At 68.2% G+C, this 55,571-nt stretch carries 56 protein-coding genes and 1 pseudogene (2 of these 57 only partly in view); 23 read left to right on the top strand and 34 right to left on the bottom strand.

What is annotated here, in order from left to right; translation table 11 throughout:
• A protein-coding gene (gene gloA2 / locus VA603_RS02665; RefSeq protein WP_323437854.1) for an SMU1112c/YaeR family gloxylase I-like metalloprotein crosses the window boundary here: on the top strand, positions 1–382 show its 3' portion. The gene continues 11 nt to the left of window position 1, outside the view; the window shows 382 of its 393 coding nt (coding positions 12–393); its start codon lies beyond the left edge, outside the window; it ends in the stop codon at positions 380–382.
• Between the two features lie 76 nt (positions 383–458).
• Here gloA2 and VA603_RS02660 read toward each other — a convergent pair whose 3' ends face one another.
• The 4 genes from VA603_RS02660 to thpR form a co-directional block, all read right to left on the bottom strand.
• Positions 459–1,805, bottom strand: a complete 1,347-nt coding sequence (locus VA603_RS02660) for a virulence factor family protein (protein ID WP_323437853.1) — start codon at positions 1,803–1,805, stop codon at positions 459–461.
• Between the two features lie 60 nt (positions 1,806–1,865).
• Positions 1,866–2,048 (bottom strand): oxidoreductase-like domain-containing protein, encoded by a 183-nt coding sequence (locus VA603_RS02655; RefSeq protein ID WP_313255625.1) that lies wholly within the window; start codon positions 2,046–2,048, stop codon positions 1,866–1,868.
• Positions 2,049–2,106: 58 nt separating this feature from the next.
• Positions 2,107–2,706, bottom strand: coding sequence for an HD domain-containing protein (locus VA603_RS02650; RefSeq protein ID WP_313255622.1), 600 nt, complete (start codon positions 2,704–2,706; stop codon positions 2,107–2,109).
• Positions 2,707–2,854: 148 nt separating this feature from the next.
• Complete coding sequence (gene thpR, locus VA603_RS02645; protein ID WP_132864454.1) at positions 2,855–3,442, bottom strand: RNA 2',3'-cyclic phosphodiesterase; 588 nt, start codon at positions 3,440–3,442, stop codon at positions 2,855–2,857.
• 298 nt (positions 3,443–3,740) lie between these two features.
• On the opposite strand from thpR, the gene VA603_RS02640 reads away from it, so the two are divergent.
• Positions 3,741–4,937 carry a transglutaminase domain-containing protein gene (locus VA603_RS02640; protein ID WP_132864455.1) on the top strand — a complete coding sequence of 399 codons (1,197 nt, stop codon included), beginning with the start codon at positions 3,741–3,743 and terminating at the stop codon, positions 4,935–4,937.
• A 1-nt stretch (position 4,938) separates the two neighbouring features.
• On the opposite strand, the gene VA603_RS02635 is transcribed toward VA603_RS02640, so the two are convergent.
• A complete protein-coding gene (locus tag VA603_RS02635) occupies positions 4,939–5,271 on the bottom strand; it encodes a zinc ribbon domain-containing protein YjdM (RefSeq protein WP_132864456.1) in 333 nt (110 codons plus the stop codon).
• Positions 5,272–5,466: 195 nt separating this feature from the next.
• On the opposite strand from VA603_RS02635, the gene VA603_RS02630 reads away from it, so the two are divergent.
• On the top strand, positions 5,467–6,828 hold the full coding sequence (locus tag VA603_RS02630) for an Hsp70 family protein (protein ID WP_323437852.1): 1,362 nt from the start codon (positions 5,467–5,469) through the stop codon (positions 6,826–6,828).
• A gap of 107 nt (positions 6,829–6,935) precedes the next feature.
• On the opposite strand, the gene VA603_RS02625 is transcribed toward VA603_RS02630, so the two are convergent.
• From VA603_RS02625 to VA603_RS02615, 3 genes are read right to left on the bottom strand one after another with little or no spacing between them, the layout of a single operon-like run.
• Positions 6,936–7,829, bottom strand: a complete 894-nt coding sequence (locus VA603_RS02625; RefSeq protein WP_132864458.1) for a DUF4097 family beta strand repeat-containing protein — start codon at positions 7,827–7,829, stop codon at positions 6,936–6,938.
• An 11-nt stretch (positions 7,830–7,840) separates the two neighbouring features.
• Positions 7,841–8,380 carry a hypothetical protein gene (locus VA603_RS02620; RefSeq protein ID WP_323437851.1) on the bottom strand — a complete coding sequence of 180 codons (540 nt, stop codon included), beginning with the start codon at positions 8,378–8,380 and terminating at the stop codon, positions 7,841–7,843.
• Positions 8,380–8,955, bottom strand: a complete 576-nt coding sequence (locus VA603_RS02615) for an RNA polymerase sigma factor (protein WP_313255611.1) — start codon at positions 8,953–8,955, stop codon at positions 8,380–8,382. Before VA603_RS02615 ends, VA603_RS02620 begins: the two co-directional genes overlap by 1 nt.
• Positions 8,956–9,080: 125 nt before the next feature.
• Between VA603_RS02615 and VA603_RS02610 the strand changes: the two genes are divergently transcribed.
• The 4 genes from VA603_RS02610 (at position 9,081) to VA603_RS02595 (ending at position 12,974) form a co-directional block, all read left to right on the top strand.
• The gene (locus tag VA603_RS02610; protein ID WP_323437850.1) at positions 9,081–10,346 is read left to right on the top strand and encodes an alkaline phosphatase family protein; all 1,266 of its coding nucleotides are present in this window, start codon (positions 9,081–9,083) and stop codon (positions 10,344–10,346) included.
• A 34-nt stretch (positions 10,347–10,380) separates the two neighbouring features.
• Positions 10,381–10,965: a mechanosensitive ion channel family protein gene (locus VA603_RS02605; RefSeq protein WP_207911801.1), complete on the top strand. Its 585-nt coding sequence runs from the start codon at positions 10,381–10,383 to the stop codon at positions 10,963–10,965.
• A gap of 139 nt (positions 10,966–11,104) precedes the next feature.
• Complete coding sequence (locus VA603_RS02600) at positions 11,105–12,361, top strand: sugar transporter (protein ID WP_323437849.1); 1,257 nt, start codon at positions 11,105–11,107, stop codon at positions 12,359–12,361.
• Between the two features lie 109 nt (positions 12,362–12,470).
• Positions 12,471–12,974 (top strand): GNAT family N-acetyltransferase, encoded by a 504-nt coding sequence (locus tag VA603_RS02595; RefSeq protein WP_323437848.1) that lies wholly within the window; start codon positions 12,471–12,473, stop codon positions 12,972–12,974.
• Positions 12,975–12,995: 21 nt separating this feature from the next.
• On the opposite strand, the gene VA603_RS02590 is transcribed toward VA603_RS02595, so the two are convergent.
• Together VA603_RS02590 and VA603_RS02585 are read right to left on the bottom strand one after the other, a co-directional pair.
• Entirely contained in the window at positions 12,996–13,262 is a 267-nt protein-coding gene (locus VA603_RS02590; protein ID WP_192286278.1) for a DksA/TraR family C4-type zinc finger protein, read from the bottom strand.
• A gap of 75 nt (positions 13,263–13,337) precedes the next feature.
• On the bottom strand, positions 13,338–13,892 hold the full coding sequence (locus VA603_RS02585; RefSeq protein WP_132864466.1) for a DUF2058 domain-containing protein: 555 nt from the start codon (positions 13,890–13,892) through the stop codon (positions 13,338–13,340).
• Between the two features lie 75 nt (positions 13,893–13,967).
• Here VA603_RS02585 and VA603_RS02580 point away from each other — a divergent pair, with 75 nt between their 5' ends.
• Positions 13,968–14,465: a M48 metallopeptidase family protein gene (locus VA603_RS02580; RefSeq protein ID WP_323437847.1), complete on the top strand. Its 498-nt coding sequence runs from the start codon at positions 13,968–13,970 to the stop codon at positions 14,463–14,465.
• A gap of 64 nt (positions 14,466–14,529) precedes the next feature.
• Positions 14,530–15,240, top strand: coding sequence for an RNA pseudouridine synthase (locus VA603_RS02575; protein WP_323437846.1), 711 nt, complete (start codon positions 14,530–14,532; stop codon positions 15,238–15,240).
• Between the two features lie 81 nt (positions 15,241–15,321).
• Here VA603_RS02575 and VA603_RS02570 read toward each other — a convergent pair whose 3' ends face one another.
• The 6 genes from VA603_RS02570 to VA603_RS02545 form a co-directional block, all read right to left on the bottom strand.
• Complete coding sequence (locus VA603_RS02570; RefSeq protein WP_132864469.1) at positions 15,322–15,759, bottom strand: ClpXP protease specificity-enhancing factor; 438 nt, start codon at positions 15,757–15,759, stop codon at positions 15,322–15,324.
• An 81-nt stretch (positions 15,760–15,840) separates the two neighbouring features.
• The gene (locus VA603_RS02565) at positions 15,841–16,476 is read right to left on the bottom strand and encodes a glutathione S-transferase N-terminal domain-containing protein (RefSeq protein ID WP_323437845.1); all 636 of its coding nucleotides are present in this window, start codon (positions 16,474–16,476) and stop codon (positions 15,841–15,843) included.
• Between the two features lie 135 nt (positions 16,477–16,611).
• Entirely contained in the window at positions 16,612–17,355 is a 744-nt protein-coding gene (locus tag VA603_RS02560; RefSeq protein ID WP_323437844.1) for a cytochrome c1, read from the bottom strand.
• Positions 17,348–18,607 carry a cytochrome b gene (locus VA603_RS02555; RefSeq protein WP_132864472.1) on the bottom strand — a complete coding sequence of 420 codons (1,260 nt, stop codon included), beginning with the start codon at positions 18,605–18,607 and terminating at the stop codon, positions 17,348–17,350. The genes VA603_RS02560 and VA603_RS02555 overlap by 8 nt, the downstream gene beginning before the upstream one ends.
• Positions 18,608–18,609: 2 nt before the next feature.
• Positions 18,610–19,230, bottom strand: a complete 621-nt coding sequence (petA, locus tag VA603_RS02550; protein ID WP_132864473.1) for a ubiquinol-cytochrome c reductase iron-sulfur subunit — start codon at positions 19,228–19,230, stop codon at positions 18,610–18,612.
• Between the two features lie 174 nt (positions 19,231–19,404).
• Positions 19,405–20,313 carry a lytic transglycosylase domain-containing protein gene (locus VA603_RS02545; RefSeq protein ID WP_323437843.1) on the bottom strand — a complete coding sequence of 303 codons (909 nt, stop codon included), beginning with the start codon at positions 20,311–20,313 and terminating at the stop codon, positions 19,405–19,407.
• A gap of 145 nt (positions 20,314–20,458) precedes the next feature.
• Between VA603_RS02545 and miaB the strand changes: the two genes are divergently transcribed.
• The gene (gene miaB, locus VA603_RS02540; RefSeq protein WP_323437842.1) at positions 20,459–21,910 is read left to right on the top strand and encodes a tRNA (N6-isopentenyl adenosine(37)-C2)-methylthiotransferase MiaB; all 1,452 of its coding nucleotides are present in this window, start codon (positions 20,459–20,461) and stop codon (positions 21,908–21,910) included.
• Positions 21,911–22,234: 324 nt separating this feature from the next.
• On the opposite strand, the gene VA603_RS02535 is transcribed toward miaB, so the two are convergent.
• The 4 genes from VA603_RS02535 to VA603_RS02520 are packed head-to-tail and all read right to left on the bottom strand — an operon-like array spanning position 22,235 to position 25,983.
• A complete protein-coding gene (locus VA603_RS02535) occupies positions 22,235–23,323 on the bottom strand; it encodes an ABC transporter permease (protein WP_323437841.1) in 1,089 nt (362 codons plus the stop codon).
• A complete protein-coding gene (locus VA603_RS02530) occupies positions 23,320–24,306 on the bottom strand; it encodes an ABC transporter ATP-binding protein (protein ID WP_425603645.1) in 987 nt (328 codons plus the stop codon). Before VA603_RS02530 ends, VA603_RS02535 begins: the two co-directional genes overlap by 4 nt.
• Positions 24,293–25,255: an HlyD family secretion protein gene (locus VA603_RS02525; protein ID WP_323437840.1), complete on the bottom strand. Its 963-nt coding sequence runs from the start codon at positions 25,253–25,255 to the stop codon at positions 24,293–24,295. Before VA603_RS02525 ends, VA603_RS02530 begins: the two co-directional genes overlap by 14 nt.
• Positions 25,252–25,983 carry a TetR/AcrR family transcriptional regulator gene (locus tag VA603_RS02520; protein ID WP_323437839.1) on the bottom strand — a complete coding sequence of 244 codons (732 nt, stop codon included), beginning with the start codon at positions 25,981–25,983 and terminating at the stop codon, positions 25,252–25,254. The genes VA603_RS02525 and VA603_RS02520 overlap by 4 nt, the downstream gene beginning before the upstream one ends.
• 154 nt (positions 25,984–26,137) lie before the next feature.
• On the opposite strand from VA603_RS02520, the gene VA603_RS02515 reads away from it, so the two are divergent.
• The 8 genes from VA603_RS02515 (at position 26,138) to VA603_RS02480 (ending at position 33,864) form a co-directional block, all read left to right on the top strand.
• A complete protein-coding gene (locus VA603_RS02515; protein ID WP_323437838.1) occupies positions 26,138–27,121 on the top strand; it encodes a PhoH family protein in 984 nt (327 codons plus the stop codon).
• Between the two features lie 39 nt (positions 27,122–27,160).
• Positions 27,161–28,045: a hypothetical protein gene (locus tag VA603_RS02510; protein WP_323437837.1), complete on the top strand. Its 885-nt coding sequence runs from the start codon at positions 27,161–27,163 to the stop codon at positions 28,043–28,045.
• A 57-nt stretch (positions 28,046–28,102) separates the two neighbouring features.
• Complete coding sequence (gene ybeY, locus VA603_RS02505) at positions 28,103–28,588, top strand: rRNA maturation RNase YbeY (RefSeq protein WP_192286291.1); 486 nt, start codon at positions 28,103–28,105, stop codon at positions 28,586–28,588.
• Positions 28,589–28,711: 123 nt separating this feature from the next.
• Positions 28,712–29,320 carry a hypothetical protein gene (locus VA603_RS02500; RefSeq protein ID WP_425603644.1) on the top strand — a complete coding sequence of 203 codons (609 nt, stop codon included), beginning with the start codon at positions 28,712–28,714 and terminating at the stop codon, positions 29,318–29,320.
• A 73-nt stretch (positions 29,321–29,393) separates the two neighbouring features.
• Positions 29,394–30,272, top strand: coding sequence for a CorC family transporter (locus VA603_RS02495; protein WP_132864482.1), 879 nt, complete (start codon positions 29,394–29,396; stop codon positions 30,270–30,272).
• A 23-nt stretch (positions 30,273–30,295) separates the two neighbouring features.
• Positions 30,296–31,498: a lipoprotein N-acyltransferase Lnb domain-containing protein gene (locus VA603_RS02490; protein WP_425603643.1), complete on the top strand. Its 1,203-nt coding sequence runs from the start codon at positions 30,296–30,298 to the stop codon at positions 31,496–31,498.
• A 6-nt stretch (positions 31,499–31,504) separates the two neighbouring features.
• Positions 31,505–32,524 carry a magnesium and cobalt transport protein CorA gene (locus VA603_RS02485; RefSeq protein ID WP_132864483.1) on the top strand — a complete coding sequence of 340 codons (1,020 nt, stop codon included), beginning with the start codon at positions 31,505–31,507 and terminating at the stop codon, positions 32,522–32,524.
• 47 nt (positions 32,525–32,571) lie between these two features.
• On the top strand, positions 32,572–33,864 hold the full coding sequence (locus VA603_RS02480) for a M24 family metallopeptidase (protein ID WP_323437836.1): 1,293 nt from the start codon (positions 32,572–32,574) through the stop codon (positions 33,862–33,864).
• Between the two features lie 79 nt (positions 33,865–33,943).
• Here VA603_RS02480 and VA603_RS02475 read toward each other — a convergent pair whose 3' ends face one another.
• The 10 genes and pseudogenes from VA603_RS02475 to sstT all read right to left on the bottom strand — a co-directional run bounded on the left by VA603_RS02475 (position 33,944) and on the right by sstT (position 44,974).
• Positions 33,944–34,789, bottom strand: coding sequence for an ABC transporter permease subunit (locus VA603_RS02475; RefSeq protein WP_132864485.1), 846 nt, complete (start codon positions 34,787–34,789; stop codon positions 33,944–33,946).
• Positions 34,786–35,712 (bottom strand): ABC transporter permease subunit, encoded by a 927-nt coding sequence (locus VA603_RS02470; protein ID WP_192286296.1) that lies wholly within the window; start codon positions 35,710–35,712, stop codon positions 34,786–34,788. Before VA603_RS02470 ends, VA603_RS02475 begins: the two co-directional genes overlap by 4 nt.
• On the bottom strand, positions 35,709–36,851 hold the full coding sequence (locus tag VA603_RS02465; protein ID WP_132864487.1) for an ABC transporter ATP-binding protein: 1,143 nt from the start codon (positions 36,849–36,851) through the stop codon (positions 35,709–35,711). The genes VA603_RS02470 and VA603_RS02465 overlap by 4 nt, the downstream gene beginning before the upstream one ends.
• 194 nt (positions 36,852–37,045) lie before the next feature.
• Entirely contained in the window at positions 37,046–38,578 is a 1,533-nt protein-coding gene (locus VA603_RS02460) for an efflux transporter outer membrane subunit (protein ID WP_323437835.1), read from the bottom strand.
• A complete protein-coding gene (locus tag VA603_RS02455) occupies positions 38,578–40,125 on the bottom strand; it encodes an MDR family MFS transporter (protein WP_192286299.1) in 1,548 nt (515 codons plus the stop codon). The genes VA603_RS02460 and VA603_RS02455 overlap by 1 nt, the downstream gene beginning before the upstream one ends.
• A pseudogene (locus tag VA603_RS02450) lies at positions 40,122–41,210 on the bottom strand (HlyD family secretion protein); the annotation flags it as partial. The gene VA603_RS02455 and the pseudogene VA603_RS02450, both read right to left, overlap by 4 nt.
• Positions 41,211–41,497: 287 nt before the next feature.
• Positions 41,498–42,622: a polyamine ABC transporter substrate-binding protein gene (locus VA603_RS02445; protein WP_323437834.1), complete on the bottom strand. Its 1,125-nt coding sequence runs from the start codon at positions 42,620–42,622 to the stop codon at positions 41,498–41,500.
• A gap of 116 nt (positions 42,623–42,738) precedes the next feature.
• The gene (locus VA603_RS02440) at positions 42,739–43,041 is read right to left on the bottom strand and encodes an AzlD domain-containing protein (protein WP_323437833.1); all 303 of its coding nucleotides are present in this window, start codon (positions 43,039–43,041) and stop codon (positions 42,739–42,741) included.
• On the bottom strand, positions 43,038–43,754 hold the full coding sequence (locus VA603_RS02435) for an AzlC family ABC transporter permease (RefSeq protein ID WP_313255569.1): 717 nt from the start codon (positions 43,752–43,754) through the stop codon (positions 43,038–43,040). The genes VA603_RS02440 and VA603_RS02435 overlap by 4 nt, the downstream gene beginning before the upstream one ends.
• Positions 43,755–43,765: 11 nt before the next feature.
• A complete protein-coding gene (gene sstT / locus VA603_RS02430; RefSeq protein WP_132864494.1) occupies positions 43,766–44,974 on the bottom strand; it encodes a serine/threonine transporter SstT in 1,209 nt (402 codons plus the stop codon).
• Positions 44,975–45,097: 123 nt separating this feature from the next.
• Here sstT and VA603_RS02425 point away from each other — a divergent pair, with 123 nt between their 5' ends.
• The gene (locus tag VA603_RS02425) at positions 45,098–46,675 is read left to right on the top strand and encodes a phospholipase D family protein (protein WP_323437832.1); all 1,578 of its coding nucleotides are present in this window, start codon (positions 45,098–45,100) and stop codon (positions 46,673–46,675) included.
• 30 nt (positions 46,676–46,705) lie between these two features.
• Here the strand turns inward: VA603_RS02425 and VA603_RS02420 are convergent, their stop codons facing one another.
• Both VA603_RS02420 and VA603_RS02415 read right to left on the bottom strand, forming a co-directional pair.
• Positions 46,706–47,773 carry an HDOD domain-containing protein gene (locus VA603_RS02420; RefSeq protein WP_323437831.1) on the bottom strand — a complete coding sequence of 356 codons (1,068 nt, stop codon included), beginning with the start codon at positions 47,771–47,773 and terminating at the stop codon, positions 46,706–46,708.
• Between the two features lie 81 nt (positions 47,774–47,854).
• Positions 47,855–48,145 (bottom strand): hypothetical protein, encoded by a 291-nt coding sequence (locus VA603_RS02415; protein ID WP_132864497.1) that lies wholly within the window; start codon positions 48,143–48,145, stop codon positions 47,855–47,857.
• A 136-nt stretch (positions 48,146–48,281) separates the two neighbouring features.
• Here VA603_RS02415 and VA603_RS02410 point away from each other — a divergent pair, with 136 nt between their 5' ends.
• Both VA603_RS02410 and VA603_RS02405 read left to right on the top strand, forming a co-directional pair.
• Positions 48,282–49,064 carry a carboxylesterase family protein gene (locus VA603_RS02410; RefSeq protein WP_323438068.1) on the top strand — a complete coding sequence of 261 codons (783 nt, stop codon included), beginning with the start codon at positions 48,282–48,284 and terminating at the stop codon, positions 49,062–49,064.
• Positions 49,065–49,300: 236 nt separating this feature from the next.
• Complete coding sequence (locus tag VA603_RS02405) at positions 49,301–52,030, top strand: bifunctional diguanylate cyclase/phosphodiesterase (RefSeq protein WP_323437830.1); 2,730 nt, start codon at positions 49,301–49,303, stop codon at positions 52,028–52,030.
• Between the two features lie 66 nt (positions 52,031–52,096).
• Here the strand turns inward: VA603_RS02405 and VA603_RS02400 are convergent, their stop codons facing one another.
• On the bottom strand, positions 52,097–52,732 hold the full coding sequence (locus VA603_RS02400; protein ID WP_132864499.1) for a LysE/ArgO family amino acid transporter: 636 nt from the start codon (positions 52,730–52,732) through the stop codon (positions 52,097–52,099).
• A gap of 135 nt (positions 52,733–52,867) precedes the next feature.
• Here VA603_RS02400 and VA603_RS02395 point away from each other — a divergent pair, with 135 nt between their 5' ends.
• Positions 52,868–53,773 (top strand): LysR family transcriptional regulator ArgP, encoded by a 906-nt coding sequence (locus tag VA603_RS02395; RefSeq protein ID WP_132864500.1) that lies wholly within the window; start codon positions 52,868–52,870, stop codon positions 53,771–53,773.
• Between the two features lie 110 nt (positions 53,774–53,883).
• On the top strand, positions 53,884–55,020 hold the full coding sequence (gene phaZ7, locus VA603_RS02390) for an extracellular native short-chain-length polyhydroxyalkanoate depolymerase PhaZ7 (RefSeq protein WP_323437829.1): 1,137 nt from the start codon (positions 53,884–53,886) through the stop codon (positions 55,018–55,020).
• A gap of 7 nt (positions 55,021–55,027) precedes the next feature.
• Here phaZ7 and VA603_RS02385 read toward each other — a convergent pair whose 3' ends face one another.
• Positions 55,028–55,571: the 3' portion of a transporter gene (locus VA603_RS02385; protein WP_323437828.1), read on the bottom strand. 209 nt of this gene lie beyond the right edge of the window; only the last 544 of its 753 coding nucleotides appear in the window; its start codon lies off the right edge, out of view; its stop codon occupies positions 55,028–55,030.

Here is a 55,571-nt window from a genome sequence, read left to right as displayed (position 1 = left end):
GGCCGGCATCCACCACGTCGCGGTCATCGCCTCGGACTACGCACGTTCGCGCGACTTCTACACGCGCATCCTGGGCCTGCAGGTGATCGCCGAGAACCACCGCCCGCAGCGGGATTCCTGGAAGCTGGACCTGCGCCTGCCCGACGGCAGCCAGCTGGAGCTGTTCTCCTTCCCCGACCCACCGGCGCGCCCCAGCCGCCCCGAAGCCCGCGGCCTGCGTCACCTGGCGTTCCGTGTGGATGCCCTGGATGCGGTGGTCGCCCACCTGCAGTCCGAAGGCGTGGCCTGCGAGCCGATCCGCGTGGACGAATACACCGGCCGCCGTTTCACCTTTTTCGCCGACCCGGACGACCTGCCGCTGGAGTTGTACGAAACCGCGTAAGCGCGGCCAGGACATCGGCTTCGCGCCCGAAGGCGCTGCTACCGCAGGAGCGCCCCTGGCCGCGAAGCCGAAAGCGTCACCGCCCGTCCTGCAACCGCTGCAGGATCACCTTCGCCAAGGTGGCGTAGTCCCCTTCGAAATGGTGATCGCCCGGCAGCTTGACCACCTGCGCGGTGCCGACCGGCAGCTTGGGGCACAACGCATCGTCGTCGTCCTCCCCGTATACGCACAGGGTACGGGCCGCCGGCAGCTTGCGCACTTCCGGGGCAATCGGCAGGCCATCATCGCCGCCGCCACCGATCCAGTTGCTGACATGGAATTCATAGTCAGCGCGTTCGCCGACCGACAGCAACGCCGTCATCCGCATGGTCTGCGCGGTGCTGGCCGGTAACAGGTTGATCGCTGCGGGAAGCACGTCCGCGCCCTGCGAGAAACCAATGAACACCACGTTCGGACGCTGCCATTGAGCCGCGTAGTGGCGAACGATGCGGTCCAGGTCCACGGCGAACCCGGCCGGCGTGCGCTCGCTCCAGAAGTAGCGCAGCGAATCCACGCCCACCACCGGGACATTGGCCGCGGCCAAGGCGCCGGCCACGTCCTTGTCCAGCCCCGCCCAGCCACCATCACCGGAGACGAAAACCGCAAAGGTGTCGCCCGTGCCGGCAGCCGGCACCTCGACCAAGGGCAGCCCATCCAGATCGTGCGGCACCGGCGGCAGGCTCACACCATGCTGCGCGCCCAGCACCCGCACCACCGCGCGCTCGCCCGGCAAGGCGCTGCCTGCCCGGGTGCGCTGGAAGCTGCGCGCCCACGGAACCTCCTTGAGGAAACCGTCCACTGCGGCCACCGTGCAGGCCTTGCCCGCACCGCTGGCGGCCAGCCACGGGAACCGCAACGGCTGCGGCTGAAGATCACGGCCGTGGATCGCATCGCCGCAGGTCATCGTGGCGTTGCGCAGCTGCGGGCAGAAGTCTTCGGTGAGCAGGCCAGCGAATACCTGCGGCTCGGCCTGGGTGGCCACCGCATAGGCCAGCGCCGCGCCCTCACCCTCCCCGCCGAGGATCGGCAGGTGGTAGGTCGGGACTTTCAGGTAGGCCTGCACGTAACGCGAGAAGTTCTCGACATCACCGGCCGAGAAGCCGCACTTGCCCCCTTCCTTGGCCAGTACCCGGTACAGGTGGGCGGCATCGACATCCACCACCATCGCACCGTCGGCGCGCAGCGCCTCCAGCCGCGCACCATGCCCGGCGGGATCCCCCGCGCCGGCGAACCACAGCACCACGCGCTGTGGCGCACCCTCCGGCAGGTACACCGGCACCTGCTCGAACCGGCCATGACTGACACGCTCCAACGCCGAAGCCGACGCCGGCAACGCGCACAACGCCAGCGCAAGGGCTGCCACACCCACCCGTGCACGCACCATCAATGTTCACTCCCCATGGGACCGCGACAGACTACGCCTGTCCGCGTCGGAAACCTGTGCCTATTCGGTGGCGTCCGGGTGCCGCTGCTTCCAGGCCTCCAGCCGCTGCCGGTACTGGGCCAGCTCGTCGGCATACAGGTCCAGCACGCACAGCGGGCAGCCACTGCCGCAGCATTCATTGGGGCCAGGGGCTTCGGGCGGCTGCGGCCGCGGATCGGGGTCGGGAAGTACGTCGGGGCTCATCACATCGGCCGCCAGCGGCGGCGATCAAACGGTGGCCGTAGTCTAGCCAATCGTCGGTTCAGGCCGTGGCCCGGCGCAGGTTGGCACGTGCCGCCGCGTCATAGCGTTCGTGGAAGAAGTCGCTGAAGAAGATCCGCGGCTGGGCCAGCACGCCCTTGAGGAACCGGCGCCGGTTGAGCCGGAACAGGAAGCCGGGCACCTTGCCCGCATACTCCTCGGCGATGCCCCGGTCATAGGCATCGAACACCGCCGGCGGTGCCCCCAGGATCGCCATGTCGCTGTCCAAGAACAGGGCCGCATCGGCGTCCAGGTCCTCTGCCCGCAACTTGCCGTGGCGTGCGGTCAGCGCGATCAGCTCGGCCACGCGGTCGCCATCGATGCCCGCATCCGGCAGCCAGCGTTCTATCGCATCCACCGCCAGCTGCGCCGAGCGCTGCTCGTTGTCGCCGCGCCCGGCTTCATAGATGGCATCGTGGTAGAGCACGGCCAGCGCCACCTCGGCCGGCTGCTGCCAGCCCGGTCCAACCGCGACGTCGTGATAGTGCTGCAGCAACGCCTGCACATGGCCGAAGTTGTGATACGCCCGCGGCGGCCGCGCGTAGGCGGCTTCAAGCTCGGCCCATTGCCGGGGAGGCACGGTCAGCGGCAGAGTGTCCATGCGCGCATCCTGCCCGAGTACACCCGATCCGTGAAGCATGCCCGCGCGTTGCCGGGCAGACCCGGGCGCCGCGATGACGGCCGGGATTCCGGTACGGCGGCGGTCTCCACGATGGCGGGCAGGCCGGCGCCAGGTGCCGCTGCCGCGATCACCCCAACTGCCAGCGGCCTTCCAACTGGTAGCGGCTCTGGCCCAGGAAACTGCGGATCAGCACGAATTCGCGCACGAACCAGCGCAGCGGCTGCACCGGCTGCACCGGCATGCGACGCCGGTCATACAGCAGGGTCATGTGCGGGGTGAAGCGCGGGTTGGCCTTGGCCCCCACGCTCTGCAGGCAGCGCGCCAACTCGGCGTGCAGGTCACCCAGCAGCTCGGCGCCGTATTCGCTCTGCAGCACGAACGGGTTCTGGTGGTTGCCGGCGAAGCTGCCCACCTGGTCGAAGCAGACCTCGAATTCCGGGGCCTGCACCCGGCTGGCGGCCTGGCGCACCCGGGCCAGCAGGCTCGGTGGCAGGCCGGCATAGTCGCCGATGTGGTGCAGGGTGACGTGCAGCCGCTCGGTGTCCAGCGGGCGCCCTTCCAGCCCGTGTTCGTCACGCAGCCCTTCGGCCAGCTCGGAGATCCGCTCGGCGGTGAGCGGATCCGGCAGCACCGCGAAGAACAGGCGCTCGGTCGGGATGTCACTGCCAATGCCCAGCGAAAGCTGTGCCTGGTCAGAGGGAAGGAACTTCTTCATGGATTCGCGCTGGAAGCCGCCGGCCGGAGCCGTCTGTGGCGGAGGCCGATACTGACTGGGGCCGCGGATACTAGCAGACCCCGCCGGTCGCCGGGACCGCCGCGCGCCTCCACTGCGCGGTGCGATGGACAAAAACTCGCCACCGTCGCCAGACCCCCGTCCCCCGGGGGCTGCCGCGGGTTATCCACATGTTTGCCCGGCGCTGGTCCACATGCGCTGTGGATCACGCCAAATACACTTCCACCCTGCCTCCAGAGGCATACACTGGGGCGGCCGCAGCAACCTCCAGGTGGTCGCCATGATCGGTTGGAACGCTTTGACCCTGCTCGCCGCCACAACCCTGGCCCCGCCGCCGCAGGCCCCGGTCCTGCCCGCGCAGGAGATCCCCACGCCCGCCCAGATCATGGAAATCCCGCCGGACGTGAAGGCGGTGCTCCAGGAACAGGTGATCCGCGCCAGCAACTCGCCGGAACGGCGCCTGCAGCGGCTGGTCGAACTGGTATTCCAGCCGACCGAACTCGGGCTGGAATACGACACCGAGGCCACCCTCACCGTGGCCGAGACCTGGCGGCTGCGACGTGCCAACTGCCTGTCCTTCACCCTGCTGTTCGTCGCCATGGCCCGCGAGATCGGGCTGGAAGCACGCATGCAGGAGGTTGGCCAGGTGATGACCTGGTACGAGAACCAGGGGCTGATCTTCAATGCCGGGCACGTCAACGTCGGGCTGCGCGTGGATGGGCGCATGGCCACGCTGGACCTGGACCGCAACGTGCTCTACGACGCACGCGGCCCACAGCCGATCTCCGACGCGCGGGCGCTGGCGCACTTCTACAACAACCGCGGTGCCGAGCAGCTGGCGGCGCATGACTACACCACCGCGCGCCGCTACTTCGAAGCGGCCCTGGCGATGGACCCCCGCTTCGTCTCGGCGATGAACAACCTCGGCGTGCTGGAAACACGCAGCAACAACGACCAGGCCGCCGCCCGCGACTTCGATGCCGCCCTGGCCATCAACCGCATGCACCCGGCCGCGCTGCACAACGCCGCCTACCTCTACCAACGCGTGGGCGACACCCGGCACGCCGCATTGCTGCGCGAGCGCCTGGAGCGCTCCCGCAAGCGCGACCCGTTCTACCAGTTCATGCAGGGCGTGCTTGCCGAGCGTGCCGGCAACTACCCGCAGGCCTCCCATTTCTACCGTGCCGCGATCGACCTGTACCCGCGGGCGCACCAGTTCCATTTCGGGCTGGCACGCACCTATTTCCTGACCGGCAACAACCGCCAGGCCGAGCGCGAGATGACGCGCGCACGCGCATTGGGCGGGACCAACGAAGTGCGCGCGATCTACCAGGCCAAGCTGGACAGCCTGCGACGGCTGGACCCCCGCCATGCCGTGCGCGACAGCCGGCCAAACGGCCTACCGCCCTTGCCGGCGCCGGCAATCATCCAGCAGCACCTGCGTGGCGAACCGACGGGCAGCCGCGACTGGCGTTGAATCAGGCCTTGCGCAGGAAGCAGGTCTTCAGCACCAGCCCCTTGATCTTGTCCGAGTTGCCTTCGATGTGCTCGGCGTCGTCCTCGACCAGGCGGATGTTGCGGATCACCGTGCCCTGCTTGAGCGGGATCGACGAGCCCTTGACCTTGAGGTCCTTGATCACGGTGACGGTGTCACCGGCCAGCAGCACGTTGCCGTTGCTGTCGCGGACCACCACCGCATCGGCCTGCGCTTCGCCGGGCGTCCACTCATGGCCGCAATCGGCGCAGATCCACAGGGCGCCGTCCGGATAGACGTTCGGCTGCGAACACTGGGGGCAGGAAGAAACGGGCATGGTGGCTCCAGCAATGCGTAAAAGACCGCCTATTGTAGCCTTTCGCACCTGCCCGCCCGGCCTGACGCGGGAACGCCTGCATGGCCGCACTGGCGCGTGAACGTCGGCCGCCCGGGGCCGCACCTTGAAATCTGCGGTGCCGGCCGGCGTAGTACAGTGCGCGGCCGATTCAACCGCACGCCCCCCGGACGCTCCATGAAACTCGGCATCGACTTCGGCACCAGCAACTCGGCGGCCGCCGCCCATATCGACGGCAAGGTGGTCCCGGTCCACTTTGGCGACGCCCTGCAGGTCCGCACCACGGTGTACTTCCCCGAGGTGATGCGCGACCCCAACGATTTCGAACTCAGCCCGGCACTGGAACAGCAGCTCGAAGCCCTGGTCGAGTCCGGCCGCCGCGATGCCCGCAGCGCCGGCACCGACCGCAGCCCCGCGCAACTGCGCGCGGATGCGCTGCGCGTGGTGCGCCGGCAGTGGATGGAAGAACGCATCCGCGAACCGCAGAGCTCCACCACCCTGCTGCAGAACGCGGTCTACGGTGACGACGCGCTGGAGGCCTACTTCGAGGAGAACGAAGGCAACCTGGTGCAGAGCCCGAAATCGATGCTCGGCTACAACCTGCACCCGCGCGCCAGGCAGACCATCACCGGCATTGCCACGCACATCCTCGAGCACATCCGCCTGACAGCGTCCCGGCAGCTCGGCCAGAACGTGCGCAGCGCCCTGCTCGGCCGCCCGGTGCAGTTCCGCAGCTCGATCGGCGAGGCCGGCAACGACCAGGCGCTGGAGATCCTGCGCAGCGCGGCCCTGGCCGCCGGGTTCGACGAGGTGGACTTCCTCGAGGAGCCGGCCGCTGCGGCAATGCACTACCACGCCGTCAGCGATCAACGCCATGAGGCGGTGATCGTCGACGTCGGCGGCGGCACCACCGACATCGCCCATGCCAGCGTCGGCGGCGACACGCCGCCACGGATCCACCGCGCCTGGGGCATCGCGCGCGGCGGCACCGACATCGACCTTGCACTGAGTCTGGCCGCCTACATGCCCCTGTTCGGCCGTGGCATCACCCGCGTGCCGACCCATCACTACGTGGAGGCGGCGATGGTGCAGGACACACCGCGCCAACGTGAGTTCCGCCAGCACAACTACGATGCAGTCGATGCCCCCTACGGGCCGCGCCTGCAGGCATTGCAGGACACCGGCAACACCGCGCGCCTGTACCGCGCGGTGGAGCAATGCAAGATCGCGCTGAGCAGCACCGACTCGCACGCCAGCGCGTTGTCCTTCATCGAAGCCGGTTTATCGGTGGAAACCGATGCACCCCATCTGGGCAATGCCGCCGGCGGTTACCTAGGTGAACTGGAAGCACTGCTGGCGCAGGTCCGGCAGGACATCGGCCACGAGCCTGCGGCGGTGTTCCTGACCGGCGGCATGTCACGCGCCGGCTACATCCAGCGCGCGGCCGCAGCGGCCTTCCCGAATGCCACGCTGGTCCACGGCGACCCGTCGTTCGGCGTGGTGCAGGGCCTGGCGTTGGCGGCCACCGCCGCCCCGTAGGAGCGCCCTCCGGCGCGAAGCCGGTGCTCGACACCCCCGCATGAACCGCGGTGATGCACCGGCTCCGTGCCGCGGTTTCGCGGTCGGGACTGTTCCCGCCCGGACCGTCAGCGGTCGCCCAGCCTCACCCGCACGCTGCCCGAGTGCGAGCTTATGCTGATGTCACCATCACCGCCGCCCAGGCGGGTTTCCAGGCTGCGCCCCGGGCCGTACTGCGGGCGCTCCACCGTGCCGACGTCGGACTGGATGCTGCCGCTGAAGCTGTTCGCCTTCAGCTGCGCCGAAGTGCGTGCCGGCAAGGTCAGCGAAACCCCGCCGCTGACCGTCTGCAGGTTGATCCGGCCACCCGGTGCCAGGCCGGCGCTGCGCACACCCAGACTGCCGGAGACGGTTTCGGCAGTGAGCCGCTGTACCGCACTCAGGTTCAGGTCGATCGCACCGGACACACTGTTGGCGCTGACCTCGCCGCCGCTGGAACCGGCCACGTTGATCTGCCCGCTGACCGTCTGCAGGTCCAGCCGGGGAGTCCGCAGCTGCGAGCGGATCGCGCCACTGACCGTGTTCAGGTCGGTTTCGCCGGCCTGGCCTTCGGCGGTGATCGAGCCGCTGACCGAAGTGGCCTGCAGGCGGCGCAGGTCGACCTGGCCGACATCGATGCTGGCGCTGACCGTGCTGGCCTGCAGTTGCGCCGAACGCGGCACCCGCAACTCCAGCACCGCGCCACGGGTGTTGCGGCTGTTCTGCGGGTAGACCACCTTGAACTGCACGCGGTTGGCGCTGTTCTCCACGTCCAGCCGCTGGCCGTCACCGAGGGTGCCGGTCAACTGCACTTCGTTGCGGTCCCAGCCACGCACGGTGACCGAACCGGCGACGTTGCCCAGTTCGACCCGGCCACCACTGGACAGCGGCAGGCGTTGGTTGACCGTGCTCTGGGCGAACACGGAAGCGATCGGCGCCAGCAGCAGCGTGGCGGCCAGCAGGTTGCGCAGGGAGGCATTCATGAGGGGCTCCTTCAGGTGGATAGTCCGGTGGCCGCAAGGCCCTGCCGGGTGAGTTCAAGGCGCAGCGCGTAGGTGCGCCGCAGTTGGCCGAGCAGGAACCCGGCATGCGGGCTCTGGTCGATGGCGGTGCGGATGCTGCCGGCGCTGGCATCCAGCTCGTCCAGCGCCGGCCGCAGTTCGGCCGGCACGGTCTCGGCCGGGATGGTGGCGATGGCCTGGCGGTACTCGTGGGTGATCACGTTGGCCTGCCGCTGCAGTGGCGTGTCCGTCATCGCCACCGTCGCCGGCCGACCGGGTTGCCACAGTGCGAATGTCCCCACGAATGCCAGCACGGCCGCCGCGGCCCCGGCCAGCCACGGCCAGCGTCGCACCGCACGCCGTGGGCGCGGGAGTTGCGCCGGCACCGGCAGCGGCGTCGCACCGGCACGCGGCGCCGGCGGCGCCTGTTCCAGCTGTGCCGCGATGCGCTGCCACACCGCCGCCGAAGGCAGGCGCTCGCGCGGCAAGGCCGCCAGCTGCCGGGTCAGGTCGTCGTTGTCGTTCTCTTCCATCATGCGTCTCCAAGCCGTGCGCGCAGCAGGCCGCGCGCGCGGTGCAACTGGGCCTTGGAACTGCCTACCGCCATCTGCAGTTCCTCGGCGATCTCGTGGTGTTTCCAGCCTTCGATGTCATGCAGCACCAATACGGCCCGTGCACGCGGCGGCAGCGTCTGCAGTGCGCGTTCCAGGTCCAGCCCGGTGGCATGGCAGCGCGTGACATCGGCCATGCCGGTCAGCACCTCCATCCCGCTTTCGCCGATATCCAGCGACTCGAAGGCGGCGCTGGCACGCAGTTCCATCAGCGCGGTGTTGACCGCCATGCGGTGCAACCAGGTGCCCAGCGCGCTTTCGAAGCGGAACTGCGGCAACTTGCGCCAGGCCAGGATGAAGGTTTCCTGCAGCACGTCCTCGGCACGCGCGGCGTTGCCGCCGCACAACCGCCAGAGCAGGGCGTTCAAGCGCGGGGCATGCCGTCGATACAGGCGCTCGAAGGCATGCACGTCGCCGCCGGCGGCGGCACGGGCCAGCGCGGTGTCGTCCACGGCGGGCGGGGAAAGGCTGGCGAGGGTCACGGTGGCGTCGAGCATATCCATTGGATGCAGAGCCCGCGCAAAAGGTTTAAAGCCCATCGCGATCGGTGGCAGCCGTGCTGGCGCTGGCAGCCCCCGCGCGCTTGGCCGACAATCCAGTCTCGCCTCCCTGTAGCTGTTCCATGCTCCGATCCAGCGCCCTGCTGTGCGCCGCCCTCGCCCTGGCCGGCTGTGCCAGCACCCCACCCGCCGCCGTCCGGGCACCCGCCGATGCGCCGCGCCTGCCGCTTCACGCGCAGGCACCGGTGATCCTTGTGTCCATCGATGGCTTCCGCAACGACTACCTGCATCGCGGATTGACCCCGAACCTGTCGCGCATGGCCGCCGGTGGCGCGCGTGCCGAGTACATGCGGCCGTCCTATCCCTCCATCACCTTCCCCAACCACTACACGCTGGTGACCGGGCTACGCCCGGACCACCACGGCGTGATCGCCAACTTCATGACCGACCCGGCCATCCCCGGCGTGCGCTTCAGCATGTTCGACCCGGCTACGGTGGGCGACGAGCGCTGGTGGGACGATGGCAAGCCGCTGTGGACCAGCGTGCGCGAACAGGGCGGTCGCGCCGCGGCCATGTTCTGGGTCGGCTCCGAAGCGCCGGTGCACGGCGCCCGGCCAGAGTTCTGGCGGCCGTTCGACATCGAGGTGACCTCGCAGCAGCGCGTGCAGACCGTGCTGGAATGGCTGGCACTGCCCGCTGCTGAACGCCCGCATTTCGTCACCCTGTACTTCGATCGGGTCGACACCGTGGGCCACCTGCATGGCCCGGATTCACCGCAGTTGAACCAGGCCCTGGCCGAGGTCGACCAGGCCATCGGCCAGTTGCTGCAGGGCATCCGCGCACAGGGGCTGGAAGAGCGCACCAACATCGTGGTCGCCTCCGACCACGGCATGGCCGCCACCTCGCCCGAGCAGGAGCTGTACCTGGACGACCTGGTTGACGTGAGCCGGCTGGATTTCGGCTGGACCGGCGCCTACGCCTCGTTCGACGCCCTGCCCGGTGGCGAGGCGGCCGCCCGGCAGCTGCTGGCCGGCACTTACCCGCACTTCCGCTGCATGACCCGCGAACAGATTCCGGCACGGTTCGAGTACGGCCACCATCGCCGCGTGCCGGCCTTCATCTGCATGGCCGACGTCGGCTGGCAGGTGACCACCCGCCAGGCGCAGCAACGCAAGGGCCATCGCCTCAACGGCGAGCACGGCTACGACAACACGCTGCCGGAGATGCGGGCACCGTTCATCGGCCATGGCCCTGCCTTCCAGCCCGGCGTGGTGATCGCGCCGATCGACAACGTGGACCTCTATCCGCTGCTGGCGCGCCTGCTCGGCATCACGCCGGCCGCCAATGATGGCCAACCCGCACATACCGCCGCGGCATTGAAGCAATGAAGGCGCGCGCAGCCATGCGCCTGCAAGGAGATTGATGATGAAGCAGTTCCTGCCACCGACCCTGCACGAATGGGTTGCACCGCTCAACACCACCCTGATGATCGTCCTGATCCTGTGCGTGGCCGCCCTGCTGCGGATGCTGGTGCGGCGCCTGTTGTCGCGGCTGGGCCGGCATTACACGCTGCCACAGCCGATCGAACTGGCGATCCGGCGGCTGTCCAACTTCATCATCTGGACCGCCACGCTGTTGACCGTGCTCAACCAGGTGGGGGTGGCCCCATCGGTGCTGTGGACCGCGTTCACCGGCTTTGCGGCGGTCGGCGCGGTGGCATTCTTCGCGGCCTGGAGCGTGCTCTCCAACATCTTCTGCACCTTCCTGATTTTCACCACCCGCCCGTTCCGCCTGGGCGACCAGATCGAGTTGCTGGAGAACGGCGAGAAGCCCGGCCTGAAGGGCCTGGTGGTCGACATCAACCTGATCTACACCACCCTGCATGAAATCGGCGGTCCTGCCGAGGGCACCCTGATGCAGATCCCCAACAGCCTGTTCTTCCAGCGCGGTCTGCGCCGCTGGCGCACTGGCGAAACGGCGCCGACGACGATCGCCGGCGACGGCTGAGGCCCAGGCGGCGGGGCTGGCACCAAAACTGAACGCTCGGCAGCATGCGCCGGCTGCACCACAGCTTTTCGCTCATGCCGCACTGCAGCATGCGAAAATTGGCGCCATTCCCGGCCCCGCCGCTGCTGCGCCCCGCTCGATGTCCTCCCTGAACACCTCCTGCCCTGCCTCCCCGGCGGATACCCCGTCGCCCACCGCCGCGATTCCCGCCCCGCGCAGCGACCGCCAACGCTGGGCCAGCGTCATCGCGCTGGCGCTGGCCGCGTTCGTGTTCAACACCAGCGAATTCGTCCCGGTGGGCCTGCTCAGCGACATCGGCGGCAGCTTCGGCATGCCCATCGAGCACGTCGGGCTGATGCTGACCATCTATGCCTGGGTGGTGGCGCTGACCTCGCTGCCGTGCATGCTGCTGACCCGCAACCTGGACCGTCGCCGCCTGCTGCTGGGCGTGTTCGCGCTGTTCGTCGCCAGCCACGTGGTGTCCGGCATCGCGTGGAGCTATCCGGTGCTGATGGCCAGCCGCATCGGCATCGCGCTGGCGCATGCGGTGTTCTGGTCGATCACCGCCTCGCTCGCGGTGCGGGTGGCCCCCGAGGGCAAGCGCCCTCAGGCGCTGGGCCTGCTGGCCACCGGCACCTCGGTGGCGATGGTGCTGGGCATTCCACTGGGCCGGATCGTCGGCGAATGGCTGGGCTGGCGCATCACGTTCTTCGCCATCGGCGGCGTGGCGCTGCTGGTGATGGTGGTACTGGCGCGGCTGCTGCCGGCCCTGCCCAGCCAAAACAGCGGTTCGGCCAGCAGCCTGCCGGTGCTGCTGCGGCGCCCGGCGCTGGTCGCCCTGTACGTGCTGGTGATGGTGGTGGTGTCGGCGCAGTTCACCGGCTACAGCTACATCGAACCGTTCGTGCAGACCATCGGCGGCTTCGATGCCCACGTCACCACGCTGGTCCTGCTGCTGTTCGGCGGCATGGGTTTCCTCGGCAGCGTGCTGTTCTCCCGCTACGGCCTGCGCTGGCCGCGTGGCTTCCTGCTGGCGGCCATCGGCACCCTGGCCACCTGCCTGTTGTTGCTGCGTACCGGCCTAGCCAACGCAACGCTGCTGTACGTGCTGGTTTCGGTGTGGGGCGTGGCGATGATCTGCTTCGCGCTGTCGATGCAGTCCAAGGTGCTGCACCTGGCCGCCGATGCCACCGACGTGGCGATGGCACTGTTCTCGGGCATCTTCAACATCGGCATCGGTGCCGGTGCCTTGATCGGCAGCCAGGTCAGCCTGCACCTGGGCATGCAGCACATCGGCCTCGTCGGCGGGCTGCTGGCCAGCGCCGGCTGGTTGTGGTGCCTGTTCGCGCTGCTGCGCTGGGGGCGCAGTTTCCACCTGCCCGCCGCCGCGCCCTGAGCGCGCCGGCCTGCACGTTTCCTGCGCACCGGCTGCAGGTATGCTGGCGCCCAACCGCCCCTGCTTCCGGGGGCGTGGCATCGGGGGAGACGTGGACCAGGACATCATCTTGCGCGACGGAACGGTCGCCGACGCCGCCGCGCTCAGTGCGCTGGTCACGCCGTTGGCCCGCCATCTGCTCGACGCCGACACCGGCGCCACCGCCCACGCCTTCCTCGCCTCGCTGGCCCCGGCCAGCTTCGCCGAACGGCTGGCATCGAAGGCGTTCGCGCATTACGTGGTGGAAGACGGCAGCGGCCTATGCGGCATGATCGCCATCCGCGAAGACAGCCATATCCACCACCTGTTCGTCGGCCGCGGCACCCGTCGGCGCGGCATCGCCCGGCAGCTGTGGGAACACGCGCTGCGCGTCCACGGCCGCCACGAGTACACGGTCAATTCATCGGAAGTGGCGGTGCCGGTCTACGAGCGCTTCGGCTTCCTCGCCAAGGCCGCGCCGCAGACGGTCAAGGGCGTGCGCTTCGTGTTGATGGAGCGCCCGCGGCTGGTCAAGCCGGTCATCCACAAGCAGTACCTCAACGCCGCGCTGTCGGACTCCCGCTCCGGGCAGTAAGCCCTCCGCCGCGCGGAGGCTTCAGCGCAGCTGGCTGTCCTTGCTGCCGCGCCGGTTGTAACCGCTGTGCGCGGCTTCCTCGGCATCCAGCGCCTGCTGGCAGTTGACGCACAACCGCACGCCGGGCACGGCCTTGCGCCGCGCCTCGGGAATCGGCGCCTCGCATTCCTCGCAATGGGTCAGCCCCGGGCCGCTGGGCAGGCGGCTGCGCGCACGCTTGATCGCGTCGTCGACGGTGGCATCGATCTGGTCCTGAACGGCGGTATCGCCCGCCCAACCGGTCGCCATAGCTGTTGCTCCTCGTTCGCCAACCCCTAGCGTAGCGCGGCTGGCCAAATGCCAGCACAACCGCGCCGATTCAGCTCACCACATCAGGTCGTCGGGCACCTGGAACTGGGCGTAGTACGCGTCGTCCTCGGCATTGCCGGTGGAGATCGGGGTATCGGCGCTCTGCCCGTGGTCGAGCACGATCAGCTCGGCGGCGCGCAGGCGCACCTGTTCGGCGGCCACGCGCGGCAGCAGCTCGAAGCCCTCGCCATGGCGCACGATCACCAGCGCGCCGGATGCCAGCTGCTTGCGCAGCGCCTCGCTGACCAGCAGGGTGCGGATCACCTCGCCATCGCTGAAGCGGTATTCCAGCTCACCGCCGCGCGCCACCTTGCGGTCACCGATGATCTGCCGGGCCTGGGCACGCAGTTCGTCGGCGCGGCGCTGCGCGTTGCGCTCGGCGGCCAGCTGGCGGTCCTTCTCGGCCTTCTCGGCGCGGGCGCGGTCGGCCTCGCGCTGGCTCTCGGTCGGTGCCGCCGGGCCCTTGCCATGGCGTGCCTTGACCTGCTCGCGCGCCACCTGGGACACCTGGGATTTCTTGACCAGCCCTGCCTTGAGCAGCTGTTCCTGCAGCGGATTTGCCTTTGCCATGTCCGTGTTCGGTGTTCTGTTGCCAATGCCTGCCATGATAGCGGGCCTCCCGCCCGCAAGCCCGCACCACCGTCGATGCAACCGCTGAAGTACCTGAACGGCTACCCCGAACACCTCCAGCAGAGCGCCCGCGACCTGCTCGCACAGGGCCGCCTGGGCGAAGTCATCCGGCGTCGCCACGACCAGCCGCATGACGTGCGCAGCGACCGCCAGCTCTACGACTACGTGCAGGCCCTGAAGGAACGCCACCTGCGCCAGTCGGTGCCGCTGGGCAAGGTGCTGTACGACGGCAAGCTGCAGGTGATCAAGCACGCGCTGGGCCTGCATACCGCCATCTCGCGCAACCATGGCGGCAAGCTCAAGGCCAGCCGCGAAATCCGCATCGCCAGCGTGTTCCGCGAGGCGCCGGCGCCGTTCCTGCGGATGATCGTGGTGCACGAACTGGCCCACCTGAGGGAGGCCGAGCACAACAAGGCCTTCTATCAGCTGTGCCTGCACATGGAACCGGACTACCACCAGCTGGAGTTCGACCTGCGTCTGTACCTGACCGCGCTGGAGCATGAAGGCGGCTGAACCCGGCATCGCCGCCTGCCGCCGCGGGCGCTACACTCCCCGCCCGCCGTAGAGCCTTCCGCCCATGACCACGCCCATCCGCCTCGACAAACGCCTCGCCGCGCAGCTGCAGTGCTCACGCGCCCAGGCCCAGCAGTACATCGAGGGCGGCTGGGTCAGCGTGGACGGCGTGGTGGTGGAAACCCCGCAGACCCTGGTCGCCGATGAGCAGGTCAGTCTGGCCGCCGATGCCAGCACCGGGGCCGCCGAGCCGGCCACCCTGCTGTTCAACAAGCCGGCCGGCACCGACGCCGCACAGGTGTTCGCCCTGCTGCAGGAAGCCAACCGCAGCGCCGACGACGCAAGCGGCATCCGCCTGCTGCGCCGCCATTTCCTGCGGCTGGAAGCCCCGATGCCACTGGGCGATGCCGACAATGGCCTGCTGGTACTGACCCAGGACTGGCGCGTACGCCGGCATCTGCTCGAAGCCGGCCCGTCGCTGGAGCAGGAGTTCATGGTCGATGTGGAAGGCAACACCAGCCCGTGGACGCTGTCCCGCTTGACCCACGGCCTGCGCTACGAGGGCCGTGCCCTGCCCAGCTGCAAGGTCAGCTGGCAGAGCGAGCAACGCCTGCGCTTTGCGATCAAGGACGTGCGCCCGGGCCAGTTGCAGCACATGTGCGCGGAAGTCGGCCTGCAGGCCACCCAGGTCCGCCGGCTGCGCATCGGCCGCATCGGCCTGAGCAGGATGCCCGAGGGACAATGGCGCTACCTGGGCGCGGGCCAGCGGTTCTGACCCCACGGCTGCCGGGCCGCGCGGCAATGCAAGCCACCGGGCGCCCCAACGAAAACCGCCGCCTTGCGGCGGCGGGGAGGATTACTTGACCACGCGCAGGTGCGGGCGCTTGCCCGCCGGCGGCGGCGATGGCGCGTCCGGCGGCGTGGTCGGGGGCAGGTCCTCATCCGCGGCCGGCTCGGTGCCGGGAATGTCGTCCGGCAGCGCCATGCCCTGCCCGGTCTCGCGGGCATAAACGGCCAGGATCGCCGGGATCGGCACGTACACCGGGAAGCTCACGCCGGAAAAGCGCGCGGTGAAACTGACCGCATCATTGTCGATGTGCAGGCCCATCACCGCGCGCTCGGCGATGTTGAGCACCACGCGCTCTTCCTTGATCGCACTGGAGGGCACCTGCACGCCCGGCACGCCGGCATCGACCATCACGTGCGGGGTCATGCCGTTGTCGTTGATCCATTCCACCAGCGCCCGCAACAGGTACGGACGGTGGCTGCTCATGCGGAAAGTTTCTTCAGTCATCGGACAAGTGTACGCGGCATTGATGCACGATCACCGCCCGCAGGCGGTGATCGATAAGTCGGCATACAGCCGCGGCAGGCCTCAGACCGGCAGTTCGCGCAGCTTCTTTTCCTGCTCGGTCAGGCTGCGGATGAAACCCGGGTTGCGGAAGATCCGGTTGCCGTAGTCCTCGATCGCCTTGCCATCCTTTGGCAACGCCACGCCCAGTGATTCCAGCCGCCAGATGATCGGCGCCATGGCGCAGTCGGCCAGGCTCATTTCCGGGTTGAGGAAGAACTTGCTGGCCTTGAACAGCGGCACCGACTGCGCCACCAGTTCCTTCAGGCGCTTGCGGCCGGCCTCGGCCTGGGTCTTGTTGCCCAGCTGGATGGCCTGCACCTGCGGCACCCAGTCATGCTCGATGCGCAGCATCGCCAGGCGCAGTCGCGCGCGCGACAGCGGGTCCACCGGCATCAACGGCGGATGCGGGTAGCGCTCGTCCAGGTACTCGCTGACCACCGAAGCGGCGTACAGCACCAGCTCGCGCTCGACCAGGGTCGGCACCGAGTGATAGGGGTTCAGGTCGATCAGGTCCTCCGGCGGGTTCTGCGGATCCACCGGCACCAGATCGTAGGTGACACCCTTGGCTGCAAGCACCAGCCGCACCCGGTGGCAAAGCACGTCATCGGTCGCCGAAAACAGGGTCAAGGTATTTCGCATACGCACACTCGCCGCCATCAAAAGGCTCTCCAACGGCCGGAATCCGCCGACCTTACGGCCCCGCTGGCCCAGTGCCAGCGGTCGCCACGGTTACCCGAGTGTGCCAACGCACCTGCTCGATTGCCAAGGCCCTCCAGTGGGGCGGCCGCCGGGTCAGTGCACGTCTTTCCAGTACTCGGTCTTCACCAGATAAGCCAGGAACGTCAACAGCGCAAGGAACAGGACCACCCAGACACCCAGGCTCTGCCGCTTCAGGGCGGCCGGCTCGCCGGCGTACTCCAGGAAGTTGGTGATGTCCCGCACGGTCTGATCGTACTCCCGGGCGTCCACCTTGCCCGGCTGGGCGATCTTCAGCCCGACCACCGGCGGGTCCAGCCCCGGCTGCTCGGCCTTGCCGTGCTCGGCGTGCTGGATGCCCTGCAGCTCCCACAGCGGGTTGGGCATGGAGGCGTTCGGGAACACGGTGTTGTTCCAGCCCAGCGGCCGCGACGGATCCACGTAGAACGACTTGAGGTAGCTGTAGATCCAGTCGGTGCCGCGCACGCGGGCGATCAGGCTCAGGTCCGGCGGCATCTTGCCGAACCACTTGGTGGCCTCATCGTGCGGCATGGCGACCTGGATCTGCTCGCCGAACGCGGCCCCGGTGAAGTTGAGGTTGTCCATCACCTGCGCCTCGGTCAGGCCCAGGTCCTCGGCCATGCGCGAATAACGCAGGTACTTGAGCGAATGACAGCCGGAGCAGTAGCTCATGTAGGCCTGGGCACCGCGTTGCAGCGAGGCTTTGTCGCCCAGGTCGTTGCCGGCCTGTTGCAGCTTGCCCCCTTCGGCGGCATTGGCCGACACGCAGAACACCATCGCGGCGGCCATGGCCAGCCGCACCATCCATTTGTCAGTCATGCGTCGTCACCCGTTCCGGTACCGGCTTGGTGCTGTCGAGCTTGGTCCAAACCGGCATGGTGATGAAGAAGGCGAAGTACAGGAAGGTCAGCACGCGCCCCACCCAGGTCTCCCAGATCGCGGTGCCCGGACCGGAACCGATCACGCCCAGCCACACGAAGCACACCGCCAGGATACCCAGCATCACCTTGGAAATCGGGCCGCGGTAGCGGATCGACTTGACCTTGGCCTTGTCCAGCCACGGCACCAGGAACAGGATGGCGATGGCCGAGAACATCACGATCACGCCGCCGAGCTTGTTCGGCACCACGCGCAACATCGCGTAGTACGGGGTGTAGTACCACACCGGCTTGATGTGCTCCGGCGTCACCAGGCGGTTGGCCTCGGTGAAGTTGTCGTGTTCCAGGAACAGCCCGCCGAAGCCTGGCGCGAAGAAGATGATGAACGCCGCCAGCACCAGCAGGAAGCCGACGCCCACCATGTCCTTGACCGTGTAGTACGGGTGGAACGGGATGCCGTCCGTCGGCGCGGTCGGCGACCAGCGGTTGCCCTTGGGCCCCTTCTTGATCTCCACGCCGTCGGGGTTGTTCGAGCCCACCTCGTGCAACGCCCCCAGGTGCAGCACCACCAGCAGCAGCAGCACCAGCGGCAGCGCGATCACATGCAGGGCGAAGAAGCGGTTGAGGGTGGCATCGCCGGGCAGGTAGTCGCCCATGATCCACTCAGTCAGGCCGTTGCCGATCACCGGGATGGCGCCGAACAGCGAGATGATGACCTTCGCGCCCCAGAACGACATCTGGCCCCAGGGCAGCACGTAACCCATGAAGGCTTCGGCCATCAGTACCAGGTAGATCAGCATGCCCAGGATCCACACCAGCTCGCGCGGCTTCTTGTAACTGCCGTACATCAGGCCGCGGAACATGTGCAGGTAGACCACGATGAAGAACAGCGAGGCCCCGGTGGAGTGCATGTAGCGGATCAGCCAGCCCCACTCCACGTCGCGCATGATGTATTCGATCGATGCGAACGCCTCGGCTGCACTGGTCTTGTAGTGCATGGTGAGGAAGATGCCGGTGAGGATCTGGTTGACCAGGATCACCAGCGCCAGCGAGCCGAAGTAGTACCAGAAGTTGAAATTCTTCGGCGCGTAGTACTCGCTGACGTGCTTGCGGTACACCGGCATCAGGCCCGGGGCACGCTCGTTGACCCAGTTGGCCACGCCGGTGGCGGTACGGACGAGGATGTTGGCCATGGTCAGGCTGCCCCCTGCGGATCGACACCGATGACGATGGTGTTGTCATCGGTGTAGTGATGCGGCGGCACCAGCAGGTTGATCGGTGCCGGCACGTCCTGGAACACGCGCCCGGACATGTCGAAGCGCGACTTGTGGCAGGGGCAGAAGTAGCCCCCCTTCCACTGCGCGTCATACGGCTCGGGGCGGATCTCGGCAACCATCTCCGGCGAGCAGCCCAGGTGCGTGCACAGCCCGACCAGCACGGAGATCTCCGGCTTGATCGAGCGGAATTCGGCATTGCCCTTGAGCACGTAGTCCGGCTGCTGGTCCTTGTTGCCGGACTCGGGGTCCTTCAACCGGCCATCAAGGCTGGGCAGTGCCTCGAGGATGGCCTTGGACCGCTTGACGATCCAGATCGGCTGGCCGCGCCATTCCAGGATCAGCCGTTGGCCTTCCTGCAGGGCGCTGATGTCGGCGGTCACCGGGGCACCGGCCAACTTGGCCCGCGCACTGGGATTCCACGATTTGATGAAAGGTACAGCTGCGAAACCTACGCCAACTGCTCCGACCACCGCGGTGGTCGTTGTCAAGAACCGGCGACGCCCGGTATTGACTGGATCGTTTACCCCATCGTTGGCCATCCGGCTCTCCGACTATTGATTAGGTAGCTTGAGGCTGCCAGCAGTCTGGGTGGGGACCAGCCTGCTCTGAAACGAATCGCACGCGAGTGTAACGGAACGCTTAACGCCCGCACAACGCGATCAAACACCAGTCCGCGGGATTTGTCACGACCCGCCGCAACACGTGGCCGAAGGTTACAGGCTGGAGGTACGTTCGCCCCGATAGCGCTCGGCCAACTGGGCCACGCGCTGGACGTAATACTGGGTCTCGCTGTAGGGCGGCACGCCACCATGACGGTCCACCGCACCTTCGCCGGCGTTGTACCCCGCCGCAGCCAGGGTCAGGCTGCCGTTGAAGCGACGCAGCAGCCAGGACAGGTACTGCACCCCGCCACGGATGTTCTGGTTGGCGTCGTACGAATCGGTCACGCCGAAGCGCCGCGCGGTGGCCGGCATCAGCTGCATCAGCCCCTGCGCACCAGCGCGACTGAGCGCGGTGGGATTGAACGCCGACTCGGCATGGATCACCGCCCGCACCACCGCCTCCTCGACCCCGAACTCGCGCGCGGCGGCGGCGATCTCGGCGCTGTAGGCCTGCGTATTCAGGCGTACCGTGCCGAAGTTGACCCGGGAGGTCACCCCGCAGGCATAGCAGCGTTCGATGTAGCTGTACTGGATGGTGCGGACCGGGCCGATGCTGGCGACCTGGCTCGGCCGAGTGCTGGAGTAATGCCGCACCCCGTCCTTCATATAGGAGTAGACCTGCCCGCTGACCACGCGCTGGGCACGACCAACCGTGGCAGGTGCCGTCGCCGGGGCGGGATTGCTGGCCGCGACCGGCGCCGGTTGGGCGGCGACCGCGTTGCCCCGGCCTTCACCGGTGATGGTCGGGACCGACGGCGCGATGGCTGGCGCAGGCGCGCGCGCGGGCTCACGCGCTGGGCGGTAACTGCTCACCACGCTGCAGCTGGCCCCGCTGATGCGGCGGTTCACGTAGTTCGGGATGCCGTCGTTGCCGACGCACTTGTACAGCGTGCCGGCACTGGCCGGCAAGGCGGCCAGTGCGGCGAGCAGAATGCCGGTGATCCCCAAAATCCCCTTCATGGCGGGGGAGTCTCCCAGCTTCGGCGAGGCTTGCCAAGTATTTGACGCGGCGTGTTCTCACCCAGCCGGCCGGGGCCGATACAATAGCCCTCTTCGAATGCGGCCCCCGGGCCGCCTGCCCGCCCACCCGTCTGGAATAAGCGCCATGCCCGGGACGCCAGCCACTCCCTCGCCGATCACGGCCGGCCCTGCCGTGCCGCCTGCTGAAATGACCACTTCTGAATTGATTCCCCTGCCCGGCGCCAAGCCGAAGGTTGCCGGCGGTGCGCGCGGCAAGCTCTACATCAAGACCCACGGTTGCCAGATGAACGAATACGACTCGGCCAAGATGGCCGACGTGCTGGCCGAGTCCGAAGGCCTGGAGCTGACCGACAACCCCGAAGAGGCCGACGTGGTGCTGGTCAACACCTGCTCCATCCGCGAGAAGGCACAGGAGAAGGTGTTCAGCCAGCTCGGCCGCTGGAAGGCGCTCAAGGCCGGCGGCCGCGACGTCATCATCGGCGTGGGCGGCTGCGTGGCCTCGCAGGAAGGCGAAGCCATCGTCAAGCGCGCGCCCTACGTGGACCTGGTGTTCGGCCCGCAGACCCTGCACCGCCTGCCGGAGCTGATCCGTGCCCGCCGCGAGCAGAACAAGCCGCAGGTGGACATCAGCTTCCCGGAGATCGAGAAGTTCGACCGCATGCCCGAGCCGCGCGCCGAAGGCGCTTCGGCCTTCGTCTCGATCATGGAAGGCTGCTCCAAGTACTGCTCGTTCTGCGTGGTGCCCTACACCCGCGGCACCGAGGTCAGCCGCCCGTTCGAGGACGTGGTGGTCGAATGCGCGCAGCTTGCCGCGCAGGGCGTGCGCGAGATCAACCTGCTCGGCCAGAACGTCAATGCCTACCGCGGCCCCTACGGCGATGGCGAGATAGCCGACCTGGGCCTGCTGATCCGCACCCTGGCCGAGATCGACGGCATCGGCCGCATCCGCTTCACCACCTCGCACCCGCTGGAATTCAGCGATTCGCTGGTCGACGCCTACCGCGACGTGCCCAAGCTGGCCAACTACCTGCACCTGCCGGTGCAGGCCGGCAGCGACCGCATCCTCAGCGCCATGAAGCGTGGCTACACCGCGCTGGAGTTCAAGGCCAAGATCCGCAAGCTGCGCGCGGTGCGCCCGGACATCTCGATCAGCTCGGACTTCATCGTCGGCTTCCCCGGCGAGACCGACGCCGACTTCGAGAAGACCATGAAGCTGATCGAGGACGTGGGCTTCGACCAGAGCTTCTCCTTCATCTACTCGCGTCGCCCGGGCACCCCGGCCGCCGACCTGGAGGACACGATCAGCGACGCCGAGAAGCATGCGCGCCTGTCGCGCCTGCAGGCCCACATCAACGCGCATGCCGCCACCATTTCCAATGCGATGGTGGGAACGGTGCAGTCGGTGCTGGTCGACGGCCCTTCGCGCAAGGACCCGAACGAACTGACCGGCAAGACCGAGAACATGCGTTCGGTGAACTTCGCCGGCCATGCCCGCCTGGTGGGGCAGTTCGTCGACGTGCTGATCACCGAGGCCTTGAGCAACTCGTTGCGCGGCCGGGTCGTCACCCCGACGTAAAGGCCTGCCGATCCCGGGTGAGCGGCGCCCGCCCGGGAGTGCATGCCAGCCAACAGCCGGACGTCACCCAGGAGCGCCCACAGGCGCTCTTACGGGCCGGGTGCGGTCATTTTTTCGCCATGCCGTTGAAAGGCCCGCCGTTGCTGGGCTACGCGCGGTTATCCACATCTTCATGCAGATTCGATCCACATCCAGTGTGGACAAGCTACCCGCCCATGGCACTTTTTTGACCGATGTGCCTGAAGCCTTGCAGCACAAGGGCTGCAGCACGATATCCACAACTTCGTCGCGTCCGCATCCACACCGCCTGTGGAGAACCCGGTCTCAATCCAGCCGCTTGCGGAAACGCAGGATCGCCCCGGCCATCATCACCGTGCTGAAGGCCAGCAGCGCGACCACGCCGGGCCACAGCTCCCACAGGCTCGCCCCGCGCAGCATCACGCCCCGGATCAGGCGCAGGAAGTGGGTCAGCGGCAGCACTTCGGCCAGCCACTGCACCGAGCGCGGCATGCCGGCGAACGGGAACATGAAGCCGGACAACAGGATCGACGGCAGGAAGATGAAGAACGTCATCTGCATCGCCTGGAACTGCGACTGTGCACGCGTGGAGATCAGCAGCCCCAGTGCCAGGTTGGCCACGATCAACAGGCCGGCGGCGATGAACACGTCGAGCAGGCTGCCGCCGATGGGCACGTGGAACAACCAGGTGCCCAGCGCCAGCACCATGCCGGTCTGCAGCAGGCCGATGATCACGTAGGGGATGACCTTGCCGATCATCAGCTCGGCGCTGGTCACCGGCGTGGCGATCAGCAGTTCCATGTTGCCGCGCTCGCGCTCGCGCACGATGGCCACCGCGGTGAACAGCACCATGGTCATGGTCAGGATCACCCCGACCAGGCCGGGGACGATGTTGACCGCCGAACTGCGCTGCGGGTTGTAGAAGCCCACCACGCTGATCGCGGTGGGCGCCAGCGGCTCGAAGCCGGCCCCATCGAACGGCATCCGCGCCAGTTGCGCGGCCGCGCTCTGCACCGCGTTGTCGCTGCCATCGACCAGGATCTGCAACGCCTCGCGGCCTTCGGCCCGGCGCCGTTCGTAGTCCATGGGGATGACGATGCCGATGCTGATCTGGCCACGCCGCATCGCCTCCACCAGTTGCTGCGGGGTTTCCGCCTCCAGTACCGGCGCGACCACGCCGGTGGCGACGATGTCCCGTGCCAGCATGCGCGAGGCCGAGGTGCGCGCCTGGTCGGCGAAGCCGGCCGACAGGTCGCGCAGGTTGGTGTTGATCGCGTAGCCGAACAGCAGCAGCTGCATCACCGGGATACCGATGATCATGGCCAGGGTGATGCGGTCGCGGCGCATCTGCCGAAGCTCCTTGACCATCACGCCGAGCAGTCGTCGCAGCTTCATGCGTCCTCCGCCGTATCCACGGCCCTGCCGCGGGTCGCGGCAACGAACACATCCTCCAGGCTCGCCGCCTGCGGATGCACCTGCGCGGTGATGCCCGCCGCCTCGAGTGCCCGGGTCAATGCCTCGCCGCCCTCGTCGTCGGCCCGCAGCACGCGCAAGCTGTTGCCGATCTGCGCGACGCTGATCACGCCCGGGCAGTCGGACAGCACGCGCGCGGCCTGCCGCGGCTGTGCCGCCTCGACCACCAGCGTGCGCCCGGCCAGGCGGGCGGTGAGTTCGGCCGGGGTGCCGTCGGCGACCAGCGCGCCATGGTCGAGGATGGCGATGCGATGACAGCGCTCGGCCTCGTCCATGTAGTGCGTGGACACCAGCAAGGTCGTGCCTGCATCGGCCAGTTCGAACAGCTTCTCCCAGAAATCGCGGCGCGATTCCGGGTCCACCGCGCTGGTCGGCTCGTCCAGGAACAGCAGCTCCGGCTCGTGCAGCACCGCGGCAGCCAATGCCAGGCGCTGCTTCTGGCCGCCGCTCATGGTGCCGGCCAACTGCTTCTGGCGGTCCTGGAACCGGTACTGCTCCAGCAGCACCTCGATGCGCTGGCGCGCCCGCGCGCGCGGCAGGTCGTACACGGCGGCCAGGAACTCCAGGTTCTCGCGCACGCTCAGGTCCTCGAACAGCGAGAACTTCTGGGTCATGTAGCCGATGCGGCTGCGCAATGCCTCGGCCTGCTCGGGGATCTGCAACCCCAGCACCTCGATCTGGCCGGCACTGGGGGTCAACAAGCCGCACAGCATGCGGATGGTGGTGGACTTGCCCGAGCCATTGGGTCCCAGGAAGCCGTAGACCTGCCTGCGCGGCACATCCAGGTGAATGTCATCCACGGCCTTCAGCGCACCGAACAACCGGCTCACGCCGCGCGCGCGGATCGCGATGTCATCCGACGGAGCGACGACGCGCACCGGCGCGGCCGGTTCAACGCCGGCCATCGTCCAGCACCTTCAGCGGCGCCCCGACCGGGAGCGTGGCGGCCTCCTTGCCCAGGCTGATCTCGGCGAGGTAGCTCAGGCGCTCGGCGTCCTGGCCGGTCAAGGCAAAGTACGGCGTGAACACCGGTTCGCTGCGGATCATGCGTATCCGGCCCGGGTAGACCTGCGTGGCCGCATCGCCCTGCAACTGCACCTGCAGGGCATCCCCGACCTGGAGCCGGTTGCGCAGCGCCTGCGGCAGGTAGACGCGTGCATACGGCGCCTCGCCCACCAGCAGCACCGCCAGCGGCGAGCCCTGCGCGGGCTGGTCGCCCAGCTTGTAGGGGAGGCTGTCCACGCGCCCCGCGCGTGGCGCGACCAGCGCGAGCTTGCCGAGCAGCACCGCCTGCGCGCTTACGTTGGCCTGCGCCGATGCCAGCGCCGCTTCGCCCTGCGCCACCTGTTCGATGCGGCTGCCATGCAGCAGTTCGGCCAGCGCCGCTTCAGCGCGGCCGGCGTCGGCCTGCGCGCTCTGCGCCGCCGCCCGCGCGCGGTCCAGTTCGGAGGCCGCAACCAGCTGTCGCGTCCCCAGTGGCTGCAGCCGGGCGTAGTAGGCCTGCGCTTCGCGTGCCTGTGCCTGTGCGGCCCCCAGTGCGGCACGCGCCTGCGCGATGTCTTCGCTGCGGGGCCCGTTGTGCAGTTCGGACAACGCCGCCGTGCTCTGTGCCGCCTGTCCCTGCAAGGCGGCCAGCTGCGACTGTGCGTAGGTCAGCTCCAACTGCATCAGTGGCGCGCCCGCCGCCACCTGCTGCCCCTCGCGCACGTCGATCCGCACGATTCGTTCCGACGCCGGTGCCGGCAGCGTCACCCGGTCCCATTCCAGCGTCCCCAGCGCCTGCGGCGCCTGCCCGCGACAGGCCGCCAGCGACAACAGCATCCCGATGACAAGGAACCCACGCCGCTTGTTCATGCCTTCAGCTCCAGTCCGTGCGTCAGCAGCGCCAATGCATGGCGTTGCACCGCTTCGGCGCCCAGGTCCTGGGCGCCGGACAACGACTGCCAGATGGGGGCACTGGCCAGCGGGAACATGGTCAGCCCCATCAGCGAGACCACCATCAGACGCGGATCCAGCTGCGGGTTCAACTGGCCATCGCGTTGCGCCGCGGCGAAACGCTCGACCAGCATCCGCGGCAGCACCGGGCCAACGCGTTCGATCATCAATTCGCGCAGCGCCCCCCCTTCACAGAGGATCTCGCGCACCCACAACGTCGGTAGCCACGGGTGCTCGGCCACCGCCCGCACCACGCCCCCCACGAAGGCCGCGACCAACCCCGCCACGCCTTCGCCCGCCTCCTGCACCCCGGCATGCACCTGCGCCATCACCGGCCACAGGCGTTCTTCCACCACGGCCTGTTGCAGCCGCGGCTTGTCACCGAAGTAGTAGTGGACCAGTGCCGGCGTCACGCCCGCACGCTGCGCGATGTCCCGCAGTGATGTCGCGGCGATGCCCTTGGCGACGAAGCATGCCAGCGCGGCATCCAGCAACTGGACGCGCAGGTCCGCCGCATCCTGCGTGGGGCGACGCCCGGGGGTGCGTTTGCGGGGCTTGCGGGACGATGCTGCGGGGACACCCGGCGCGACCATAGGGGCCTGCACAGCGGGGGCATCCACGGAGGGCTTGTCGGGCTTTCGATTCATTCCTCCATTTAATTCAACGATTAATTAAATTTCAAGTCGCCCGCTCTCCCGGCACCCTGGCGATTGCCGGCCCGCCCGGACCGCGGCTCAGGACCGCCCGCCGCGTCCCCTGCGGCGGCCTTGATGTCCCCGCCATCGCCACCATCTATCGCCCATGACTGCCATCACCCATCGCGACTTCACCCTGGACCCCATCGACAACGAACGACTGGCCAACCTGTCCGGTCCGTTCGACGAGCACCTGCGCCAGATCGAGCTCAAGCTCGGCGTGCAGATCGCCAACCGCGGCCATGTGTTCCGCGTCAGCGGCCCCGGCAAGACCTCCGCCGAGGCCGAGAAGCTGATCAACGCCCTCTACGCCGAGGCTGCGGACACCGTGTTCGACAGCCACGCCATCCACCTGCGGCTGAACCAGGCCAACGTCGAACAGGTGGTCGATCAGGCCTACGAAGCCCAGGAAGTGGCGATCAAGGTCAAGCGCGGCACCGTGCGCGGCCGCGGTGCCAACCAGGCCAAGTACCTGCACCAGATCACCACCCACGACATCAACTTCGGCATCGGCCCGGCCGGTACCGGCAAGACCTTCCTGGCCGTGGCGATGGCGGTGGAAGCCTTGAACGAATCGCGCGTGCAGCGCCTGATCCTGGTGCGCCCGGCGGTGGAGGCCGGCGAGAAGCTGGGCTTCCTGCCCGGCGACCTGACCCAGAAGGTCGATCCCTACCTGCGCCCGCTCTATGACGCCCTGTACGAAATGCTCGGCGTGGAGAAGGTGGCCAAGCTGCTGGAGAAGAACGTCATCGAGATCGCGCCGCTGGCCTACATGCGCGGGCGCACGCTCAACGATGCGTTCGTGATCCTGGACGAGGCGCAGAACACCACCATCGAGCAGATGAAGATGTTCCTGACCCGCCTGGGCTTCGGCTCGACCGCGGTGGTCACCGGCGACCTGACCCAGACCGACCTGCCCAAGCACGTGAAGTCCGGCCTGCGCGATGCGATCGAGGTACTGCGCGACGTGGACGGCGTCAGCTTCACCTTCTTCGAGGCCCGCGACGTGGTCCGCCATCCGCTGGTGGCGCGCATCGTCAACGCCTACGACCGGCGCGACCTGCAGCAGGTCAAGCCCGGCGCCGAGTAAGCCTTACACTCCGGGCATCACCTGCACAAAGGAAGTGTGATGCCCAACGTGTATCGCCTTTTTTCCGCCTGCACGCTGCTGGTCGTGATCTGCGTGCCTTGCACGGCCATCGGCAAGAAGAAGGATGCCCCGGCAGAGGCCCGCCCCTACGTTGAAACCAGCTACCTGATCGCCCCCAGACAGGTTGGCGACTTCGAATTGCAGGGCAGCAGCTTCGACCCCGGCCAGAAGTTCGATGGTGCGGGCTTTCGTTACGCGCTGAAGGACCACCAGGAAACCCGGGTGGACATCTACGTCTACCCGGCCGGGCGCATGAGCCCGGCCGAGGCGATCGACAGCGGCATCAGGGACCTCCGCGCCAGCTTGAAGTACGCCGCCGAGCACGGCACCTATTCGCGGCTGCAGGAACTGCGCGACGATCCCTTCCCGCTGGACGCTGCCGATACCCGCGGCAGCGAGACCCCGGCCAACGATCTCGATGCGCAGGTGATCCAGGCCATCGCCCAGGCCGAGCAGGTCACCGGCCGCAGGTTGCAGATGCAGCTGAACCTGCTGCCCCGCGACTGGCCGATGTATTCCAATGGCTACCTGTTCTACAAGCAGCTGTACTACTTCAAGCTGCGTGCCTCCGCGGCGCAGGAGCGCATCAGCCAGGAACAGTTCAATGCCCTGACCGATCAGGCCGCGCGCATCCTGATCCCGGCGTTGCAGGTGGCCAACGTCGGCGGCTGCAAGGACGCCACGATCTACCTGGATCCCGCCGCCAGCCCGGAGCAGGGCGCGCTGGCGCTGGCTACCCAGGTCAGCCTGCACAAGGGCTACAACTGCCATGGCTCGGCCGAGGAAGCCGGCATACCGGCGCGCCGTGCGGACAGTGCGGTCGTGGAGATTCCGTTCACCGCCGCGGAATGGAAGTCGCGATGAAACCTCCAGCGCGCGATACTGTGCCCCTCTGTACTGCCTGAATTGCCGGAACCTGCCATGACCAAGGGCCCTACCCGCCTTGATGTAGCCATCAGCTACGCCCTCCCCCGCGCCGGACTGCCAGCCGCGGTCAGCTTTCGCAAATGGGTGGCGGCCGCATTGAAGGGGCGCATCCGCGAAGCCGACCTGGCCATCCGCGTGGTCGATGCCAAGGAAGGCAAGTCGTTGAACCGCCACTACCGCGGCAAGGACTACGCCACCAACGTGCTGAGCTTTCCCGCCGAGGTGCCCGAAGGGCTGCCCAAGGGCGTGAAGTTCCCGCTGCTGGGTGACCTGGTGATCTGCGCGCCGGTGGTGGCACGCGAGGCCAAGGAACAGGGCAAGGCGCTCAATGCCCACTACGCCCACCTCACCGTGCATGGCGTGCTGCACCTGCTCGGCTGGGACCACGAGGACGACAAGGAAGCCGAGGCCATGGAACAGCTCGAGCGCGAGATCCTGGCCGAACTGGGCATCGAAGACCCCTACGCCGGCGAACATTGAGCAGCCCAGGAGGCGGCTGACATCGCCAACTTCGCGGCCAGGCTGCGGGTGACCCCATGGCCGGGCTGCACCGGAACGGACATGCGTGGCTATCATTGACAGCCCCCGTCCTGCGGAACACCCGTGCGCCTGACTCCGTTGCTGCCCCTGCTGCTCGCCTTCGCTGGCACCGCCCGGGCCCAAGGGCCGATCGACCTGGCCGCGCTGATCGAGTGCCGGCAGAGCGTCAGCGAGTTCGCCGCTCTGGCACCGATCGTCAACGACCCGCTCAAGGCCGTGGCACTGGGCTGGCGACCGCTGCCACAGGGCAACCTGTTCATGGCCGAGTACATGCTGAACACGCCGATCCGCGTGTTTGGCCACCAGGTCGACCATGTCGCCATGGCCGGCGGCACCGTGCTGGCCATCCTCGACCTGCCCGAACCCCGCGACCTGGCCAGGACGCTGGACCTGGAAACCGGCTATGACGCCCCGGACAAGTTCATGGCCGGCCGCGAACTGGTCAGCCGCGACGTCATTGATGCCCGCTCCGGCGAGGCGCTGATCGAGTCGGTGGTGCTGGGCGTGTCCAACGTCAAGTCGCACCCGGGCAAGACCCTGGTCAGCTGCACCTACAGCCTGGACCACCCGGCCGAAGGCGAGGCCCCGGGCGCGCCGGCACCGGCCGACCCGGCGCCGTCCAAGCCCGCCGAACCCGACGTCCACGCACCGGGCCAGCCCCCGGCCGGCTGATCCGGGAGCGGTAAACATCCTCTGCTAGACTTGCCGGCACCGCCCGGCGAGCCGGGTGCCGTCAAACCAAGAGATGTCTGAAGACGACAGTAGTACCAGCCCCGAACCGGGCGAGAAAAAACGCAGTTGGCTTGAGCGCCTGAGCTCGGCCTTCTCCAGCGAACCCCACACCCGCGACGAGCTGGTGACGATCCTGCAGACCGCACAGCAGGACGGCCTGATCGCCGCAGATACCCTGCGCATGATGGAAGGCGCCATCTCGGTGGCCGAGCTGACCGTGGGCGATGTGATGGTGCCGCGCTCGCACATGGTGTCCCTGCCGGTGGATTCACCCTTCATCGAACTGATGAAGCAGGTGGTCGAATCCGGACATTCGCGCTTCCCCGTGCACGGCGAGAACAAGGACGACATCCTTGGCATCCTGCTGGCCAAGGACCTGCTGCGCGGCGTGGTCGCCGACAACAGCCATTCCACCATTCGCGAGCTGCTGCGCCCGGCGGTGCTGATCCCCGAGGCCAAGAAGCTCAACGTACTGCTCAAGGAGTTCCGGCTCTCGCGCAACCACATGGCCATCGTGGTCGACGAGTACGGCGGCGTGGCCGGCGTGGTCACCATCGAGGACGTGCTGGAACAGATCGTCGGCCAGATCGACGACGAGCATGACGAGACCGAGGACCACACCGCGCAGATCGCCATCCTCGCCGATGGCCGCTACGTGGTGGACGCGCTGACCACCATCGGCGATTTCAACGAGCGCTTCGGCGCCGACTTCTCCGACGACGATTACGACACCATCGGCGGCCTGGTCACCGAGGCCATCGGCCACCTGCCGGAAACCGGCGACGAGCTGACCCTGGAGCGTTTCGTGTTCCGCGTGGCACGTGCCGATGCACGCCGCGTGCAGGCCTTCCACGTCACCATCCTGCCCCCCGAAGACCAGGACGACGCTTGATCACCTTCCGGTTGCCGCGGCGGTTGTCGACCGCATCCGCGTTGCTGTTCCTGCTGCTGTTCGCCGGCGCTGCCGGCGCACAGACCAGCCCCCCCGCAGCGGAGCCGCCGGTGCCCCGCATCGGCGTGGTGACCATGCAACCGGGCGAGATCTTCTTCGAGCGCTTCGGCCACGATGCACTGGTGGTGGCCGACCCGGTCACCGGCCAGGCCACCTCGTACAACTTCGGCTACTTCGACCCGGGCGAGGCGGACTTCGTCGGTAACTTCGTGCGCGGTCACATGATGTATTACCTGGTGGCCCTGCCGCTGGAAGAAGACCTGTCGCAGTACCAGCAGGTCGGTCGCGGCGCCAGCATCCAGTGGCTGGACCTGCCAGCGGACCAGGCCCGCGCGCTGGCGGCCGGCCTGGTCGAGCGCGCCAGGCCCGAGAACGCGCGCTACCGCTACGACTACTACACCGCCAACTGCGCCACGATGGTCCGCGACACCCTGGACCAGGCCATGAACGGCGGCTTGAAATCACAGCTGGCCGGGCGTTCGCGCGGCAACACCTACCGCAGCGAGTCGGTGCGGCTGGCCTCGCCGGCGCCGTGGATGTGGCTGGGCTTCGACCTAGGCCTGGGCCCGAGCGCGGACGTGCCGCTGTCGCGCTGGGAGGAAGCGTTCGTACCGATGCGCCTGGCCGACAGCCTGCGCGAGGCCCGCAACAGCGAAGGCCGCCCGCTGGTGCTGGAGGAACACGCGCTGTTTCCGCAGCGCCTGGCCGCCGAACCCAAGGAGCAGGTCCGCCGCTGGTGGCCGTGGCTGCTGGCCGGGCTGGCAGTGGCGGCACTGCTCCTGGCCGCGCGTCGACGCCCGCGCCTGGTGGCCGGCTTCGCGCTGCCGTTCTGGCTGTTCTGCGCGGTCGCCGGCGGATTGCTGACCTACCTGTGGGGCTTCAGCGAGCACCACGCCGCGTGGGCCAACCGCAACCTGTTCCTGCTCAACCCGCTGGCGCTGGCGCTGCTTCCCGGCGCCTGGATGCTGCTGCGCGGGCGTGGCCCGGGGCGCGGGTTCACCCTGCTGCTGTGGCTGGTGGCCGGCATCGCCGCGCTCGCCCTGCCGGTGCACTGGCTGTCGCTGCAGGCGCAGTACAACGTGCAGTGGATCGTTTTGCTGCTGCCGGTGCACCTGGCGTTGGCATGGGTGCTGCGTCCACAACGCTTGGCGGCCCCGGCGCGCTGAGGCACGATGGCCGGCATGGAACCGGTCATCACATCTCCGGCACCGGCCAATCCGGCCTGTGTCATCAACTGCACCTGGTATGGCGAAGATGGCGCGTTGCGCGCCATCGACCTGGACAGCATCAGCGACGTCCTTCAGGAAGACAGCAAGGGCTTCGTCTGGGTGGGCCTGTACGAGCCCAGCGATGCCGTGCTGGACAAGGTGCAGGAGGAGTTCAACCTGCACCCGCTGGCCATCGAGGACACCCGCAAGGCGCACCAGCGGCCCAAGATCGAAACCTATGGCAACTCGCTGTTCGTGGTGGTCCACACCGCGCAGGTGGTGGACGAGCGCATCCGCTACGGCGAGACCCATGCTTTCCTCGGGCCGCGCTTCCTGCTGACCGTGCGCCATGGCGCCTCGCTGTCGTATGCACCGGTGCGGGCGCGGCTGGAGCGCGAACGCGGGCTGCTGTCGATGGGCCCGTCCTTCTGCCTGTACGCGGTGCTGGATGCGGTGGTGGACAACTACCTGCCGATCACCGACAGCTTCCGCGACACCCTGGACACGCTGGAGAAGGACATCTTCGCCGAGACCTACAAGCGGCGCACGGTGATCCGCCTGTACGAGCTCAAGCGCGAACTCAACAAAATGCGGCTGGCGGTAGCACCGCTGCAGGACGCGCTGGCGCAGCTCCAGCGCAACCAGGCGCAACTGATCAACGAGGAAGTGCGGCTGTACCTGCGCGATGTGCAGGACCATGCCGCACGCGTCAACGACGCCATCGATACCCTGCGCGAGATGCTGGGCACGGCGTTGAGCGTGAACCTGTCGCTGGTCACGCTGGCACAGGGCGAGACCGTCAAGCAGCTGGGTGCCTGGGCGGCCCTGCTGGCCGCGCCCACGCTGGTCACCAGCTGGTACGGCATGAACTTCACCCACATGCCCGAGCTCGCCGGCCGCTTCGCCTATCCGCTGCTGATGATCGGCGTGGGCGCGGTGTGCGTGGTGCTGTATCGCCTGTTCAAGCGCTCCGGCTGGCTTTGACGCCGCCGGTCGCGCGCTTCCTGCATCCGGACTTCGAGGGGAACTCCATGGCAAACCCATCCGCCTTCAACGGCACGCGCCGTCATTTCCTGCGCAACTCACTGGCCGTCGGCGCGGCGGCGTTGCCGCTGTCGCAGATGGCGCAGGCCGCGCCTGCGGCCGGTGACGGCGACCTGCCGGCGTCGATCCGCGCCCTGAAGCCGGTCGCCGCGCAGGTGGTGCCGATCGGCAATGACGAGCGCATGGCGCGCGTGGCGCGCGCCCAGCAACTTATGGGGCAGCACGGCATCGACGTGCTGTTCATCGGTGCCGGCAGCTCGCTGACCTACTTCACCGGCATGCACTGGTGGAACAGCGAACGGCTGACCGGCGTGCTGCTGCCGCGCTCGGGCGAGCTGGTCTACGTCACGCCCGAGTTCGAGCGCGGCCGCACGCTGGAGCAGATCAAGCTCGGCAACGACGTGCGCGGCTGGCAGGAAGACGAAGACCCGTATGCACTGGTCGCCAGGGTGGTCCGCGACATGGGCCACGCCACCGGCGTCATCGGCATGGAGGAGACGGTGCCGTTCTTCCGCGCCAAGGGCATCATGGACGCGCTGCCGCAGGCGCGGGTGGTCGACGCCTGGCCGGTCAGCGCCGGCTGCCGCCGGATCAAGAGCCCGGCCGAACTGGCACTGATGAAGCTGGCCAACGCCAACACGCTGGCCGTGTACGAGGCGGTGTGGAAGGCCCTGCAGCCCGGCATGACCGAGCAGGACATCAGCGGCCTGGTGGCGATGGCCTATGCCCGCACCGGGTTGAGGGGCGATGCCGACGTGAACATCGGCAAGTACACCGCCTCGCCGCACGGCTCGGACAAGCCGCAGCACCTGGTCGAAGGCACGCCCATCATCTTCGACGGCGGCTGCCGTGCCGATGGCTACACCAGCGACATGACCCGCACCGTGGTGCTGGGCCAGCCCAGCGACGAGATCCGCCGCATCTTCGACATCGTGCTGCAGGCGCAGACCGCCGCGCTGAAGGTGGCGCGCCCGGGGGTGACCATGTCGGCGGTGGACGGCGCCGCGCGCAAGGTGATCAGCGATGCCGGCTATGGGCCGGACTTCCGCTATTTCAGCCATCGCCTTGGCCATGGCATCGGCCTGGACATGCATGAGTGGGATTACCTGGTACGCGGCAACCAGCACGTGCTGGAGCCGGGCATGACTTTCAGCGACGAACCCGGCATCTACCTCCCCGACCAGTTCGGTGTGCGCCTGGAGGACATCCTGTACGTCACCGAGGACGGTGCCGCCCTGATGACGCCGCAGAGCCCGTCGATCGATCAACCGTTCGGCTGAGCGCGCGGAGCCCAGCTCCGCCGGGGACGCACCGACAAACCTGCGCCGGGCGTGGCCCGGCGTTGCCGCTGCCTGGCGATCAACCGTTTTCCTGCAGCGCCAGCTGCCGGTCGCGCTGGCGCCGCTTCTCGGCGCGGGCGGAGATCCACCAGCCGATGAAGGCCACCGTCGACACCGCCAGCACCATCACCGTGGCCAGTGCGTTGATCTTCGGGCTCACGCCCATGCGCACCGAGGAGAACACCTTCATCGGCAAGGTGGTCGAACTCGGGCCGGCCATGAAGCTGGCGATCACCACGTCATCCAGCGACAGCGTGAAGGCCAACAGCCAGCCGGACAGCAAGGCCGGGGCGATGATCGGCAAGGTGATCAGGAAGAACACCTTCACTCGGTTCGCGCCCAGGTCCATCGCCGCTTCTTCCAGCGAGCGGTCCATCTCCTGCAGGCGCGAGGAGACCACCACCGTCACGAACGACAGGGTGAAGGTGACATGCGCGATCCAGATCGCCACCTGGCCCTTCGACGGCAGGCCGAACAGCCCGCCCATCGACACCAGCATCAGCAGGATCGACAGGCCGATGATCACCTCCGGCATCACCAGCGGCGCGGTGACCAGCGCCCCGAACACCGTCTTGGTCGGGAAGCGCTTGAAGCGGGTCATCGCCATCGCCGCCATCGTGCCGACCACCATGGACGCAGTGGCGGTCCAGAAGGCGATCTTCAGGCTCAACCACGCCGCGTCGAGCAGCTGCCGGTCGTTGAACAGCTGGCTGTAGGCGCTGAAGGAGAAACTCACCCACACCGTCGCCAGGCGCGAGGAATTGAACGAGTAGATGATCACCAGCAGGATCGGCAGGTACAGGAAGCCAAAGCCGAACAGCAGCGCCAGCCAGCCCCACCAGGAATTGCGCCGCGCCATGCTCATGCCAGCTTCCCTTCCAGCTCACGCTGCTGGGAACGGTTGAAGATCAGGATCGGGATCAGCAGCAGCACCAGCATCACCACCGCCACCGCCGAGGCCAGCGGCCAGTCGCGGTTGGTGAAGAACTCGCTCCACAACACGCGGCCAATCATCAGCGTGCCCGGGCCACCGAGCATTTCCGGGATCACGAACTCGCCCACCGCCGGGATCATCACCAGCATGAAGCCGGCGACGATGCCGTTGCGCGACAGCGGCAGGGTGATCTTCAGGAAGGCCTGCCATGGCTTGGCGCCCAGGTCGTAGGCGGCCTCCAGCAGGCGGTGGTCGAGCTTGACCAGGTTGGTGTACAGCGGCAGCACCATGAACGGCAGGTAGCAGTAGACGATGCCGATGTAGGCGGCCAGCGGCGTATTGAGGATCTGCAACGGGGTGTCGATCAGCCCGGCCGCCATCAGCCAGCGGTTGAGGATGCCGTTGCTGTCGAGGATGCCGATCCAGGCATAGACGCGGATCAGGAACGAGGTCCACGACGGCAACACCACCAGCATCATCGCGATATTGCGCGCCGACGGCGACATCCGCGAGATCACGTAGGCCATCGGGTAACCGATCAGCAGCGTCAGCACGGTGGAGATCAGCGCGATCTTGATCGAGCTCAGGTAGGCCAGCACGTACTGGCTGTCGGTGAACAGCGCCGTGTAGTTGCCCAGGTTGAGGTTGACGTTGAACGCGTTGTCCACGTACTCGACGATCGCCGTGTAGGGCGGCATCGCCACGGCCATCTTCGAGAAGGAGATCTTCAGCACGATCAGGAACGGGATCGCGAAGAACAGCAACAGCCACAGGTACGGCACGCCGATCACGCTGGCGCGCACGCCAGGCACCCAGCGCCGCCAACCGGCCGCGTTCTTGTCCGTCTGGCTCATGAGGTCAGCACCACGCCGTCGTTGTCGTCCCAGGACACCCAGACTTCATCGTTCCAGGTGATGCCGTCGCTGTCCCAGCGCTTCATGTTGGCGAAGTTGGAGAGGATCTTGGCGCCGCTGGGCAGGCGCACGTGGTAGACCGAGTGGCTGCCGAAATAGGCGATGTCCTCGACCACCCCGAACGCCTTGTTGGTCTCGCCCTCGGGTTCGTCCTTGGCGATGTGCACCTTCTCCGGGCGCAGCGCGAAGGCGACCGGCTGGCCTTCATAACCGGTGATGCCATGGCCGACGTAGATCGGCGCCGGGAAATCGGCCGTGCGCACGGTGACGTACTCGGGCAGGTCCTCGTCGATGACGCCTTCGAACAGGTTCACCGAGCCGATGAAGCTGGCCACGAAGCGGTTGGCCGGCTGCTCGTAGATGTCGTCGGGCTTGCCGATCTGCTGGATCCAGCCCTGGTCCATCACCGCGATGCGGGTGGCCATGGTCATCGCTTCTTCCTGGTCATGGGTGACCATCACGCAGGTCACGCCCAGCTGCTCGATGATGTTGACCAGCTCCAGCTGCATCTTCGAGCGCAGTTTCTTGTCCAGCGCGCCCATCGGCTCGTCCAGCAGCAGCAGCTTGGGCCCCTTGGCCAGCGAACGGGCCAGCGCCACGCGCTGCTGCTGGCCGCCGGAGAGCTGGTGCGGCTTGCGCTTGCCGAGCTTTTCCAGCTGAACGAGTTCCAGCATTTCGCCGACACGGCGGGTGATCGCGTCCTTGGCCATGCCGTCCTGCTTCAGGCCGAAGGCGATGTTCTGCTCCACCGTCATGTGCGGGAACAGCGCATAGGACTGGAACATCATGTTGATCGGCCGCTCGTACGGCGGCAGCGCGGTGATCGGCTGGCCGTCGAGCAGGATGCTGCCCTTGGTCGGGGTCTCGAAGCCGGCCAGGCAGCGCAACAAGGTCGACTTGCCACTGCCCGACCCCCCCAGCAACGCGAAGATCTCGCCCTTGCGCACGTCCAGGTTGACGTCATCGACGGCGACGAAGCCATCGAATTCCTTGCGCAGGTCGCGTATGGACAGGTAGCCGGGCTCGCGGTTCAGGGCGATGGCATCGTTCCTGATGTCGGGCTTGGCATCAACGGGCATGTAGGGCTCCGGGAGCGGGCAGGTGGAAAACGCGCGTAGTGTAGCCCCCGGGTTTTGCAGGCGACACCGCCAGGTGTGGCGATTGGCGCCGGGCGGCCCTTGCCGGTCGCCACCCGGGGCCGGGCGAGCGCTCCGCGCGCCGGAAGGGCGTTGCAACGGGGCCTTGCGCGGGCATTGCGCTTCAAAAGCCGCCCTCAGCTGCGCGGCTCGGGGGCCTGCTCCCATCCCAGGCCCAGGCTCTTCTGCAGCGCCACGTAGCGCACCAGCAGCTGCAACTGGGCCTGGGCCAGACCGTCCTGCGCGCTCAACTGCTGGCGCTGCACGTCGAGCAGGTCGATCTGCGAGGAGGCGCCGGCCTGGCGGCGCTGGGCCATCAACGCCGCCGAGCGGGTGGCCGAGGCCTCGGCGTTGCGGGCCTTGAGCAGTTGCTCGCGGGCCGCGCCGAAGCGGGTCAAGGCACTGTTGGCATCCTGCAGGGCCGCCAGCACCGTGCCCTCGTAGGCGGCCAGGCGGGCCTGGTGACCGGCACGGGCCTGTGCCACGCGGGCCTTGTTCACGCCGAAATCGAACACCGACCAGCGCAGGAACGGCATCACCACGCTCGCGGCCGAGTCACTGTTGAAATCCGACAGCGATGACGCCCCCATGCCGATCGTGCCCAGCAGGTTCACCTGCGGGAAGTACGCCGACAGGGCCTGGCCGATCTGCGCCGAAGATGCCGCCAGCTCGCCTTCGGCCTTGCGGATGTCCGGCCGGCGCCGGATCAGCGCCGCCGCATCGTCCACCTTCACCTCCGCCGGCAACGACGGCATCGGCCGATCCTCGGCCAGCGTGGCGTCCAGCGCGCCCGGCTCACGGCCGGTCATCAATGCCAACTGGTCGCGCGCTTCGGTGGCCTGCGCACGCAGTGGCGCCAGCTGGGCCTGCTGCTGCTCCAGCTGCACGCTGGCACGCTCCACGTGCAGGTCCGAATCCACGCCGCGCGCGCGGCGCTGCCGGGTCAGGGCCAGTGCGTCGGCCGCCGCCGTGGCGTTGTGCTCGGCCAGCGCGATGCGCTGGCGGCTGCCGCGGTAGCCCAGGTAGACCTGGGCCACTTCCGCGGCCAGCTGCACCTGCGCATCGGCCAGCGCCGCGGCGTCGGCATCGGCCCTGGCCGCCGCTTCCTGCGCGGCACGGCGCTTGCGGCCGAACAGGTCCAGCTCCCAGCTCGCATCGACGCCGGCGATGTACAGGCTGGTATCCAGGTCGATCCTCGAGAACTCATCGCGCAGCTGCGCCGCCTCCTGGGGACGGCCATTGCTCTCGGCCACGCGCGCGGCGGATTCACCAACCTGGCGCACGTCGTCCACCAGCACGTCGGGCGGGTTGATGCGGGTGTAGCCGGCCACCGCGCCGACGCTGGGCAGCTGTTCGGCCCGGCGCTGCCGCTGCAGGCCACGCGAGGCCAGCAGCCTGGCCTGCGCGGCACGCAGGTTCGGACTGTTGCGCAGGGCATCGTCGATCAACTGGTCCAGCACCGGGTCGTCGAGCTGCCGCCACCATTGGCTGGGGGGCGTGGCCGGCATCACCCCGGCATCGGCAGCGCGCGGCAGGGCCGGCTGGGCGACGGCGCCTTGGGCGACCTCGGGGCGCACATGGTCGGGGCCGAGCATGCAGCCGGCCAGCGTCAGCGGCAGGGCCAGGCCGAGGGAGATCGGCAACAGGGAACGGGAGACGTGTCGTGCCATCAGTGCATCGCCAGAGGAACGCCCTTGGGCAGGGGCTTGAGCAGGAACACCAGCGGCAGCGTCGCCACCACGATGATGCCGAAGATCCAGAACAGGTCGTTGTAGGCCATCACCAGCGCCTGCTGCTGCACCTGTTGTACCAGCAGCGCGGCGGCCTGCGTCGCATCGCCCGTCTGTCCGCCCAGGGCCTGCAGGTAGTCCTGCGCCAGCGGCGAGTTGGCCGTGGTGGCGCTGCCGATGGCATCGATATGGAAACTGACGCGCCGCTCCTGGAAGGTGGAGATGATGGCCAGGCCGATCGAGCCACCCAGGTTGCGCGCCGCGTTGAACAAGCCCGAGGCATCGGAGGCCAGCGCGCGCGGCACCGAGGTGATCGCGGCCTGATTCAGCGCCATCATCGCCAGCGCCAGCCCACAGCCCTGCAGCAGCTGGCCGATGACGAAATGCATGCCCACGCTGTCCGGGGTCAAGCCGAGGTTGATGAAGCATGCCGCAGCGAAGCACAGCATGCCGCCCATCACCATCACCCGCACATCGATGGTCTCCAGCATCTTCGGCATGAATGGCATCAGCAGCACCGTCGGCACGCCGCCCAGCAACAGCACATAGCCGGCCTGCTCGGTGTTGTAGCCGGCGATCACCGCCAGGAACTGCGGGATCATGTACATCACCCCGAACAGGATCATGCCGACCGCGCCGACCATCACGAACACCGCGCCGAAGCTGCGCTGGAACAGGATCCGCAGTCGGATCACCGGCTCGTCGCTGAGGAACTGCGACAACGCCAGCAGCGCGAAGCCCACCAGCGAGACCAGGCTCAGGATCAGGATGAACTCCGATTCGAACCAGCGCTCGCGCTGGCCGTCCTCCAGCACCACGGTCAACGCGCCCAGGCCGGCGGTCATGCCGAGGATGCCCAGCCAGTCCGCGCGCAGCAGGCCACCCCAGTTCGACGTCTCGTGCGGCAGGCCGAGCAGCAGCAGCGCGATCAGTCCGGCGCAGATCGGCACGTTGATGAAGAAGGCGTAATGCCAGCTGACGTTCTCGGTCAGCCAGCCGCCCAGCAACGGGCCGATGATCGGCCCCAGGATCACGGTCATGCCGAACAGCGCCGTGCCCAGCGTCTGCTGTGCCGGTGGCAACCGCGTGGCCACGATGGTCAAGGCGGTGGGAATCAGCGCACCGCCGGTGAAGCCCTGGCCGATGCGGCCGAGGATCATCATGTCCAGCGTGCTCGACAGGCCGCACATCACCGAGAACGCGGTGAACAGCGAGGCGCAGATCAGCAGGAAGGTGCGCAGGCCCAGCGTGCGCACGAACCAGCCGGTCAGCGGGATCATCACGATCTCCGAGACCAGGAACGAGGTCGAGATCCACGTGCCCTCGGTGCCACTGGCGCCGACCTCGCCCTGGATGGTCGGCAGCGCCGCGTTGACGATGGAGATGTCCAGCGTCGCCATGAACGAGCCGATGGTGCCGGCGGCCACCGCCAGCCAGGCGCTGGCATCGGCCTTCTGTGGCACCGCGCTGGCGGCAGCGGTGCTCATCGCGCGGCGGCGTCCCCGGACGGCGTGTTGGCGCTGTCCTCACGCGTGTCCACGGTGACCTCCACCGACATGCCGGGCACCAGGATCGTGCGTGTCCGTGCATCGGCCTCGATCCGGATCCGCACCGGGATGCGCTGCACCACCTTGGTGAAGTTGCCGGTGGCGTTCTGCGGCGGCAGCAGCGCGAACTGCGAGCCGGTGCCCGGCGAGATGCTCTCCACGGTGCCGTGCAGCGTCGTGCCCGGCAGCGCGTCCACCTCGATCCGCGCCGGCTGGCCCGGTCGCATCCGCCCCAACTGGGTTTCCTTGAAGTTGGCCGACAGGTACAGCGACTGCAGCGGCACCACCGTCATCAACCGCGTGCCGGCACCGACGAACTGGCCCACCTGCGCGGTCTTGTTGCCGATCCGCCCGTCGATGCGCGCGCTCAGCACGGTGTCCTCGAAGGCCACCTCGGCCTGCGCGGCATCGGCCTGGGCCTGCTTCAGCCCCGCGCGCGCCTGGGCCAATTGCGCCTGGCCGGCCTGCAGCTGGCTTTCGGCCCCGCTGATCTGCGCGCGCGCCGCATCGTACTGGGCCTGCGCCCGTTCCAGGTCGTGCTTGACGCTCTCCAGGTGCTCATGGGTGTCGGCGCCGGACGCCGCCAACGGGCCGAAGCGCGCCACCTCGGCGCGTGCGAAGCGCAGCGTGGCCTCGGCGGCGCGCAGCTGGGTGCGTGCCTGCAGCAGTTGCGACTGGTTGCCTTCCACCCCGGCGCTGGCGGCGGCGATGTCGGCCTCGCGCACGGCGATCACGGCTTCGGCCTGGTCCAGCGTGGCGCGGTAGGTGCGCGGGTCGATCTTCACCAGCGGCGCGCCGGCCTTCACCCACTGGTTGTCCTGCACCAGCACTTCGGTGACGTAGCCGTTGATGCGCGGCGCGACCGCCACCGCATCGGCCTGCAGGTAGGCGTTGTTGGTCTGCTGCAGGTACCTGCCGGTGGTCAGGTAGTACGCCAGCCAAGCGAGCGATGCGACCAGCACCAGCAGGCCGATGCCGGTCAACGTCCAGCGTACCTTGGGGTTCTTCAAGGGCGAGGGTTTGTCCTGCGCCTGCGGTGCGTCGTTCGAGGACGCGGAGGGGGCTTGGGGCTCTTCGCTCATGGTCTCGTCGCGGCTGTCATCCGATAGGCCGGATCGCATTCAGGCGATCACGTACGTGACAGTACGGGAGCGCTGCGGGACGTCAAGTGAAATCCTGCGAAAAACCCATGAAAAAAAGCCTCCCCGGCAGCGCCGGGGAGGCTTTGGTCCAGATCCGGGGCATCGGCATGGATGCCTTCAGCGCGTCCCCGCCGGCGATGCCGGGGACGGCCGCGCTGCCTCCGGATGCATCAACGGCCGGTTTTGATCTCGGTCCACAGACGGGTGTACAGCTTGTCCGTGTCCGGCGTGTTGATCGCATAGGTGAACATCTTGGCCGCCACGTCTTCCGGCGGGTAGATGGTCTTGTCGTCACGGATGGCCGGATCCACCAGCGGCGTGGCCGACTTCACCGGGTTGGCGTAGTGGGTCACGTTGGTGTTGTTGGCGGCCACCTGCGGCTCGAGCAGGTAGTTGATGAAGGCGTAGGCGTTTTCCGGGTGCTGGGCGTCCTTCGGGATGGCCAGCATGTCGAACCACTGCGGGGCGCCTTCCTTCGGGATCGAGTAGGCCACTTCCACGCCGTTCTTGGCTTCCTCGGCGCGGTCGCGGGCCTGGATGATGTCACCGGACCAGCCCACCACCAGGCAGGTGCTGCCATTGGCCAGCGCACCGACCAGCTGCGAGGAATGGAAGTTCTGCACGTACGGGCGGATCGACTTGAGCAGGTCGGCGGCCTTCTGGATCACCGCCGGGTCGGCGCTGTGCGGGTCTTCGCCCAGGTAATGCAGCGCGATCGGGATAAGGTCGGCCGGCGTGTCCAGCAGCGTCACGCCGCAGTCCTTCATCTTGGAGATGTTCTCCGGCTTGAAGATCAGGTCCCAGCTGTTGGCCACGTCGGTGCTGCCGCCGAAGCGTTCCTTGAGCTTGGCCACGTTGTAGCCGATGCCGGTGGTGCCCATCATGTACGGCACGCCGAACTTGTTCTCCGGGTCCTGGCCGGCGATGCGCTGCATCACCGACGGGTCGAGGTTGGCCAGGTTCGGGATCTTGCTCTTGTCCAGCGGCAGGAACACGCCGGCCTGGATCTGGCGACCGAAGAAGTTCAGCGTCGGCACCACGATGTCGTAACCGCTGTTGCCGGTCAGCAACTTGGTCTCGACCATCTCATCGCTGTCGAACACGTCGTAGGTGACCTTCACGCCGGTCGCCTTCTCGAAGTTCGGGATGGTGTCCTCGGCGATGTAGTCGGAGTAGTTGTAGACGTTGAGGACCTTGGCCTCGCCGCCTTCCGGCGTCTTGGCGCCCTCTTGCTTGCCACCGCAGGCGGCGAGCAGGGAGATGGCGACACCAACGGTCAGGATGCGCAGATTCATGGATTCTCCAGTGGTGATCCGGGAGCGGGGGGAACCGGCGTGGCCGGCGCGTGGCGCATTGTCCCACTTGCGGACGGCATCGCGCATCTGTCGGGCCGCCAAGGCCCGGGACGGCCTCAGAACAACCGGATCAGCGCGGCGGCGGCCGCGCCCAGCACCACCACCGCCAGGAAAGGCAGCCGCAACGCCAACGCCACCGCGGCCACCAGCAGCGCCCCCAGGCGTGCGTCCAGCGCGATGCCCTGTCCGCTGGAGACGGCGTTCATCGCGGTGAGCGAGGCCAGCAGGCCGATGGTCAAGGTGCCCGCCACGCGATTCATGCGCGGCGATTCCAGCCAGCGCACCGGCACCAGGTAACCGGCGAACTTGGTCGCCCAGGCCACCCCGCCCCCCAGCAGCAACCATCCCCACAGGCTCATCGTGGCGCCTCCCCGCCGGACGGCGGTGCCACGTCCGGCTCCAGCCCCTCCTCCGCCGGCCCTCGGCCGAACCAGCCCCAGATGGCCGCGACCGCCGCGGCCAGCAGGATCGGCACGCCGGGCGGCAGCCACGGCAGCGCCAACACCGTCACCAGCGCGCATGCCACCGCGATGGCGACCGGCTCACGCGAGCGCAGCCGCGGCCACAGCAGGCCCAGGAACGCCGCCACCGCGGCGCCATCCAGGCCCCAGCGGCGCGGGTCGCCCATGGCATCGCCGAGCAGGGCGCCCACCAACGTGAACAGGTTCCACAGCAGGTAGACGCCAAGGCCGGCCACCCAGAACCCGCGCCGTTGCTCGGCCGGGTCCTGCTGGCTGGCCGCGGTCGCGGCCGATTCGTCGATGGTCAGCTGTGCGGCCAGCGGCCGCCACCACCGGCGTGGCCGCAGCAGGCGGTTGATCTGCGCGCCATACACGGCATTGCGGACACCGAGCAGGCTCGATGCACCGAACGCCGCTGCCCCCGTGCCACCCGCCCCGACCACGCCGATGAAGGCGAACTGCGAGCCGCCGGTGAACATCAGCAGGCTCAGCAACGCGGTCTGCAGCACGCTGAACCCCGAGGCCACTGCCAGCGCCCCGAAGGAGATGCCATACAGGCCGGTGGCCAGCGCGATCGACAGGCCAATGCGCACTGCGGGCGTGAAACGCACCGGCCGCGTCCTCAGCCGCGCGCCCGCGCGTGTTCGGCGGCGGCCACGAACACCACGTCGGTGGACGAGTTGAGCGCGGTTTCGGCCGAGTCCTGCACCACGCCGACCACGAAGCCCACGCCCACGACCTGCATCGCCACGTCATTGGGGATGTTGAACAGGCTGCATGCCAGCGGGATCAGCAGCAGCGAGCCACCCGGCACGCCCGATGCACCGCAGGCACCGATGGCGGCGATCACGCACAGCAGCAGCGCGGTCGGCAGATCCACCGGGATCCCCTGCGTATGCACCGCCGCCAGCGTCAGCACCGAGATCGTGATCGCCGCGCCGGCCATGTTGATGGTCGCGCCCAGCGGAATGGCCACCGAATAAGTCTCCTCATGCAGGCCCAGCTTGCGGCACAACTCCATGTTGACCGGGATGTTGGCCGCCGAGGAACGGGTGAAGAACGCCGTGACGCCGCTTTCGCGCAGGCAGCGCAGCACCAGCGGATACGGATTGCGGCGCATCACCACCGCCGCGATCAGCGGGTTGCCGACGAAGGCCATGAACAGCATCGCGCCGACCAGCACGCACAGCAGGTGGATGTACTCCTTCAGCGCGTCCAGGCCGGACTCGGCCAGGACCGAAGCCACGATGCCGAACACGCCCAGCGGCGCCAGCCGGATGACCATGCGCACCAGCCAGGTGATCGCCGCGGACAGGTCGCTGACCACGCCGCGGGTGGCGGGACTGGCATGACGCAGCGCCAGGCCCAGGCCGACCGCCCACGCCAGCAGCCCGATGTAATTGGCGTGCAACAGGGCATTGACCGGGTTGTCGACGACCTGCATCAGCAAGGTATGCAGCACCTCGCCGATGCCGCTCGGCGCGCTGCCGCCGGCCGCGGCGACATCCTTGAGCGTCAGCTGGCTGGGGAACAGGAAGCTGGCCCCCACGCCCACCAGCGCGGCCACCAGGGTGCCGACGACGTAGAGCATCAGGATCGCACGCAGGTGGGTCTTCTGGCCGTGCTGGTGGTTGGCGATGGAAGCGGCGACCAGCACCAGCACCAGCACCGGCGCCACCGCCTTCAGCGCGGAGATGAACACCGTGCCGAGCAGGCCCACCGCCTTGCCCGCTTCCGGCCAGGCCAGCGCCAGCGCGATGCCCAGCAGCAGGCCGATGAAGATCTGCAGCACCAGGCTGGGCGCGCGGGACGGGGAAGCAGGTGCGGTCATTGCAGGACTCAACGGCGAGGTAAACGCCGATTCTGACCCAAGCGGGCCGTCGCCGGCACCGGCGGAACGTCATGGATTCCGCCTTGCACTGACCCAACACCCCGATCCGGCTAGGATTCGCGCATGGAACCCAAGCCCCCTCCCCGCCGCTGGCGGCTGCTGCGCCTGCTGGGCATCGTCCTGACGGCGCTGCTGGTGTTGTTCATCAGTGGCCTGCTGCTGGGCGACCGCCTGACTCCCAAGGCCATCGGCGCGCCCTCGCATGCCCTGCCGCTGCAGGACCAGCAGACCCTGATCGACCGCGCACTGGTGCCGGTGCTGGCCGAACATCCGGGCCAGAGCGGTGCGATCTACCTGTCCGAGGGGCTGGAGGCCTACGCCGCGCGGTCGATCATCACCCGCCAGGCCGGGCGCAGCCTCGACCTGCAGTACTACATGTGGCACGACGACATGGTCGGCCACCTGCTTGCCCACGATGTGTACCAGGCCGCCGAACGCGGCGTGCGGGTCCGCCTGCTGCTGGACGACATGAACACCCAGGGCCTGGACCCGCAGATGATGGCGCTGGACAAGCACCCCAACATCGAGATCCGCCTGTACAACCCGTTCCGCAACCGCGACGGCCTGTGGCGCCTGCTGGAAATGGTGCAACGCGCCTTCAGCATCAACCACCGCATGCACAACAAGGCCTGGATCGCCGATGGCCGGGTCGCCATCGTCGGTGGCCGCAACATCGGCGAGGAGTACTTCGACGCGCGGCCGGACGTGAACTTCCGTGACCTGGACCTGCTGCTGGCCGGCCCGGTGGCGGCCGACGCCAGTACCGTGTTCGACCAGTTCTGGAACAGTGACGCGGTGGTGCCCATCGCCGCGCTGCAGTTCAGCACCGACCAGCAGCTGGGCAACTTCATCACCCAGGCCGAGCGGGATGCCCGCCAGCAGAAGGCCCTGCCCTACCTGCAGCGCGTCCGCGCGCGCTTCGACGACGCTTACCTGAGCGAACGCCTCGCCCTGCACTGGACCGCGGACATCCATGTCCATTCCGATCCGCCGCGCAAGCGTGGCAACGCCGACCGCGCCGACTGGCTGGTCACGCGGCTGGCCGAGGTGCTGCTCGGCGCACGCCACAAGTCATTGCTGATCTCGCCCTATTTCGTGCCCGGCGCGGCGGGCACCAAGGCGCTGGTACGCCAGGTCCAGGACGGCGTGCAGGTCGGCGTGGTCACCAACTCGCTGGCCGCCAACGACGTGGCCGCCGTCCACAGCGGCTACATGCATTACCGGCGGCCGCTGGTCGCCGGCGGCGTGCAGCTGCATGAACTCAGGTCGCACGGCCACCCGGAGAAGGCCAGCACCTTCGGCAGCAGCGGCGCCAGCCTGCACACCAAGGCCTTCGTGGTCGACGACCGTCGCGGCTTCGTCGGCTCGTTCAACCTGGATCCACGCTCGGCCTACCTCAACACCGAGATGGGCGTCCTGTTCGACGACCCGGTGCTGGCCGCGCGCCTGCGCCAGGAATACCTGCGCCTGGCGGGCCCGGAGCTGAGCTACTGGGTCTACCTCGACCGCGACCATGAACTGCGCTGGCTCGACCGCACCCACACCCCGGCCATCGCCCTGCGCACCGAACCGGATACCACCTGGATGCAGCGTGCGACCACCCGGGTGATCAGCTGGTTGCCGCTGGAATCACAACTCTGATACTGCCGCCGGCCGGGATGCACCTGGGCCTCAGCCCAGCTCGGGCTCTTCGCGGCTGACCCGCTTCCACAGCCAGCTCGCCACGTGCCCGGGCAGCTGCGTGGACAGGATCGCGACCGCCTCGTCCTCGCTCATCCGCCCACCGGCATGCAGCATCGCCGCGCTGGCGGCCAGCTGCCCGGTCTGGAGCGAACGCGCCAGCCCCTGCGGCGCCTCGGCATCGACCTCCTGCAAGGCCCTGATGATGGGATCGGCCAGTTTCCAGTGACGGGCGATGCGCACCGCGGTCGGCGCGGTGCAGCGCTCCAGCAGTGACATCAACGTACCCGGCTCGCGGGGCCGCAGCGGGGGCTGCAACAGCACGTCGGCCGCCGCCTGCATCACCATCGACGCGCTCAGGCCCAGCAGCAGGCCGGCCAACTGCGCGGCAAAGCCGTCCTCGCGCTCGACGCTGCGTGCGTGGTCGGCCGCGGCCAGCGACAGGCGCAGCGTGTATTCCCACAACTGCTGCGCAAACTGCGCATCCACGCCGCGCGCCGACTCCATCACCGGCTGCACCAGCGCGGCGGAGATGATCTGGCGGATGCCGTCGTTGCCGATCAGCGTCACCGCCCGCTCGATGCTCTGCACGTCCTGTTGCTGCAGGCGGTACAGCGGGCTGTTGGCGATGCGCAGCAGGGTGGCGGCCAGCACCGCGTCACTGCCGATGATGCGCGCAATCGAACGCGACGAGGCGGCGCTGTCGTTGACGCTCTGGATCAGCTGCGGCAGCAGGTTGGGACGGCGTGGCGTGTAGCGCGAGGACAGGTCCGCGCGGGTCAGTGCCGCGGCCACGTCATCGATCACCGAACGCTGCACGCGCAGCGCATCGGCCGATGCGTCCGTCACCGCCAGCGCATGCAGCAGGAAGCGCCGCTGCAGGTCACCGGGGGCCACCTGCGGCATGACGTCCACCGGTTCTTCGTCGGCCGGCATGCGTGGCGGCGAAGGCATCTGTGGCGAACGCCTGGCCACCTGCGGCCCGGCGTGGCCGTGCTGCCAGAACCAGGCGATGGCCCCGACCACGAGGGCGGCAAGCAGTGCAGAAAGGATCGCCATGGATGCAGGCAGCGGACTCGAACGGAGGATTGCCTGCTACATCGGCGGCAGGCGTTGCATCTTTAACCGTACCGGCACCGCTCAGTCCTCGACCTTCGCCAGTCGCATGCCCATCGGCCCCTGCAACGAACCGTCCGCGTTGACGACCAACTCCAGCGTTGCGTCCGGCTGCCCGGGCACCGTGATCCTGAGGGTGTCCTTGTCGCGGACGTAAGTGGTTTCCTGCGACTGGCCCATGACCTTGATGGCGACCTTGCCGTCGCGGCCGAAGGTATAGGTGGCCATGCCCAACGCGTCGGCATAGGTGCCATCCAGGCCCGCGCCGCAGGCCGACAGCAGCAATACCAGCACCAGGCCCCAGGCTTTCTTCATCACAGGTCCGCTCCCGTTGGATGACCGCCGGTTGACGACCATGAACAGCGATTCTGACACACTGCCTGCCGCCCCCGCGGCGCGCCGCCCGCGCCGCCCGTGTCCAACGGAGGACAGTCCCGTGCGTCGTTTCCTGATGATCGCCTCATTGTTGTCGATGCTCGCCGGCTGCAGCAGCCAGCCCGTGGCCAGCGTGCCCGACCACGGCCATTTCGTCGACCGCCAGCTGCAGTTCGAAGGCCGCACGTTCCGCTATCAGGTGTTCGTTCCCGCCCGCGCGGCCAGCCCTGGCAAACGCCCCCTGGTGCTGTTCCTGCATGGCTCCGGCGAGCGCGGCGATGACGGCGTCAAGCCCACCCTGGCCGGGCTCGGGCCATGGCTGAAGGAAAACCGCGACAGCTTCCCCGCGTTGGCGGTGTTCCCGCAGGTTCCCGAGGGCGAGGAATGGCGTGACCGCAACGCACGCATGGCGCTGGCGGTGCTGGATGCGGCCGGCAACGAGTTCCAGGCCGACCCGCGCCGCATCTACCTGACCGGCATGTCGATGGGTGGCTATGGCAGCTGGGAGCTGGCCTTGACCCGGCCCACCCACTTCGCCGCCGTGGTGCCGATCTGTGGCGCGCTGCGTGCACCGCGCCAGGCGCGCCCGGGCCTGCTGGTCGACCAGGTCGCCGCTGAAGCCGATCCCTACGTCGCCACCGTGACCCGCCTGCGTGGCGTGCCGGTCTGGAGTTTCCATGGCGCACGCGATGACCTGGTCCCCACCCACGACGACCGCGCCATCCACGCCGCCAGCGAGCAGTTGGGTGCGGGCTTCCGTTACACCGAGTATCCGGACACCAACCACAACGCCTGGGATCCCACCTACCGCAACCCGGCGATGTGGCAATGGCTGTTTGCCCAACAGCGCACCGAATAGCGGCCGCCACCAATAACGTGATGTACTTCACTGTGAATAGTAGCTGCCACGCACAAGTCACATCGCTGACCCGATCATTCCCCACGCTTCACCGCCCCGCGCACCCTGAAGCACCTTCCGCGCGTACCCCCTTCGTGCCATAACAGCCACGCAAGGGGCCGCTTGCCCACTGCCAACGGGATACGACACCCGGCGGCGGTGCGTACCCATGAAAGGAATCCGGAGACACAGGTTTGGTGACCCGCCCGTCCACCGCTCAATCCCCGCCGCCGCGCACGCGCAGCCTGTACTCGCGGCTGCACTGGCTGATCGCGGCGGCGCTGCTGCCACTGCTGGTGATCGGCGTCATCGCCATCGTCCTGACCGCCCGCGACTACCGGCGCAATTCCGAGCAACGCCTGCAGGAAACAGCCGTCGCCTTGGCACGCGGCGTGGACCAGGGCATCCGCGAGAACATCAACCAGCTGCACCTGCTTGCCGTGCTTGCACCGCACGGTGACCCGGCCAGCCCCGGGCTGCAGGCCTGGTCCGGCACCAACGCCGAGGTCCGGCTGGTGCGCGACGGCAGTGACGAAGCGCAGTCCCTGCCCACGCCGGTGCTGCGCGATGCGCGCCGGACCGGCCAGGCACAGGTCTCCAACCTGTTCTCCGACACCACCGGCGCGCCGCCGGAAGTGGCCATCGCCCTGCCCTTCACCGACAGCACCGGGCAACCGCAGGTGATCGCGCTGGTGCAGCCGTCCAACCGCCTGATCAACACGATCCTGCATTCGGCCGACGAGGCCAGCCTGCTGGTGGCGGTGGTGGACAGCAACGGCATGATCGCCGCGCGCTCGCGCAACCCCGAACGCTTCATCGGCCAACCGGCGCCGGACTGGTACAAGCTGCAGCTCAACGGCGGCAACGCCGGAGTGTTCGAGGCCACCACCAAGGAAGGCAAGGGCACCGTGCTGGCCTTCCACAAGCTGCATGCCGCGCCGGGCTGGGCCCTGGTGGTCGGCGAGCCGCAGAGCAGCTTCCAGGCGCGCTGGCAGCGCCCCTTGCTGGGCGTCATCCTCGGCGGCCTGCTGGCGGCGATCATCGCGCTGTTCTCGGCGCGCGCCATTGCGCGCAGCATCCTGTTGCCGATCCGCGCCCTGGCCCAGCGCGGGCGCAACATCGCCTCCAGCGAGGGCACCCCGGCCGATCCCCCCACCTCGCGCATCACCGAAGTGCAGAGCCTGCAGACCAGCCTCAATGACAGCGTGGATGCGCTCAAGCGCAGCGCCGACGAGGCCCGTGCGCTTGCACGTGACCTGAAGGTCAGCGAGCAACGCTACCGCGCCGTCGCCGAGGCTGGCGCCCTGGTGCTGTGGGAATCGGACCGCAACGGCCAGGTGCGTTCGGTCACCGGTTGGCGCGAGCTCACCGGCCTGCCGGAGCAGGACGCCCTGGGCAAGGGCTGGCTGCGCCGGGTCAACGAGGAGGACCTGGCCCCGATCGAGATCGCGCTGGAGCAGAGCTTCACCGCCGGCACCCCGCTGGACGTGGAGTTCCGCGTGCTCGACCTGTATGGCAAGTGGCGCTGGCTGCGCGCACGCGGCGCACGGGTCGGGCCGGAGCAGTCCGGCTGGGCCGGCGTGCTGGAAGACGTGGACGCCCGCCGCCAGGCGCAGGCGCGCATCGCCTACCTGGCCCAGCACGACCCGCTGACCTCCCTGCCCAACCGCACGGTGCTGTTCGAAAAGCTCGAGCACGCGCTGGCCGATGCGCGCCGCGGTCGCCACAGCGCCCTGCTGCTGCTCGACCTGGACCGTTTCAAGGAGGTCAACGACACCCTGGGCCATCCCACCGGCGACCGCCTGCTGCAGGAAGTCGCCCATCGCCTGCTCGGTTGCGCGCGCAGCAACGACGTCGTCGCCCGCCTCGGCGGCGACGAGTTCGCGATCCTGATGGCACCGGAGAGCCGGCCGCCGGAAGCAGCCGCGTCGCTGGCCACGCGCGTGGTGGAGGCCCTGGGCCGCCCGTTCGAGCTGGAGGGACATCCCATCGCCATCAGCGCCAGCATCGGCATCGTGCTGATCGACAACCTGGCCGACAGTTCGGAAAAACTGATGCGCAACGCGGACCTGGCGCTGTACCGCGCCAAGGAGGAAGGCCGCGGTTGCTACCGCTTCTTCGAGGCGGAGATGGACACCCGCATGCAGCTGCGGCGGCAGCTGGAAACCGAGCTGCGGGCCGGCCTGGAGCAGCAGCAGTTCGTGCTGCACTACCAACCGCTGGTGGACCTGCAGCAGCGCCGCGTCACCGGCTTCGAGGCACTGCTGCGCTGGAACCACCCGCAACGCGGGTTGCTGGACCCAGGCCAGTTCCTGGCCCTGGCCGAGGACATCGGGCTGATGATCCCGCTGGGCGACTGGGTGCTGCGCCAGGCCACGCGCGACGCCGCGCACTGGCCGGACGAGATGAAGGTGGCGGTCAACCTCTCGGTATCGCAGCTGGCCCAGCCGGACCTGGCCGATACCGTGGAGAAGGCATTGGCCGACGCCGGCCTGGCCGCGGCGCGGCTGGAGCTGGAGATCACCGAGAACGCACTGATCGCGAACATCCAGGCGGCCTCGTCGCACCTGCTGCGGTTGAAGGTCGCCGGTGTCTCCATCGTCATGGACGACTTCGGCACCGGCTACTCCTCGCTGGGCTACCTGCGCGCGTTCCCGTTCGACAAGGTCAAGATCGACAAGTCCTTCATCCGCGACCTGGGCGAACACAGCCAGGGCAGCGCCATCATCGGCGCGGTCTCGCACCTGTGCGGCAAGCTCGGCATCACCGCCACCATCGAAGGCGTGGAAACCCACTCCCAGCTGTCACAGCTGAAGGACGAGCACTGTGCCGAGGGCCAGGGCTATGTGTTCGGACGGCCCATGCCGGTCGAACAGATCCGCGCCTTCATGCGTCAATGGCCCCAGCGCTGGCAGGCCACCGACTGAGCCCCGGACGCAGCAGCCCCCGCGCCAGAGCACGGGGGCCGCTGCATGTGATCGGGACCGCGCGGCTCAGTTGACGCCGCGGATGGCCAGGGTCAGGGCCAGCACGCTCAGGATCACCGCGATGGTGCCGTCCAGCACCCGCCAGGTCGACGGCTTGGTGAACAGCGGTGCCAGCAGGCGGGCGCCCAGGCCCTGCGCGGTCAGCCACACGCCGCTGGCGGTGACCACGCCGGCGGCGAAGGCCATGCGCGACTCGCCGAAGTTGTCGGCGATGGAGCCGATCACCATCATGTCCAGCCAGAAGTGCGGGTTGATGATCGAGAAGCCGGCCGCGGCGAGCAATGCCGTGCGCAGCGACTGCTCGGCATTGTCGTCCAGCTGCATGCCGCCACCGCCGGAGAACGCCCGGCGCGCCGACTGCAACGCATACCAGCCCAGGAACGCCACGCCGCCCCACAGCAGCACCGTGGTCAACCACGGCATCTGCTCGGTCAGGCGGCGCAGGCCGACCACGCTGGCCATGATGAACACCGCATCGATCGCGAAACAGGTCGCGATGATCGGAATGACGTGCTGGCGCATGATGCCCTGGCGCAGGATGAACGCACTCTGCGCGCCGACGATGGCGAACAGGCCGATGCCGATGCCGGCACCGCTAAACCAGGCACTGCCTGCGGCTTGGGCGGAAATGACGGAAAACATGGGGGACTGCCTTTCTTCTGGGGGATTGCCACGGCGGGAGGAACCCACGCACCGCGGCTGACAGGCGCAATTGTCGCAGCGCAGCATCGAAAAGTAGAGCTAAACTTCGTTAACCATCTTTAGCAAAGCTTAATCATGCGGATCGACCACTCCCAATTGCGCGCCCTGGCCGCGGTGATCCGCGAAGGCAGCTTCGAGCGCGCGGCGTTGTCACTGAACGTGACCGCCTCGGCCATCTCCCAGCGGATCAAGGCGCTGGAGGACCGCGTCGGCAAACTCCTGGTCAAGCGCAGCATCCCCACCGAGGCCACGCTGGAAGGCCAGGTGCTGGTGCAGCTGGCCGAACAGACCGCGCTGCTGGAGCGTGACGCGTTCGAGCGCATCGGCATCTCCGACGCCGAACTGCCGCGCGCCAGCATCCCGGTGGCGGTCAACCACGACAGCATGGAGACCTGGTTCCCGGAGGCGGTGCAGGCCTTCTCGCAGACCACCACGACCACCCTGGACCTGCATACCGAGGACCAGGACCACACCGTGGCCCTGTTGCGCCAGGGCGCGGTGCTGGGCGCGGTGACCACCCTGTCCGAGCCGGTGCAGGGCTGCCAGATCCACGAGCTGGGCAGCATCCGCTACGCGGCCACCTGCACGCCCGAGTTCCATGCCCGCTACTTCGCCAAGGGCGTCAATGCCCAATCGCTGGCGCTGGCCCCGGTGCTGGTGTTCAACCGCAAGGATGACCTGCAGGCGCGCTACGCGCGCCGCCTGGCGGGCATCGCGCAGCCGTTGAATGCACCGACCTGGTGGATCCCCTCCACCCGCGCCTTCGTCCACGCCAACCTCGGCGGGCTCGGCTGGACCATGAACCCGCTGCCGCTGGTGCGCCGCCACCTGGAAAGCGGGCGCCTGGTCTACGTCAAGGCCCGCGCCTGGGAGGACGTGCCGCTGTACTGGCAGCACTGGAAGGGCGAGGTCAGGACCATGGCCCTGCTGACCCGCGCCATCCTGCAGGCTTCGGCGATGCTGGTGCGGCGGCGGCGCTGATCCCGTCGGGGCGATGCTGCGCTGCAAGTTTCCCCAAAGGACACTGCCCGCCCGCCGGGCAGGGGCGGAAGCTGCACGGATCGTCAGGTCCACCCGCCCGGAGCCGCCGCATGTCGACCATCCGCATCGCCCCTGTCCTCGCCTCCTGTTTCCTCGGCACCCTTGGCCTGCCCCTGGCAGGCGCCCTCGCCCTGCTGCCCGGCACGGCCCACGCACTGGATTGCGGCGGCAACAACGGCTACACCTGCACCGGCAGCGCCAACCAGTACGCCGGCGGCTTCAACCCCGGCGTCGGCCAGGGCGGCTTTGGTGGTGGCAGCTGCACCGCCACCCGCACCCCGGTGGTGTTCATCCCCGGCAACGGTGACAGCGCGATCAGCTTCGACATGCCGGCCGGCGCGGTCAGCGGCTACACCACCCCGCCGCGCTCGATCTACGCCGAGCTCAAGGCCGCCGGCTACAACGACTGCGAGCTGTTCGGCCTCACCTACCTCAGTGCCAGCGAGCGCGCCGCGCCGCAGTACAACTACCACTCGCCGGCCACCTACCAGGTCATCAAGACCTTCATCGACAAGGTCAAGGCGTACACCGGCAAGAGCCAGGTCGACGTGGTCACCCATTCGCTCGGCGCCACGATGATGCTGGCCACCATCAAGTACCACGGCTACCAGGGCAGCGTGCGTCGCTTCATCAACATCGGCGGTGGCCTGCGCGGCCTGCAGACCTGCCGCAGCACCGGCTACCAGTCGACACTGGCACCGACCTGCAATGCCGAAGCCTATGTGTTCCCGTACAACTACTACACCTTCGGCCTGTACCCGAGCACCGGGGTGAGCTACTACGGCTACAACCGCTGGACCGGCAGTGGCAGCGGCAGCCTGCGCACCTTCCCGGCCACCTACACCGGCATCCGCTTCTACACGATCACCGCCGGCCTGCGTGACCAGGTGCACTGCTTCACCACCAGCTACAGCGGTGGCTGCAGCGACGGCGCGCTGTTCAACAGCGCCGCCAACGTCTACGCACAGGTCGACGTCGGCGCCGGCAGCAGCGCCTACAGCTTCGACTGGGATTGGAGCGACGGTGGTCCGTACAACTTCGGCGGCGGTGACACCAGCAACGGCGTCGGCCATTTCCGTTCCAAGAACAACAGCGGCGTGATCGTCCGCAACATGCTCACCACCGACTGCACCACCGACTGCGCCGCCGGCTACAAGGACGTCCACGGCCCGGCGGTCAATCGCTGAGGCGTCCTCAGTCGAAGGCCAGGGAAAGCCCCACGCCGCCCTGCCAGTCCGTCGTGCGCGCATCCAGCCCGCGCACGAAGGAGACATCCAGCTGCAGGCGCGGCGTGGCCATCCAGGTCACGCCGGCACCGGCGGCACGCATGTACTGCGCGCCGGTGCCGTACCCGGCTTCGACATAGACACCCAGGTCCTCGCGCAGGGCAACGCCATAACTGGGCGACAGCAGCCAACCACTGCCGTCCTCCCCCCACTGCCGGTCCGCGTACAGCGCCAGGCTGGCGTCCCGCGGCATGGCCCAGGCCAGGGTCACGCCCAGGTCATAGTCGTGGCCGGCCCCGCCCAACGGCGCCTGCCCCCAGGGCAGCGTGGCGCCAGCCTTGAGCGCCAACGACAGCCGCTCCCCGCTCAACGCCGGCGCCCACTTCAACGCCACGCTTCCGTCGCCGCCGCCGCTTTCCCGCACGCGCCCGCCGCTGCCGTGCCGGCACGACTGGCCCCAGCTGTCCGCTCCCAACTGCAGTTCCAGCGTATCGGACAGGCCGGCGCGCAGC

This window comes from Stenotrophomonas capsici (assembly GCF_034961085.1).
Taxonomy (GTDB): Bacteria; Pseudomonadota; Gammaproteobacteria; order Xanthomonadales; family Xanthomonadaceae; genus Stenotrophomonas; species Stenotrophomonas capsici.
Note: the sequence above shows the minus strand (reverse complement) of the source record. Positions and strands in the feature narration are given on the sequence as shown.

Coding starts and splice junctions, on each gene's coding strand:
- VA603_RS02640 (WP_132864455.1), top strand. CDS start 3,741: ATGATCGGTTGGAACGCTTTGACCCTGCTCGCCGCCACAACCCTGGCC.
- thpR (WP_132864454.1), bottom strand. CDS start 3,442: ATGAAGAAGTTCCTTCCCTCTGACCAGGCACAGCTTTCGCTGGGCATT.
- VA603_RS02580 (WP_323437847.1), top strand. CDS start 13,968: ATGCAACCGCTGAAGTACCTGAACGGCTACCCCGAACACCTCCAGCAG.
- VA603_RS02415 (WP_132864497.1), bottom strand. CDS start 48,145: ATGAAGAAAGCCTGGGGCCTGGTGCTGGTATTGCTGCTGTCGGCCTGC.
- ybeY (WP_192286291.1), top strand. CDS start 28,103: ATGACCAAGGGCCCTACCCGCCTTGATGTAGCCATCAGCTACGCCCTC.
- VA603_RS02440 (WP_323437833.1), bottom strand. CDS start 43,041: ATGAGCCTGTGGGGATGGTTGCTGCTGGGGGGCGGGGTGGCCTGGGCG.
- VA603_RS02560 (WP_323437844.1), bottom strand. CDS start 17,355: ATGACTGACAAATGGATGGTGCGGCTGGCCATGGCCGCCGCGATGGTG.
- VA603_RS02585 (WP_132864466.1), bottom strand. CDS start 13,892: ATGGCAAAGGCAAATCCGCTGCAGGAACAGCTGCTCAAGGCAGGGCTG.
- VA603_RS02495 (WP_132864482.1), top strand. CDS start 29,394: ATGTCTGAAGACGACAGTAGTACCAGCCCCGAACCGGGCGAGAAAAAA.
- VA603_RS02530 (WP_425603645.1), bottom strand. CDS start 24,306: ATGGCCGGCGTTGAACCGGCCGCGCCGGTGCGCGTCGTCGCTCCGTCG.
- VA603_RS02475 (WP_132864485.1), bottom strand. CDS start 34,789: ATGAGCATGGCGCGGCGCAATTCCTGGTGGGGCTGGCTGGCGCTGCTG.
- VA603_RS02395 (WP_132864500.1), top strand. CDS start 52,868: ATGCGGATCGACCACTCCCAATTGCGCGCCCTGGCCGCGGTGATCCGC.
- VA603_RS02445 (WP_323437834.1), bottom strand. CDS start 42,622: ATGAATCTGCGCATCCTGACCGTTGGTGTCGCCATCTCCCTGCTCGCC.
- VA603_RS02565 (WP_323437845.1), bottom strand. CDS start 16,476: ATGGCGGCGAGTGTGCGTATGCGAAATACCTTGACCCTGTTTTCGGCG.
- VA603_RS02510 (WP_323437837.1), top strand. CDS start 27,161: ATGCCCAACGTGTATCGCCTTTTTTCCGCCTGCACGCTGCTGGTCGTG.
- VA603_RS02425 (WP_323437832.1), top strand. CDS start 45,098: ATGGAACCCAAGCCCCCTCCCCGCCGCTGGCGGCTGCTGCGCCTGCTG.
- VA603_RS02455 (WP_192286299.1), bottom strand. CDS start 40,125: ATGAGCACCGCTGCCGCCAGCGCGGTGCCACAGAAGGCCGATGCCAGC.
- VA603_RS02535 (WP_323437841.1), bottom strand. CDS start 23,323: ATGAAGCTGCGACGACTGCTCGGCGTGATGGTCAAGGAGCTTCGGCAG.
- VA603_RS02465 (WP_132864487.1), bottom strand. CDS start 36,851: ATGCCCGTTGATGCCAAGCCCGACATCAGGAACGATGCCATCGCCCTG.
- VA603_RS02590 (WP_192286278.1), bottom strand. CDS start 13,262: ATGGCGACCGGTTGGGCGGGCGATACCGCCGTTCAGGACCAGATCGAT.
- VA603_RS02460 (WP_323437835.1), bottom strand. CDS start 38,578: ATGGCACGACACGTCTCCCGTTCCCTGTTGCCGATCTCCCTCGGCCTG.
- VA603_RS02545 (WP_323437843.1), bottom strand. CDS start 20,313: ATGAAGGGGATTTTGGGGATCACCGGCATTCTGCTCGCCGCACTGGCC.
- VA603_RS02635 (WP_132864456.1), bottom strand. CDS start 5,271: ATGCCCGTTTCTTCCTGCCCCCAGTGTTCGCAGCCGAACGTCTATCCG.
- phaZ7 (WP_323437829.1), top strand. CDS start 53,884: ATGTCGACCATCCGCATCGCCCCTGTCCTCGCCTCCTGTTTCCTCGGC.
- VA603_RS02515 (WP_323437838.1), top strand. CDS start 26,138: ATGACTGCCATCACCCATCGCGACTTCACCCTGGACCCCATCGACAAC.
- petA (WP_132864473.1), bottom strand. CDS start 19,230: ATGGCCAACGATGGGGTAAACGATCCAGTCAATACCGGGCGTCGCCGG.
- VA603_RS02610 (WP_323437850.1), top strand. CDS start 9,081: ATGCTCCGATCCAGCGCCCTGCTGTGCGCCGCCCTCGCCCTGGCCGGC.
- VA603_RS02420 (WP_323437831.1), bottom strand. CDS start 47,773: ATGGCGATCCTTTCTGCACTGCTTGCCGCCCTCGTGGTCGGGGCCATC.
- VA603_RS02630 (WP_323437852.1), top strand. CDS start 5,467: ATGAAACTCGGCATCGACTTCGGCACCAGCAACTCGGCGGCCGCCGCC.
- VA603_RS02620 (WP_323437851.1), bottom strand. CDS start 8,380: ATGGAAGAGAACGACAACGACGACCTGACCCGGCAGCTGGCGGCCTTG.
- VA603_RS02575 (WP_323437846.1), top strand. CDS start 14,530: ATGACCACGCCCATCCGCCTCGACAAACGCCTCGCCGCGCAGCTGCAG.
- VA603_RS02655 (WP_313255625.1), bottom strand. CDS start 2,048: ATGAGCCCCGACGTACTTCCCGACCCCGATCCGCGGCCGCAGCCGCCC.
- VA603_RS02485 (WP_132864483.1), top strand. CDS start 31,505: ATGGCCGGCATGGAACCGGTCATCACATCTCCGGCACCGGCCAATCCG.
- VA603_RS02520 (WP_323437839.1), bottom strand. CDS start 25,983: ATGAATCGAAAGCCCGACAAGCCCTCCGTGGATGCCCCCGCTGTGCAG.
- miaB (WP_323437842.1), top strand. CDS start 20,459: ATGCCCGGGACGCCAGCCACTCCCTCGCCGATCACGGCCGGCCCTGCC.
- VA603_RS02615 (WP_313255611.1), bottom strand. CDS start 8,955: ATGCTCGACGCCACCGTGACCCTCGCCAGCCTTTCCCCGCCCGCCGTG.
- VA603_RS02400 (WP_132864499.1), bottom strand. CDS start 52,732: ATGTTTTCCGTCATTTCCGCCCAAGCCGCAGGCAGTGCCTGGTTTAGC.
- VA603_RS02605 (WP_207911801.1), top strand. CDS start 10,381: ATGATGAAGCAGTTCCTGCCACCGACCCTGCACGAATGGGTTGCACCG.
- VA603_RS02650 (WP_313255622.1), bottom strand. CDS start 2,706: ATGGACACTCTGCCGCTGACCGTGCCTCCCCGGCAATGGGCCGAGCTT.
- VA603_RS02660 (WP_323437853.1), bottom strand. CDS start 1,805: ATGGTGCGTGCACGGGTGGGTGTGGCAGCCCTTGCGCTGGCGTTGTGC.
- VA603_RS02625 (WP_132864458.1), bottom strand. CDS start 7,829: ATGAATGCCTCCCTGCGCAACCTGCTGGCCGCCACGCTGCTGCTGGCG.
- VA603_RS02600 (WP_323437849.1), top strand. CDS start 11,105: ATGTCCTCCCTGAACACCTCCTGCCCTGCCTCCCCGGCGGATACCCCG.
- sstT (WP_132864494.1), bottom strand. CDS start 44,974: ATGACCGCACCTGCTTCCCCGTCCCGCGCGCCCAGCCTGGTGCTGCAG.
- VA603_RS02480 (WP_323437836.1), top strand. CDS start 32,572: ATGGCAAACCCATCCGCCTTCAACGGCACGCGCCGTCATTTCCTGCGC.
- VA603_RS02410 (WP_323438068.1), top strand. CDS start 48,282: ATGATCGCCTCATTGTTGTCGATGCTCGCCGGCTGCAGCAGCCAGCCC.
- VA603_RS02470 (WP_192286296.1), bottom strand. CDS start 35,712: ATGAGCCAGACGGACAAGAACGCGGCCGGTTGGCGGCGCTGGGTGCCT.
- VA603_RS02570 (WP_132864469.1), bottom strand. CDS start 15,759: ATGACTGAAGAAACTTTCCGCATGAGCAGCCACCGTCCGTACCTGTTG.
- VA603_RS02555 (WP_132864472.1), bottom strand. CDS start 18,607: ATGGCCAACATCCTCGTCCGTACCGCCACCGGCGTGGCCAACTGGGTC.
- VA603_RS02525 (WP_323437840.1), bottom strand. CDS start 25,255: ATGAACAAGCGGCGTGGGTTCCTTGTCATCGGGATGCTGTTGTCGCTG.